Genomic DNA, 54,176 nt, shown 5'->3' with positions numbered 1-54,176 from the left:
GCCAAGCCCGGCGACCGCGGGGTGATCGTCGACGTTCGGGCCGAAAGTCATCCCGGCGGCCACGGCGTGGCGGTCGACGAACTTCAGCGCAGGCTCCTTGAGTTCGGCTTCGTGGAAGGCGCGCACGTCCAGGTTCTGCACGAGGGCGCGATCTGGCGCGACCCGATCGCGGTGCGCCTGGACGACATGCGGATCGGGCTTCGGCGTCGCGACGCCGAAGATGTCTGGGTGCTGCTGGACAACGCCACATCGTCCCGCACATGAGCGAAACTGCTCTCGCGAGCGCCGCGCTTCCCGGCGCAAGAGTGGCCCTGGTCGGCAATCCGAATTCCGGCAAGACCGCCCTCTTCAACGCCCTCACAGGAAGCCGCCAGAAAGTCGCCAACTACGCCGGCGTCACCGTCGAACGGAAGGAAGGTCAGGTCGCCACGGCCAGCGGCCGGGCGCTTTCGGTCCTCGACCTGCCCGGGACCTACAGCCTGCGCGCGCGCAGCCCGGACGAGGTGGTCACCCGCGACGCGGTGCTGGGCAAGCTCGCCGGGGAGACCGCGCCGGACGTGCTGGTCTGCGTCGCCGACGCCACCAACCTTCGCCTGGTGCTGCGCCTGATCCTGGAGCTGAAGGCCGTGGGCCGGCCGATGGTGCTGGCGCTCAACATGTACGACATCGCCCAACGGCAGGGTCTGCGGATCGACCTGGACGGGCTCAGCCGCGATATCGGCTGTCCGATCGTCACCACGGTCGCAACCCGCAAACGCGGCGTCGAGGATCTTGTCGCCCAGGTCGAAGCGCTGGTCTCGGCCGGCGCGCTCGGCGGAGGGAACACCTGGCGCGAGCCCAACGCCGGCGAGATCCGCGACGCCCACCGCGAAGCCCAGCGCATCCTGAAGGCCAACGTGCGTGCGCCGGAGCGGCCGGACACCTTCACGGGCAAGGTGGACAGCGTGCTGCTGCATCCGGTCGCGGGCCTGGCGATCCTGTTCACCCTGCTGTTCGTGATGTTCCAGGCGGTGTTCACCTGGTCGAAGGCCGCCGGCGACCTGCTCGGCGACGGCTTCTCAGCCGTGGGCGCGTTTCTGGCCGCCCACCTGCCGCCGGGCATCCTGACCAGCTTCCTGACCGACGGGCTGATCTCCGGCGTAGGCAGTGTGCTTGTGTTCCTGCCGCAGATCCTGGTGCTGTTCTTCTTCATCATCCTGCTCGAGGACTTCGGGTACATGGCCCGCGCGGCCTTCCTGATGGACCGGATCATGGGCGGTGCGGGCCTGCACGGTCGGGCCTTCATCCCGCTGCTGTCGAGCTTCGCGTGCGCAATTCCCGGGATCATGTCGACGCGGGTGATCGACAACAAACGCGACCGGCTGACCACGATCATGGTTGCGCCGCTGATGACCTGCTCGGCGAGGATCCCGGTCTACACCCTGATCATTTCGGCCTTCATCCCAAACACCACGGTGGGCGGGTTCCTGAGCCTGCAGGGGCTGGTCATGTTCGGGCTCTATGCGGCGGGCATCTTGAGCGCGCTTGGAGTCTCTTTCATTACGCGGCGCCTGTTCTGGCGCGGCGCCGTCGAGCCCTTCCTGATGGAGCTGCCGGCGTACAAGACCCCTGACGCGCTCAACGTCGCCCGCAGCCTTTATCTGCGCGGCAAGATCTTCATCACACGCGCCGGCACGATCATCCTGCCGATGATGATCCTGGTGTGGTTCTTCTCGTCCTTCCCCGGCGCGCCGGCGGGGGCCACCGATCCGGCGATCAATTACAGCCTTGCCGGGCGGATCGGGCACATGATCCAGCCGCTGCTCGCGCCCATCGGCTTCAACTGGCAGATGACGGTGGCGCTGATCCCCGGGTTCGCGGCGCGCGAGGTGGCGGTGGCGGCTCTCGGCACGGTCTACGCCATCGGCAATGCCGACGCCTCGCCGGGCGCGCTGGCCACGACGCTTTCGCACCATTGGTCGATCGCCACGGGCCTCGCGTTCCTGGCCTGGTACGTATTTGCCCCCCAGTGCGCCTCGACCATCGGCGTCGTGAAGCGCGAGACCAATTCCTGGCTCTGGCCCGCGGTGATGCTGGCCTACATGACCGCGCTGGCCTACTTGGCGGCGCTGGTTGTCTACCAGGTTGCAAGGGCCTTCGGGCTGGGCTGAAGGTCTTACCTGGGGATTGACACTCCAGGTTGCGAATTAACCTTCAATTCGCCGTGCTTTTTAATCGGGCGCTAAACGCGACGGGCGCAGGCTCAACCCGTCATGCAAAAGACGCACGAAAACACCTCCGACACGAGCTCCGGCAAGAAGCCGGCGCGTGCGAACCAGACGCTCGCCAAGCGTGTCCGTGAGGCCCTCCTTTCGCTCGGCGGCGAAGCGCACCGCGCGATGGTGATCGAGTCCGTGGCCCGAAACCTGGGCCACGATGTCAGGCAGATTCCCGAAGACCTCGAGGTCGCCGTCATCCTCTCCTTCGAGCAGAACTGGCGCGACGAGCGCAGGCGGGCCGCCTACGGCTTCCATCTGCCGTTCGGCGAAGGCTCGCACCGCTGGGGCGTCTTGCGAGAGCCCGCCTACCTTCACTAGACGGGCGTCTCTCCCGCGAGCTGTCCCGCCGCCGACTGCAGGCGCGCGAGCAGCCGCTTGAGCAACGCCACCTCGTCGGGCGAGAGGCCCGCGATCAGCGCCGCTTCATAGGCCAACGCCAACGGCGCGATCTCCTCATGCAGGCCGGCGCCCTCCGATGTCAGCGTCAGGACGTGGCTGCGTCCATCGGCCTGATGATCCGAGCGCGCCACCAGATGCCGCTTCAAGAGTCCTTGGGCCGCGCGGCTCACAGTCACCTTGTCCATCACTGTGCGGGCCACGAGCTGGCCCTGGGTCAGACCGCCGTCCTCGGCGAGAACGCAGATCAGCCGCCACTGCGGGATCGTCAGGCCAAAGCGGTCCTGGTAGGCGCGCGCAATCAGTCCCGAAACAGCGTTCGAGGCCACCGAAAGGCGATAGGGCAGGTAGGCGTCGAGCCTAAGGTCGTCGTCGCGGTTCTGCGCCCCCACCGGTCGTCTTGCGTTCATACGGCGACCACGGCCTGTTCGATGGCGCCGAAGATCGAGTGGCGCTTGGCGTCGCGCATCTCGATGCGGACGGTGTCCCCAGCCTTCAGGAATGGCGTCTTGGCCTCACCTGAGGCGATCGTCTCGATCGTCCGGATTTCCGCCAGGCAGGAATAGCCGACGCCACCCTCGGCGACCGGCTTGCCGGGCCCGCCGTCCGGGCCGCGGTTGGAGACAGTGCCCGAACCCACGATCGTGCCTGCCGACAGCGCGCGCGTCTTGGCGGCGTGAGCAATCAAGGTCGGAAAGTCGAAGGTCATGTCGACCGAGGCGTCGGCCTGGCCCAGCGGCTTGCCGTTCAGCTCGACGCTGAGCGCCCCCGAAAGCTTCCCGTCCTGCCAGCCGGGCAGGGCGTCGGGGGTGACGGCGACCGGCGAGAACGCCGAGGCCGGCTTCGACTGGAAGAAACCGAAGCTCTTGGCGAGTTCGCCGGGGATCAGGTTGCGGAGGCTGACATCATTGCAAAGCATGACGAGACGGATTGCGGCCAAGGCCTGCTCGCGACTGGCGCCCTGCGGCACGTCGCCGGTGATCACCGCAACCTCGCCCTCGAGGTCGAGCCCCCAAGCCTCGTCCGCGAGCGGAATGGGATCGCGCGGGCTCAGGAAACCGTCGGAGCCCCCCTGGTACATCAGCGGATCGGTCCAGAAGCTATCGGGCATCTCGGCGCCGCGGGCCTGACGGACCAGCGCCACGTGGTTCACATAGGCCGAGCCGTCCGCCCATTGGTAGGCGCGCGGCAAAGGACTGGCGGCCTGGTGCTCATGGAAGCGCTCACGCGGCACAGAGCCATGCTCCAGGCTCTCCGCCAGCCCACGAAGCGCCGGCCCCGATCCCTCCCAATGATCCAGCGCCGCCTGCAGCGTGGGCGCGATGTGGTGGGCTTCGGTGAACCAGGCGAGGTCGTTGGACACCACCACGAGCCGCCCGTCACGGCCGCCCTTCAGGGACGCAAGCTTCACGTTTGAGCTCCAGTTTTATAGCGGCGGTCGAGGACATCGAAGTGGGCGGCGCAGCGGCGGTCGAAGGGCTTCGGCAGCGCGCGGGCGCCGGGCGGTCCATGGCGTCGGCGCCATTGCCGGCAGATCATGCGGTCTCCTTCGGGATCGGCCGGGACAGGCGCACACCCTGCTCGAACGCGCGGGCTTCGTATACGCTGACCTCGACTCGAATATCGCCGCCCGGCTCATCCTCCCAGAGATAGCTGCGCTCGAAGGCGACCTCGCGGCCTTTCGGCGTGAAGCCCTCATAGGTGTCGCCCCAGGGCGTGTGGCCGGCGAGTTCCTTCCAGCCCAGGGTGCAGGCGCGCTCCAGCTCCTCGTGAGCCGCGGCCTCCAGGTCGGCGTCCGGGGTCACGACGCCTTCCAGCTGTCGACGTAGGCTGCATTCTCCACGCTGGCGGCGGCCTCGCCGACCTCCAGCGGGTCGCGGGCGTCGATCATCACGGCGTATTCGTCGGTGGCGGGCTTCGGTTGGCTGAGCATGTTCTTCAGCGCCTTCGGATGCGGACCGTGAGTGAACCCTGACGGGTGGAAGGTCATCATCCCGGCCTCGATGTGGTCACGGCTGAAGAAGTCGCCGGCGTGGTAGAAGAGCACCTCGTCGAAGTCGTCGTTGTTGTGGAAGAAGGGCACCTTGAGCGCGCCCGGATCCGTCTCGAACGGCCTGGGCGCGAAGGTGCAGACCACGAACCTGTCGCTCAGGAACGTCGTATGGACCGACGGCGGCAGATGGTAGCGGTGGCTGGAGACCGGCCGCAGATCCGCAACGTTCAGCCGCACCGGCGCGAGGTCGCCATGCCAGCCGACGGCGTCGAGCGGATTATAGGGATAGGTCACCGTCGAGACCTCGCCGCGCTTCTTTATCTCGACGCGGAAGACCCCCTCCTGCGCCTGGTGAGCCTTGAAGGCCTCATCGATCGCGGGCGTCTCCAGCATTGCCGGATCGAACAGCGCGTGGCCGCCGAGCAGGCCTTTGTCCGGCAGGCCGAAGTGGGTGTTGGTGGCCTGAATCATCAGGATGGCGGCAGGCTCGCTGGGCTTCAGCCGCCACATCGTCCCGCGCGGCAGGTAAAGGTAGTCGCCAGCCCGGAACACCAGCCGGCCGTAGTCGCAGAATAGCTCGCCCTGGCCCTGGTGGATGAACAACAACTGGTCGCCGTCGGCGTTGCGCGCGAGCGCCGGCATCGCCTGCTCAAGCTTCCAGAAGCGGATCTCGACCGCGGGATTGTAGAGCACCTTGCCGGCTCCCCAGGGGCTCGGCTCGGCCGCGTTCAGCGCATTGAGGTCGAAGGCTCGGGGACGCAAGGGGCCCTGGAAATCCACCCAGCCGGTCGGGGGTCGCTTGTGATGGATGAAGGCCGCCGGGCCGAAGAAGCCTTCCTTGGAGATCTCCCGTTCATAGGTCCCGGCCGGCATGTCGGCATGGGCCTGGCGCGAGTGGTCGCCTTGCGCGCCGCGGACGGGGATCCAGTTACGGGTGGCCATCAGGGTTCGTCCTTGTAGATCGCCACCGCCAGCGGCTCATCCTCGGCGATGCGGGCACGGTACATGCCAGAAGTGTTGAAGCTCCAGGCCATTTGGCCGTCGGGCGCCACGGCGATGACCCCGCCATGTCCACCGAGACGGCTGAGGTCCTGCTGCACGACCCGGTCGCAGGCAGCCTGCAGGGCGAGCCCTTCGAATTCCACCAGGGCGCAGATGCGGTGCGCGAGCGACAGCCGGATGAAGTACTCGCCCTCGCCCGTCCCGGAGACCGCCGCCGAGGCGTTTGCCGCGTAGGTGCCCGCCCCGATAACCGGAGAGTCGCCGACGCGGCCCCAGTGCTTGGCGGTGATTCCGCCGGTGGAGGTCGCCGCGGCGACGTCACCCTTGGCGTCGCGCGCAACCACGCCGACTGTGCCCCGCTTGCCCTCGTCGTGGGCCAGGGCGGCGACAGGATGGTCGGCGGCCACGCCAGACGGGCGGGGGGGCACCGGCAGGCCCTCGCGGCGCAACTGCTTCTCCAGCGCCCTCCAGCGGCTCTCCACGAAGAAGTAGCCCGGCTCGACCTGCTCCAGGCCCCGCGCCTGCGCAAAGTGATCCGCGCCAGCGCCGATCAGGAAGGCATGCGGCGACTGCTCCATCACCGCGCGGGCCAGGGAAATCGGATTACGCGCAGCCGAAATCCCCGCCACCGCGCCGGCGCCCAAGGTGGCGCCGTCCATGATCGCCGCGTCCAGCTCGATCTTGCCCTCGTCGGTGAAGACGGCGCCGCGCCCGGCATTGAAAAGCGGCTCGTCTTCGAGTTTTCGAACGGCGGCCTCGACCGCGTCCAGGGCCGAGCCGTGGGCCCGCAGCACGGCCGCGCCGGTCTCCGCGGCGCCCGCCAGCGCATGGCGATAGGCCCGGTCCTGCTCGGGCCTGAGATCGGCCCGGTCGATCACGCCGGAACCGCCGTGCAGGACCAGGGACCAGGCCGAGCCGGGCATCAGGCCTCCTTGGGCGGCAGAACGCCCCGACGCATCTGGTCGAGCTCGATGGACTCGAACAGCGCCTTGAAGTTTCCCTCGCCGAATCCCTCGTTGCCCTTGCGTTGGATCAGCTCGAAGAAGATCGGGCCGATCATGTTCTCGGTGAAAATCTGCAGGAGAAGGCCCTGGCCTTCGGTCGGCGCGCCGTCGAGCAGGATCTTGTCGGCCTTCAGGCGCTGCACGTTCTCGCCGTGTCCGGGCACCCGGGCGTCGAGTTGCTCGTAGTAGGTGTCGTTCGTGTCCTGAAATTTCACGCCGACATCGCGCATGGATTCCACCGAGCCGAAGATGTCGTCGGTCCCCAGCGCCACGTGCTGGATGCCTTCGCCATGGTAGTCGCGCAGGAATTCCTCGATCTGCGAATGCTCGTCCTGGCTCTCGTTCAGCGGGATGCGAATCTTCCCGTCCGGACTGGTCATGGCCTTCGAGAACAGCCCGGTCTGGGCGCCCTCGATGTCGAAGTAGCGGATCTCGCGGAAGTTGAAGATGCGCTCATAGAAGTCCGCCCACTTGGCCATGTTGCCGCGGTGGACGTTGTGGGTGAGGTGGTCGAGGTAGGTCAGGCCCTTGGCGTTCCTGGACTGAGCTTCCGCCGCTCCGGGGATCGGCACGAAGTCGACATCGTAGATCTCCTGCGCGCCATATCGGTCGACCAGATAGAGGTTCGAGCCGCCGATCCCCTCGATGGCCGGGATGTTGAGTTCCATGGGGCCAACCGGCCCCATGACCGCCTTCGCGCCGCGTTCGACGGCGAGCTTAAGCGCCTTGGCGGCGTCCTTGACGCGGAACGCCATGGCGTTGGCCGAGGGCCCGTGCGCCTGGCGAAAATCGGCCGGCTGGCCGGAGGCTTCCATGTTGAGGATGAAGTTGATGTCGCCCTGGCGGAAGCGCAGCACGTTCTTCGAGCGGTGCCTGGAGATCGCCGTGAAGCCCATCAGCTCGAAAAGCCCCTTCAGTCGCTCCGGCTCGGGGGACGTGAACTCCACGAACTCGAAACCGTCGGTGCCCAGCGGATTTTCGAAGAGGTCGCGGCCCTGCGCCTTCACATCGACGGTCATTGTGGAATCTCCTGTCTGGGCCGCGTTAGTATCATTTGAAACGAGTTTGCGGTAGCTGGAAGACAAGCTCATGTCGGCCTGCTAGCTGAACGCTGCAACCTCCCGCCAGGATCATCGATGCTACGTAAGACCTATGACTGGGTGATGGGCTTCGCCGCCTCGCCGCGCGCCACGCTGGCGCTGGGCGTCATCGCGTTCTGCGAGGGCCTGTTCTTCCCGATCCCCCCCGACGTGCTGCTGATGCCCGTGGTGCTGGGGGACCGCCAAAGGGCCCTTCGCTACGCTGCGCTCACCACCGTCTGCTCAATAGCCGGCGGATCGTGCGGCTATGCCGTCGGCGACTTCCTGCAGCCGGTCGGCGAATGGCTGCTGTCGCTCACCGGCGGCAGCTTCGAGTCCTTCCAGACCTGGTACGCCAAGTGGGGCGCGCTGCTGATCGCGATCCCGATCCCTTACAAGATCACAGCCATCGCCTCGGGGATGGCGCGACTGAACTTCGGCCTGTTCATCGGCGTCTCGATCCTGGTTCGAGGCCTGCGGTTCTCGATGGAGGCCTTGCTCCTGAAGATCTACGGCGAACCGATCCGCGCCTTTGTGGAGCGCCGCCTGGCGCTCCTGGCGAGCGCGGCCGCCGTGGCGATCGTAGGCCTGGTCATGGCGTTACGGTTCGCTCACTAGGCCGGGCGGCGAGAGCCGGGCTATAGAGGCGCCGATGCAGACGCTCCTGCGACCCTTCCTCGACCGCTGGCGCATGGTGGCGCTGCTGGTGTCAGCCGCCATGCTGGGCATTGCGCATGCGTTTCAAAGGTTCGGCGGCCTGGCGCCTTGCGAACTCTGCCTGAAGCAGCGGACGGTCTACTGGGTGGCCATGGGCTTTGCGGCTGCGGCCATGGTGGTGGTCCGCATGCCGGGCGGACCCCGCTGGCGCGAAGCGACGTGCTGGGTCCTGGCGCTGATCTTCCTCGTGGGCGCCGGCGTCGCCGGCTACCACGCGGGCGTCGAGTGGAAATTCTGGCCAGGCCCGGAAAGCTGCTCAGGAGCTGGCGGGGTGACAGCAGCGGCGTTGAAGGACCTGCTGAACGGCGCAGGCGTGCGGATGCCGGCGTGCGATCAGCCGGCTTGGAAATTCGCTGGCCTCTCCATGGCCGGCTGGAACACAGTGGCCTCGGCGATCCTGGTCGCGCTGAGCGCAGCAGCGGCGTTTCGCGAAAGGGGCAAGGCATGAGCGACAAGCCGATCCCGCCGCGTCCGGGCCGCGGCGCGCTTGCCGCGCGGATGGCGGAGATTCTCAGAGTCGATCAGGCCGGCGAAGTGGCCGCCGTCGCGATTTACCGGGGTCAGCGAGCGGTGCTGGGCGAAGCCCGGGGCCATGAACGGATCGCCGGTCAGCTCGCCGAGATGGAGGCGCACGAGGCGGTTCACTTGGCGCGGTTCGATCAATTGCTTACCGAGCACGGGGTACGGCCAACGGCGATGGCGCCCATCTGGCGCGCTGCCGCCTTCGCGCTCGGAGCCGGCACTGCGCTGATGGGCGACAAGGCCGCACACGCCTGCACCGAGGCCGTGGAGAACGTCATTGAAGAGCACTATGCGAGCCAAGTCGCCGAGATCGCCGAGCGCAACCCCGACCTGGCCGTCGAGCTGGCGCAGTTCCGCGAGGAGGAGCTCGCCCACCGCGACCTCGCCGCGCGCGAGGGCGCCCACGAGGCGCCCGGCTACGCCCTGCTGTCGGCGGTGATCCGAACCGGCTGCCGCGCGGCCATCAAGATCAGCGAGAAGATCTAGCTTCAAGGTCGCCGATCGGTTGCGAAGCGCACGAAGCACAGCCTCCGGGGACTCGCGCAACACCCTAAGTTCTGCTTTTGTTCGCACGGCGAAGCTGGACGGAGGCGAACATGGCGGACCCCTATCGGGCGATGGCGACGTGGCCTTCATGGCCCAGGCTGAACCAGGCGCTGGCGCCGCGGTCCACACTTTGGGCGATTTGCCGGTGCGGGCGCGAGGCGGTGATCGATTCCAAGCCGTGGGTCGGCCAGGGGCTCGGCCGCCAGTCGATCGCCCAGCTTGAGACGCGACTCAGATGCCTGTGCGGCGCGCGCAGGGCCAGACTGGAAATCCGCGGCCTCGCGGAAGCCCCGCCCCGCGGCGCGGGTGGAATTTACGTCTTCCGTTAGGCGGCAGGCGCAGGCTCTGTGAACATTGGCGTCGAGCGGAAGATCGCCTGCTCTTCCTCGGTCATGTCGGCCGGCACGTCGGCGAAGAGCGGCGTGGAGAGGTAGCGCTCGCCGGTGTCGGGCAGCATCGCCAGGATGTTGGCGCCCTTCGGGGCTTCAGCGGCGATCTTAAGGGCGCCGGCGAAGGTCGCTCCGGAGGTGATGCCGACGAAGACGCCTTCCTTCTGCGCCAGGTCCAGGCTGCACTTGATGGCTTCCGGCCCCGGGATGGCCATCAGCCGGTCGGCCAGGCCCAGGTCGACGGCGTCGCCCGTGAGCTTGGGAATGAAATCCGGCGTCCAGCCCTGCATCGGATGCGGCTTCCAGGCCGGGTGACCCGCGGCCGGCGTGTGATCGGCGTTGTAGGCCTGCGGCTGGCCGCTGGAGATCAAGGCGGCGTCGGAAGGCTCGCACACCAGGATCTTGGTCTTGGGGCTCTTCTCGCGCAGCACGCGACCAACGCCCTTCAGGGTGCCGCCGGTGCCATAGCCGGTGACCCACCAGTCGAGCTCTTCACCTGCGAAATCCCGCAGGATCTCAGGGGCGGTGGTGCGCGAGTGCATGTCGGCGTTGGCTTCGTTCTCGAACTGGCGGGTCATGAACCAGCCATGCGTCTTGGCCAGTTCGATGGTCTTGGCCACCATGCCGGTGGCGCGCAGCGCCGCGGGGGTCAGGATCACCTTGGCGCCCAGGAACCGCATCAGCCGCCGGCGCTCGATCGAGAAGCTCTCGGCCATGGTGACGACCAGCGGATAGCCCTTGGCCGCGCAGACCATGGCCAGGCCGATGCCGGTGTTGCCGCTGGTCGCCTCGACCACGGTCTGGCCGGGCTTGAGTTCGCCGGACTTCTCGGCGGCCTCGATGACGCCCAGCGCCAGGCGGTCCTTCACCGAACCGAGCGGATTGAAGGCCTCGACCTTCACGTAGAGGTTCACCCCCGCCGGAGCGAGATGGTTGATCCGCACGACCGGGGTGTTTCCGACCGTCCCAAGGATGCTGTCGTATCTGGCCATGCCGCACCTCCGCTTATCGGAGCGAGACTGAAAGCTCGGCCCCGACCCAAGTCAATCGAACAGCGGTCTTGGGCTGCGCGGGAAGGTAGGGCAAGTTGGCCGCCAGCCAAATGAGGGGGGTGATTGTGACGCTATCGGTGATCGGAGCCGGCTTCGGCCGTACAGGGACCATGTCGCTGAAGCTGGCGCTCGAACAGCTGGGCCTTGGTCCTTGCTACCACATGGCCGAGGTGTTCAAGAACCCGGCCGCGCCGGACTGGTGGTACGAGGCGGCGCAGGACCCCGCCAAAGCCGACTGGGGCAAGATCTTCGAGGGTTACAACTCGACGGTCGATTGGCCGAACGCCACCTATTGGGAAGAACTGGCCGAGGTCTACCCGGACGCCAAAGTGATTCTGACTGAGCGCGATCCCAACATCTGGTTCGACTCCACCCAGGCGACGATCTTCGGCGATCGCTTGCTCGTTGACTCCGACGCCGCCTTTCCACGGATGGTCCGCAAGGTGGTCTTCGACCTGTTCGATGGGCGCATCCACGATAGGGATCACGCGATCGCGGTTTTCGAGGCTCACAACGCCCGTGTCCGCGCGACCATTCCGGCAAAGCGGCTCTTGGTCTACGAGGTCGCACAAGGGTGGGAACCCCTCTGCGACTTCCTGCGCGTGGCTGTCCCCGACGGCCCGATGCCGAAGGTCAACTCGCGCGAGGAATTCGCCGCCAGGGCCGCCGCCGGCCCACCGCCGGGCGTCTAGCGCCCGCCCCCGCCGGTGATTTCCTTGATCAGACCCTGAACCGGGGCTTTGCCGCCGGCTCCCCAGACGACCTTCAGAAAGGCGAGGGTGCGGCCGGCGGCGTCCTCGAACTTCCACTCGCAGTCCTCGATGCGGCAGCCAGCGAAGGCTGGCGGCTCGCCGCCGGAATAGACAAGCCGGCAGTCGCGGAATTCGCAGGACGTGAAGGTCTCCCCGTCGAGGTAGACGGTCTCATGGTTGTAGATCGCGCCGTCGGCCATCTGATTTAGGCCTGGTCGTCGTCAGAGGGCTCGGCTGGCGGCGCGCCGCCAGCTTCGGTGCGGGCGCGTTCGCGTTGTTCGGCCTTGGCCCTGGCCTTCTCAGCGACCTTGGCGGCCTTCTGGCGTTCGCGCTCCATGCGCTCGAAGGGGTAGTTGGGCTTGCGCGCCATGGAATGTGTCTCCAGCGGGGGAAAGGCGGGGCGCGAGCCGAGCCGGCGAATTGGCGTCTTACACTGAAACGTCGCCGCGGCGCATCAGCCTCGTGCCGGCTCTAAGAAAGACGGCTCCCCCGCGGGGACGGGGGAGCCGTTGGAGGCCCGCGAGCCTGGGGGGTGTAACCCGCGGAGCCATTCTCGTGTGTGCGAGGCCGGCTGGGGGGGAGGAGAACCGCCTCGTCGCACACCCGGGAGATTGCCGGCCGTCCGGGGCGTGAGTAGGGCGGGTTCGTGTCGCTGACATATCCAAAACAGGTGCAAGTCGAGGCAAGTGGAAATGTAAGCTGCGGGTTTGACCACTCAGGAGGCGATCGTCGCCATCCAGTGGGCCGCCCTGGCCAGCATGTCGGCCAGGACGTCGGCGTCCTTGCGGCCGGTCCTGGCCGGCACGTGGAATGAATGGTCGGCGTCTTCGACCAGCTCCAGCGTGGCGAGGTCCCCCAGCCCGGCGACGACACCGCGCAGCAGGCTCAGCTCGGCGAGGGCGTCGTTGGTCCCCTGCAGGAAAAGCAAGGGGATCGCCACGGCCTTCAGGTGATCGGCGCGCTCGGTCGACGGCTTGCCCGCGGGGTGCAGCGGAAACGCGAAGAAGACCAGGCCTTCGACATCGTCGAGCGGTTCGAGCGCCTGAGCCTGCGAGGTCATGCGTCCGCCAAACGAGCGGCCCCCGGCGAACAGCCTCAGCCCATGAGCGCGCCGACGCGCCTTGGCGACCGCCGCGCGCACCGCAGCGTGCGCCACCGCCGGCGGATCGACGCGCCTGCCGCCCTTTTCCATGTAAGGGAACTGGTAGCGCAGGGTCGCGACGCCGAGGCTCTCGAGACCGTCGGCGGTGGCGCCCATCGCCTTGTGGGCCATGCCGGCGCCCGCCCCGTGAGCCAGGACCAGGCAGGCCTTGGCGTCCGTGGGCGCCTGCCAGAGGCCAGAGACGGCCTCTCCGTTGGGCAGCGGGATGGTGATCAAGTCGGCGGCCATGGCCGCGACCATAGACGATTGCGGCCCAGGTCTGCATGCTCGCTCCGACATGGCCTCAGGCATCGACACCTATCGCGCCAAACGACGCTTCAGCGAGACGCCGGAGCCCGCCGGAAGCATCGGCGCTTCGGACGCGCCGATGTTCGTCATCCAGAAACACAGGGCGCGCCGGCTGCACTACGACCTGCGGCTTGAAATGGGCGGCACGCTGAAGAGCTGGGCGGTGCCGGAGGGGCCGTGCCTGGACCCCAAGGTCCGGCGCTTCGCCAAGCTCGTGGAGGACCACCCCATCGAGTATGGATCCTTCGAGGGTCGCATCCCGGCGGGTAACTATGGCGCCGGTACGGTGATCATCTGGGATCACGGCACCTATGTGACCCTGGCCGACCCGGAAGCGGCGCTGGCGGCGGGCGAGATCAAGTTCCGGCTGGTCGGCGACAAGCTCTCCGGCGGCTGGACGCTGGTGCGCCTGAAGGACGATCCCACCAACTGGCTCCTGATCAAAGAACGCGATCCCTCGGCCCGGCCGCTCGCCGACTACGACGTGCTGATCGAGGAGCCCGACAGCGTCGTGACCGGCAAGCCGGTGGACGAGCCCGCTGCGGAGCCTCGCAGGATCGTTCGCCGCAAGGCCGCGGGGAAAATTGCCGGCGCCGTCGCCGCATCCCTGCCGACCAAGTGGAAACCGCAGCTGGCGACGCCGGTGGAATTCGCTCCGAAGGGCAAGGGCTGGATCCACGAGATCAAGTACGACGGCTATCGCACCTTGGCGTTCATCGAAAACGGCAAGGCCCGGCTAATCACCCGTAACGGGCATGACTGGACCAACCGCTACAGGGCGCTCGCGAAGGCTTTGGAGAAACTGCCGTGCAAAACGGCCCTCCTCGATGGCGAGGTGGTTGTGCAGGATCCGCGCGGGATCACCTCTTTGAACCTCTTGGAGCAATCGCTCTCGGAGGGCGCTTCGCACGCCATGACCTATTTCGCCTTCGATCTCTGCCACCTGGACGGCCATGACCTCAGCGCCGTGCGCCTGATCGATCGCAAGCAGGCGCTGGAGGGACTGGTCGGGCCGCTGGTCGACGAGCGCTCGGCGATCCAGCTCAGCGATCACATCGACGGCGAGGGCGACGCCCTCTTCGCCCAGGCCTGCCGGATGGGGCTCGAAGGCATCGTCTCGAAGAAGGCGGACGCGCGCTACGTGCAGGGGCGCACCCAGACCTGGCAGAAGGTCAAGCGTGTCGATGTGGGAACCTTCGTGATCGTCGGCTTCCTTTCGAACATGCCGCGCAACGTGTCCTCGCTGCTGCTTGCCGAGGAGCGGGATGGCGAGCTTGTCTACGCCTGCCGCGTGGGGTCCGGTATCAGCGAAGAAAAGGCGCGAGAGCTCTACGCCGCACTTTCGAAGGCGGTTCGCCAAACGCCGTTCGTACCCGTCCCGAAGACACCCGGCGCCAAGTGGGTCGAGCCCCTCCTGACGGCCGAGATCGGCTACCGAAGCCGCTCGGTGAACGATGCCCCGCGCGCGCCCGTGCTATTCTCCGTCGCGCCCCGCAAAACCGGCCCGGTTGCGAAGGCGACCAAGCCCAGGCTGGTCGGTGACCGCGACCTGGCGGCGATCCACCTGACCAATCCTCAGCGCGAGATGTTCGCCGGCAGCGGGGTCACCAAGCTGGACCTTGCCCTCTACTACGCCCGGGTCGGCGACTGGCTGCTGCCGGAACTGCTGCGCCGGCCGCTGACGGTGATCCGCTGCCCGACCGGCGACATCAGGGACCTGTTCTACCAGCGCCACGCCTTCACCGGCCTGCCCGCGGGCATCGAGACGATCGAGCTGTCGGACGAGGAAGGCCGTGGTGCGTTTATCAGCGTCACCGAGCCGAAAGGCTACTTAAGCCTGCCTCAATTCGGTGCGGTTGAGTTCCACTTGTGGGGTTGCCGCATCGACGATCCGGAGCACCCCGACAGGCTGGTCATGGACCTGGACCCTGACGAGGCCCTGCCCTGGGCGCGCGTCTGCGATGGTGCGGAGATCCTTCGCGACCGACTTCAGGCGATGGGCCTGCGGCCCTTCCTGCGCACCACGGGCGGCAAGGGCGTGCATCTGGTCACGGCGCTTGGGCCGGGTCACGACTGGCCGACCGTGAAGGGCTTCGCCGAGGCGTTGTCGCGGGCCATGGCGAGCGATGCGCCCACCCTCTTCACGGCCATCTCCTCGAAGGAGCGGCGCAAGGGGCGGATATACCTCGACTATTTGCGAAACGCCCGCGGCGCGAGCGCGGTCGCCTCCTATTCCCTGCGCGCGAAACCGGGGTTCCCGGTCGCGACCCCGATCGCGTGGGAGGAACTGCGCAAGCTGTCGGGCGGCGGCGCCTTCAATCGTCTTACAGTGGTGAAGCGGCTGGAGAGTCTGGCCGTGGACCCCTGGGATGAGCTATTATCGAGTAGTTCAAAGATTACGCCCAAGATGCGGCGCGACCTGGGGATGAAGACTTAAGGGGTGACGGAATGGCCGGGCGTGCGAGTTGGAAGGGTTACCTGAAGCTGTCGCTGGTCTCTTGCCCGGTGAAGCTCTATCCGGCCACGTCTTCGACGGCGGGGAAGATTTCGTTCAACCTTCTGCACAAGGACACGCTGAACCGCGTGCAGCAGAAGTACCATGATCCCGAGCTCGGGGAGATCGACCGCACCGATCTGGTGAAGGGCTACCAGTTCGAAAAGGACAAGTACGTCGTCGTCACCGCCGAGGAGCTCGATGAGATCGAGATCGACTCCTCGAAGACCGTGGACATCGACGGCTTCGTCGACGCCGCCGACATCGACCCGATCTACTACGACTCCATGTACTATCTGGCGCCCGACGGCCCGATCGCCGAGGAGACCTTCGGGGTCATCCTGGAGGCCATGCGCAAGGTGAACAAGATCGCCGTCGCCCGCATCGTTCTCTCCGGCCGCGAACGCCTGGTGACGATCCAGCCGATCGAGGACGGCTTCCGGCTCGCCACCCTGCGCTCCGCCAAGGAAATCCGCGAGCCGGCCAGCGCCCTCGACAAGCTCAATGTCAAATATTCCGACGACATGCTCGCCATGGCCGGCCAGATCATTTCGCAAAAGCAGATGAGCTTCGCGCCGGATGCGTTCGAGGACCGCTACGAGGAGGCCTTGCTGGCCTTGGTGCGCTCGAAGATCGCCGGCGGCCAGCCGGTCATCACCAAGGCCCCGGAACGCGGCAACGTGGTCAACCTGATGGACGCCTTGAAGCGCAGCATCGAGGAAGAACGCCGTCCGCCGGCGCCCAGCCTGGGCAAGGGTGTCACCAAGAAGGGCGAGGCCAGGGTCGTGGAGGCCAAGGTTGCGCCCGCCCGAAAGAAGGGCTCCGGCGCCGCCTGACACCATGGATGTGCGTGAGCGTGCGATAGCCCTCTACGGCAGGTTCTCGCATGGCGTGCGCGATCGATTGGCTCGCGAAATCCAGGCCGCCGGCGGCCTGGTGGCGCGCGACCTTACCCGCCGCAGCGATGTATTCGTCGTTGGCGCGCTGGCGACGGTGCTGATCGACAATGGGGCTCTAGCCGCCCGCCTGGCCGCGGCGCGGGCGCGGCGCCTTCCGGTCCTGAGCGAGCGCGCCTTCGCAGCGGCGATGTCGGGGAAAGCGGCCCCGAGGGCCGCGACGTTGCCGCTGGCCACCGCCCTGGCCGACACCCGCCTCACCCCGGCCCACGCCGAGGTGCTGGCGGCCTTCGACCTCATCGCTCTGGCCGACGGCAAGGTCCGTTTCGGGGACGCTGCGGTGATCCGGACCGCAGCCGAGCTGGCCGGCCGTGGGCGTTCCTTCGCCGAGGCCGTGCGGATCCTGGCTCGGGCCCGCGACCTCTCCCCGCGAGGCCGCCACAAGATCGTTCTGACAGCCTCCGGCCAGGCGGCCCTGCAGTGGGCGGATGGGCTTACGACGCTGGAAGGCCAAGGGGTGCTCGCCTTCGACGACACCCATGCTGGGCTCGAGGATCTCTTCGAAGCCGCCGAGCTTGCGGAGGCGAACGGCGATCTTGGCGAAGCGGCCCGCCTCTACGACCTGTGCGCGCGCGCCGACCGCAAGGACCCGATCGCCCCGTACAACAACGGCAACATTCGACTTGCCGAGGGGGACTTCGACCAGGCGGCGCTCGCCTACCAGCAGGCGCTGGCGCGCGACAGCCAGTTCGTCGAGGCCCGCTACAACCTGGCTCAGGCGCTGGAGGCCTCGGGCAAGGCCGAGGCCGCGGCGGCCGAGCTTGGCCGGGTCCTGGCGATCGACGCCTCGCATCCCGACGCGGTGTTCAACCTCGCACAGCTGCGGATGAAAGCTGGTGCGATCGCTGAGGCGAAGGCGCTCTATGAAAGCTACCTGGCCCTCGACCCGCCCGAGGACTGGGCCCGAACGGCGCGCAAGGCGATCCAGTACTGCGCGGCGCAACTGTCCGCCGGGCAGACCTAGGCTGGCGGCGGCCGCACGCCAGTCGGCGAGGTCAACTTCGGGTGAGGTCCGGGACCTAGCCTGACCGCTGGCGGACGCGCTAGGAAGCCGCGGGCGGCCGCATCCGGCGGCGACCTCCGAGGCGAAGCCATGTCGAAAAGCCGGTTCACGGCAATGCTGGCGGCGATGTTCGGCCTTGTCCTGGCGGCGCCGAGCCCGGCGCCGGCCGCGCCGCTGAGCGTCGGCTTCTACCTGCCATGGGACGATGCTTCGGAGGCGTCCCTGACCGCCCACGCAGGCGCGCTGCAAGTGCTCTCGCCCATGACCGCGGCGATCACTACGCCCCAGGGCAACATCCGCTGGCAGCCCGACCCGGCGCTGGCCGCCGTGCGCGGCAAGTCCGGCAGGACGAAGCCCGAGGTCTTCCCCATCGTCTCCAACGCACACGACGACGTCTGGGACGTTGCCGCCGCCGAGGCCGCCATGACCGACCCGGCCGCCTTTCAGGCGATGGCGGACGAACTCCTCACCAAGGCCGCCGCCGAGGGCTACGGCGGCTATGTTCTCGATTTCGAGAACCTCACGCCCAAGGGCTTGGCCGCCTATGCGCCGTTCCTGGCCCGCCTGCATGCGGTGCTGAAACCGGCGGGCCGAGAGCTCTGGGTCACCGCCACGATGGGGCAGGACCCGGCCCTCATCGGCGGCCTCGCGAAGTCGACCGACGCCGTAGTCCTGATGGCCTACGACCAGTGCTGGGCGACGTCTACGCCTGGCCCCATTGCCGGCCTCGACTGGCTGGGCCAGACGCTGGACTCGCGCCTCTCCGTCCTCGACCCCGCCCATGTGATCGTGGCCTTGGGGGCCTATGGCTACAACTGGCCCCAAAGCGGCGTGGCCAAGGTCGTCTCCGCAGGCGAGGCCCAGGCGCTGGCCACGCTCAACCACGCCGTCGTCGTCCGCGGCGCCGCCGATGGAAACCCTCACTTCTCCTATAGCGGCGGTGACGGACGGTTGCACCAGGTCTGGTGGCTGGACGCCGCCACCTACCGCGCCCAGCGCGCCGCGGCGCTATTGCGCCATGTCCGCGGCGTCGCGATCTGGCGTCTGGGCTTGGAGGACCCAGCCCTCTGGGCCAGGGGCGGGCCAGCGCCAACCCCCACGCCGGGCCCGACGCCGGGCGCCTGCACAATGGTCCCGCACTGACGGCCTCTCCACCACCCATGGCGGCGGTTCCCCACCTCTGGCATTGATGTGCAACCATTCCGGCAGTTCGCGGGGCGCGCACACGCCATGGAACCTCAGCCGGCGGAGCTGAAACTCGGAGCCCTGCTTCTCAGGCTGCTCATCGGCTCGCTTTTCATCAGAAAGCTCGTCGCGAACGCCGGCGACTCGATGCCGGGACTGCAGGAGTCGGCGACTCCGTATCTTCGAGACCACCGCGGCTCAAGGTGTCTGCAGAGAGCTTCGCTGTCGCGATGCTTCATATTCTAGTTTCCGCATTTTTTTGCGGACTTCTAATTATAAATAACTCCAGGAAAATCAACGAACTAGGCGCCCTACGCCTCCAGTTCGATGTCCCAGTAGAGGTAGTCGAGCCAGCTTTCGTGCAGGTGGTGCGGCGGGAATTTGCGGCCGTGCTGCTGCAGTTCGAAGGCCGAGGGCCGGTGTGGGGGGTGCAAGGGGTGCATGCTCGCCTCTCGCGGCGTGCGCCCGCCCTTGTGCAGGTTACACCGGGCGCAGGCGGTGACGATGTTTTCCCAGGTCGTGCGCCCACCTCGCGAGCGCGGGATCACATGGTCGAAGGTCAGGTCCTCGGACGCGCGGCAATACTGGCAGGTGAAGGCGTCGCGCAGGAAAAGGTTGAAGCGGGTGAAGGCCGGTGGGCGATCCTGGGTCACATACTGCTTGAGTGACACCACGCTTGGCACCTGCATCTCGAAGGACGGCGAGTGCACCACCTGGTCGTAGGTCGACACCACGTCGACGCGGTCGAGGAAGACCGCCTTGATGACGTCCTGCCAGGGCCAGAGAGAGAGGGGATAGTAGCTTAAGGGCCGGAAGTCGGCGTTCAGCACGAGGGCGGGCCAACCGGACGGCGGGCGGCTAAGCACCTGCATGGCCGGCCTCCCCAGGTTCGGAGACTGGGCGGCGGCGCGGTGCGCCTATGTCGAACGCTGGTGAACTGAAGACAGGACCCCTGTTCGCGAACGCGTGAGATGCGGCGACGGGCCTGCTCAGGAAGCTCAGGCTATCCCGCTAAGGGACGCACTATAGGAAAGATTCGGAGACATCTCCATGACATAGAGGCCGGGCCTCGCCGCACTGCCGAACGAGAGTGGGCGAGGCTTATCGGCATCGCATCTTTTCTTACGCGCCCACGACCGCGGTTGCGCCGGCGAGCGTCAGGCCCAGGGCCACGACTGCGTAGGAGACGAGGACGTCGAGAATGCGGTTCATATGGATCGACATGACTTGGTTCCTTTTTGAGTGGGGAGGCCGTTTCCGGTCGCCCTGTCCGATGTGGACGATGCTTAGATAGCACCAATCTGAACGATGCCTAGATGCTGTTTTGTGTGGTATGGCTATGCATTTTCGTATGCCCATCGGAGGGCTGCGCGAGGGCCGCAACGAAAAAGGGCCCCGTTGGGGGGCCCTTCTCCGGTGTCGGAGCCTTGGGGGAGGATCAGGCGCCGACGACGGCGAAGGCTGCTGCGATCGAGGAACCCATTGCCAAAATCAGCGCCGGAGCGATCCTGTCGAAGAACCTTTCGAAGCTTGCGAGAGACATGACACACACCTTTGAGTTTGAACCCCGGGGGAGCGGGATGCGTTTCTTATTTGAACAACGCTAAGATAACGTTCATCTGAACGGCGTCAAGATATCTTTACGGCGTCCAGATTGAGATTTAGGGTGGGAGCGATGAGAGAATCTCAAACCGCCGAGGCTCGGCCGTATCACCATGGCGATCTGCGCCGCGCGCTCATAGACGCCGCCAGTCGGCTCCTCGAAGCCGAGGGGCCGAGCGCCCTTTCGCTGCGCGCCGTGGCCCGCGAGGCCGGCGTAAGCCCGGCGGCGCCCTACCACCACTTCAAGGATAAGGGCGAGCTTCTGGACGCGGTCGCCCACGAGGGCTGGGACCTGCTGGACGCAGCGTTGGCCAAGGCGAAAAAAGAAGCCCCCTCGCCAGAGGCGGCGATGAACAATCTGGGCGTGGCCTACGTGTGCTTCGCCCGCGAGAACCCGGCGCTTTATCGGGTCATGTACGACACCGCCCGCGACCGCGAGGACCTGCCCGACCAGATGCAAGGCGACAAGGACAGCGCCTATTGCAAGGTTCGCGACACCCTGATCGAGGCCGGCGCCGACGCTGACGACACCTTGGACCTCGAGCTCGCCACCACCGCCGCCTGGTGCTCGGCCCACGGCCTGGCCGAGATGGCGGGCTTCAAACAGTTCGATCACCTGAAAGAAGCCTGCGGCGGCGAGATCGCATTCTTCCGGTCGATCTTCCGGCACATGGGTCTGGTTCCACACCACCACGCGGACTAGATCCGCCGAGTGATCGGCAGGCCCTCCCCCTTCCTCACCCGGTTTGCGCCTTCGCCCACCGGTTACCTGCACCGAGGCCATGGCTTTTCAGCGCTGACTGCATTCGAGGCCGCCCGGGCCTCAGGCGGCGACTTGATCCTGCGCATCGAGGATATCGACCGCACCCGCTGCCGCGCCGAATACGAGGCGGCGGCTTACGAGGACCTGGCCTGGCTTGGACTTGAGTGGGTGCGCCCGGTCCGCCGCCAGTCCGAGCACATGGCCGACTATGGCGCGGCGCTCCGAGAACTCTCCGAGCGGGGCCTGACGTACCGCTGCTTCCGCACGCGCCGCGAAGTCGCCAGCGCCATCGAGAGCGCGCCGCACGGGGCCATGGAGACCTTCCGCGGCGAGGCCCTGTCGCCTGAAGAGGAAGCCCGGCGGCTGAAGGCCGGCGATGCGTACGCCTGGCGGCTGTCGCTCGCGGCGGCCGAGCGCGCGTTAGGCGGGTTCGATGGCCTGAGCTTCGTGGAAGAGGGCGCGGGACCTGGCGGGGAGCACGGCCTGATCGCAGTGCGGCCTCAAGTGGGCGGCGACGTGGTTCTGGCGCGCAAGGATGTCGGCGTAGCTTATCATCTGGCGGTCACGGTCGACGACGCCCTGCAGGGCGTCACCCACGTGATCCGTGGCCATGACCTCTTCGAAGCAACCCACGTGCAGCGGCTCCTGCAGGCCCTGCTCGCCTTGCCTGCCCCGACCTATCGCCATCACCGGTTGCTGACCGGGCCCGACGGAAAGCGCTTCGCCAAGCGCGACAATTCGCAGACGCTGCGCGAGTTGCGCGCCTCGGGTATCACAGCCGCCGAACTGCGACGGGAGATGGGTCTTGACTGAGGCCGCCGTGGCCACGCCTGCGACCGACGCGCCGCGCTGGCAGGCGCTGGCGGTGCTGGTGTTCGGGGCCTGCGTCATAGGTCTGTCGCCGATCCTGGTGCGGTTGACGCAAACCGGCCCGGCGGCCGCGGGCTTCTGGCGGCTGGCCTTCGCCATGCCGCTCTTGGGGATCATGACGCGGCGCACCACCGGAACGCTCGGTCGCCCCTCGAAGATCGGCCTTGTCGCCGGGGTGATGTTCGCGCTGGACCTGGGCTTCTGGCACTACGGGATAAAGTTCACCTCGGTGACCAACGCCACCGTGCTTTCCAACCTGACGCCCGTGGTGGTGACGGCGTTCGCCTGGATCTTCCTGAGACAACGGCCGCGGGCGCTGTTCCTGCTGGCGGTGGCGGTCGCCGTGGGTGGGGCCTGGATGATGGCGGCCGGGAAGTCTTCCGGGGGCGAACTCCTCAATCCGCCGCTCGGAAACGCGCTCTCCGCGCTCACCGCGCTTTGGTACGCGCTGTACTTCCTGGCCATTAGCGAGGGACGCAAGACAGAGGGCGCGAGCCGGCTGATGTTCTGGTCGAGCATCGTCGGCATGCCCCTGATGCTGATCGCGGCTCTGCTGCTGGGAGAGCAGATCACGCCGTTGGCGCTCGGCGGCTGGCTCGCCTGCCTGGGCCTGGGCCTGATGCACGTGGCGGGGCAGGGTTCGATCGCCTGGGCGATGGGCCGGCTGCCGACCGCGACGGCGTCCGTCGTGGTGCTGGTCCAACCGGTGGTGGCCGGCTGGCTGGGCTGGGTCCTGTTCGGCGAAGCGTTGGGGCCGCTGCAGGCGGCCGGCGCGGCGACGGCGCTCGCCGGCGTCGTCCTGGCGCAATGGGCCTCGCGGCCGAGGCCTCAGCCCGCGGGCGCGGCGCCCGCGTAGGCCTCCTGCGTCTCGAACCCCCAGGCGCGGCGAGCGACCTCAATGGAGACGAGTTTGGCCTCGAAGGCCGACCAGTCGTCCGCCTCGGCGATCCGCGCCCAAAGCGCCTCGATTTCTCCCACGAGCAACTCTTCCGGCTCCGGCCGGGCGAAATAGGGGTCAGCCAGGCGCGCCGGCCGCTCCGGTTCGAAGGCCGCAAGCCGTTGCCGGAACTCGACGAAGCCAGGCTGGGCGTAAAGGTCGCTGCGCGGACCAGCCAGGGCGCGCTCTGCTCCCCCGCAGAACCAGTCGAAAAAGAAGGGCTCCCAGCGCAGCCGCTCACCGCCCTCCGCAATGGCCCGGAACATGGCCTGGACGAGCGGCGCATCCGCTTCGGCGCTCAGCCGCCGCACGCCAAGCCTCGCCAGCATGGCGGCGGTAAGTTCCTCCCGATAGGCGGTCCCGAAGGCGTTCAAGGCCTCGACGAGAGGCTCGACGGCCGTGGCCAGGCTGAGCGCGCCGGCCAGCTGCTGCAGATTCCAGAACACCGCCTCAGGCTGGCGGCCGAAGCTATAGAGGCCCGCGTGATCGAAATAGGCGGCCGTGAAGTTCGGGTCGTTGTAGGGCAGGAAGCGGTAGGGCCCATAATCGAAGCTCTCGCCGGTGATGTTCATGTTGTCGGTGTTGAGCACCCCGTGCACGAAGCCGGCCGCCATCCAACGGGCAGCGAGACGCGCTGAGCGGCCGACCACCGCGTGCAGCAAGGCTGCGGGCCGGTCGTTCGCCCCCGCAAGCTCCGGATAATAGTTGGCGATGACATGGTCGACGAGCGCGCCGATACGATCGGGCTGCTCGAAAAAGGCATGGCGCTGGAAGCTGCCGAACCGAATGTGGCTCCAGCTCAGCCGGACCAGCACCGAAGAGCGTGTGGGGCTGGGCTCATCGCCCCGCTCGAGGTCTTCGCCGGTCTCGATCAGCGAAAATGACCGCGAGGTCGGCACGCCCAGCGCTTCAAGCATGGCGGTCGCCAGCACCTCACGGATACCGCCCTTGAGGGTCAAGCGCCCGTCTGCCGTCCGCGACCAGGGCGTGCGACCCGAGCCCTTCGTGCCCAGGTCGAGCAAGCGGCTCGTCCCGGCCTCGCGCATCTGGGCGAAGGTGAAGCCCCGGCCGTCGCCAAGGTCGGGGTTGTAAACCCTGAATTGGTGGCCGTGATAGCGTTGGGCGAGCGGCGGATCGAGGTTGCGCGCCAAAGGCTCAAAGCGGCCGAAATGCGCGATCCATTCCTCGTCGGTGAGCGTGTCGAGGCCGACGGTGGCGGCTGCCCGCTCGTTGCGAAAGCGAAGGATGGTCTTCGGAAACGCCTCGGCCTGAACCGGATCCCAGAACTCCGACCCCAGTTCCTGGAAGTGCGGATCGGGGCGATAGGCGGGTGAGACCGGCATGGATGCGAGATGGACGCTTTGGTCCCTCTGGGCAAGCCACCCGCGGCCCAGGCCATGAAGCTTAAGCCTATCCGATCCGGATGCCCATCCCGCCGTCGACCGGCAGGATGGCGCCGGAGATGAACTTGGCTTCGTCCGAGGCCAGGAACAGGGCGGCGTAGGCGGTGTCCCAGCCGCCGCCCATCTTGCCCCCCAGCGGCACGCGCGCGTCGCGCTCGGCCCGGACCTCGGAGGTCGGCCGACCGGTGGCCGAAGCGATGCCGCTGACCGCCATGGGGGTATCCATGTAGCCCATCATGATGGCGTTGCAGCGCACGCCGTAGCGGGCGTTGGACTGCGCGACACTGGTGGTCAGGCGGTTCACGCCAGCCTTGGAGACCTCGTAGGCGAGCTGAATGCCCCCGGCCCGGGCCGCCAGCGAGGAGATATTGACGATCGCCCCGCCACCCTGTTCGCGCATCACGGGCAGCGCCGCCTTGATGGTCAGCCACATGCCCTTGAGATTGACCGACAGGATGCGATCGAACGCGGCCTCCTCCAGCCGGTGAGCGGGTGCGTCGCCACCGCCGATGCCGACGTTGTTGATCAGGATGTCGAGCCGACCCAGCCGCGCCGTCGACTCCTCGATGATCCTTGCACAATCGATCGCCTTGACGATGTCGGCGGCGAGCGAGGTCGCTTCCCCGCCCTCCTCCTTGATCATCGCCGCCGTCTCCTCGGCGCGCTCGCCCACCCGATCGACGCAGACCACGCGTGCGCCCTCGCGGGCGAACAGCATGGCCATGGCGCGACCATTGCCGATGGTCTCGCCCGGTGTCTGACCGGCGCCGACCACCACCGCAGCCTTGCCCTCGAGCCTGCCCGCCACAATCAGAACCCCTTGAGGTCGGGGTCGAGCGTCTGGCCGGCGTCGAGCTGCACCCCGAAGGTGTTCAGCATCATCGAGACCTGGGTGTACTGACCGGCGGTGAACACGACGTCCATGCGCTGCTTGTCGCTGAAGTGCTTGCCAAGATCGACCCAGGCGCCGTCAGAGATGAACTGGTCGGCGTGCAACTCGTCGGCGGCGCGGATCAGCGCTGCGTCCGCCGCGCTCCATCCTGCCGCGTCGGCTCCGGTCTTCAGCCGCGCGATCTCGTCCTCGCTCAGGCCCTCACGCAGGCCGATCCGCACGTGCTGGGTCCACTCGTAGCCGGATTTACAGAGGAAGCCTGTGCGCAGGATGACAATCTCGCGCTCTCGCGCGGGCAGGTCATTGCGGCGCGACAGCACGTAGCCTCCCCACTGGTTGAAGCGCGACAGCGCTTTCGGCGCGTGGGCGAGCGTGCGGAAGATGTTGAGCACCGGCCCCGGCCGCATCGGCTCCAGCGCCTCGGCCTGTTCTGGGGTCAGTTCCGCATCGCTCAGCGGGGCGAACCGAGGCTTGGTCAGTCGCATCTCATTCCTCCGTAGCCGCCTGTCGGCGCTCGCATCCGGTTACCTTAGCGGCGCAGGCGGGGTCATGCTAACCGATGCCATGGCCAAGCGGATCACCCTTGATTTCCTGAAGACCGAGAGCGCCTCGGGCGTGGTCCTGGCCGCCGCCGCGATCGCCGCCATCGCCCTCGCCAATTCGCCTTGGGCGCACGTCTATTTCGGCTTCATCGAGCAGCCGTTCACGATCCAGTTCGGCGCCTTCAGCGAGACCCTGCCGGAAGCCGACTGGGTCAAGGATGGGCTGATGGCGATCTTCTTCTTCGTCGTCGGCCTGGAAATAAAATACGAAATCCTGCGCGGCGAACTGGCCAATCCGCGAAGGCTGGCCTTGCCGGTGGTCGCAGCCCTGGGCGGCATGATCGGCCCGGCGCTGATCTACCTGGCGATCAATTGGGGCGCGGGCGGATCACCGCAGGGCTGGCCTGTGCCGGTCGCAACCGACATCGCCTTCGCGATCGCCGCCTTGGCTGTCGCCGGGCCGAAGCTGGCGCCGAATCTGCGGGTCTTCCTGCTGACGCTCGCCATTGTCGACGACCTGGGCGCTGTCGGCCTGATCGGCCTCTTATTCACCACCCACTTGCGGGTGATGGAGCTCCTGGGAGCCCTTGTGGCGCTGGCGCTGATGGCCCTGCTCGGTCGCTGGCGGCGCGCCCCCTATCTCCTCTACGCGGTCGGCTTCGTCGTGGTCTGGGGGTTCATCCTGAAGTCGGGGATCTCGACGTCGCTGGCCGGCGTCGCGGCGGCGGCGACCATCCCGCTGGAGGCGCGCAAGCCTGGGCGGCCCGGGGTGCTGGAAGACTTCATGGAGGGCCTGCACCCTTACGTGGCCTTCCTGATCCTTCCGTTATTCGCCTTCTCGGCGGCAGGTTTCACCTTCCGCGGGTTGGGCCTGTCGGACCTGTTCGGACCGATCGCGCTGGGCATCACCGCCGGATTGTTCGTCGGTAAGCAGCTGGGCGTGTTCCTAGCGGGACTCCTGGTGATCGGGCTGAAGTTCGCCCGGCGACCGACGGGCGCCACGTGGGTAGAACTCTACGGGCTGTCGCTCATCTGCGGCATCGGCTTCACGATGAGCCTTTTCATCGGCCAACTCGCCTTTCCCTTGAGCGACGCCGCGGCCCAGGCCCAGGTGAGGATCGGGGTCGTGGCCGGCTCGCTGCTCTCGGTGGTGGCCGGAATGTCGCTGCTCGCCTGGGCGCAGGCGAAGCGTGGGCAGGAGGAACCCTAGGCGAGCGCCGCCTTCAGCGCCGCAGCGGCCTCCTCCCCTGCCGCGGCTACGGCCGGCGAGACGTCGGCCATGATGTAGAAGTCATGCACCAGGCTCGGATATTCGACGTGCTTCGTCGGGACGCCGGCCGCACTCAGCCGTTCGGCGTATTCGCGGCCCTCGTCCTTCAGGGGATCGAAGCCGGCGGTGACGACGAAGGCGGGCGGGGCGTTCTCCACGTCGCGCTTGGCCAGCAAAGCCCGATGGGCGTGCGGGTGCCCGGTGGCGGCCAGCATCTTGTCGAACCACTCGAGCGCGGCGCGGGTCAGGACCGGGCCGTCGAGATCCTTGCGCGACTGAGTCTCCTCATCCGGCCAGATCCCGGGATAGAGCAACAGCTGGAAGGCGAGCTTGCGCTGCGGATCATCTCGCAGGTCGAGGGCGACCGAGGCCGCCAGGTTGCCGCCGGCGCTGTCGCCACCGACGGCGATACGCCGCGGGTCGGCGCCCAGGTCAGCAGCATGGTCGAAGGCCCACTTGGTCGCGGCCAGCGCGTCGTCATGCCCGGCAGGGAACGGGTGTTCGGGCGCGAGCCGGTAGTCCACCGCCAGGACCCGGCAGCCGGAGCCGGCGGCCAGCCGGCGGCAATGGCCGTCGTGGGTTTCCAGGTCGCCGATCACGAAGCCGCCGCCGTGAAAATAGACCAGGAGCCCCGACGGGTCGCCGACGCCTGCCGGCCGATAGAGTCGTGCCGGAACCTCGCCGGCACCGCCGGCCACCTTGAGGTCGCGCGCCTCGACGTCCTTCGGCGCGTTCTGGTCCTGCGCCTGGCGCTGCATTCGATAGCCGGCGCGCACCATGTCCGGCGGGATGGCGTCGAGCGGCGGCGCCGGCTGGACCCTCGCCGCCGCCTCCTGCTGTTCGATCATGGCGGCGAAATCAGCGTCGATGCCGGACATTGGATAAATACTCCCTGTCCCTCCTCTTAACGGGAGGGTGGACGAGGCGAAGCCTCGGGCGGCCTGTCGACCAGCTCTTGAAGTCCGAGCGCGGAGAAGGCTCCTCACCTCGGCCGCTGCGCGGCCCATCCCTCCCCGAGTGGGGAGGGATGGTCGCATCTGCTATTCCGCGGCTTCCTTCGGCGCGTAGCCGAGGACAGCCTTGGTTTCGAGGAACTCGTGGAAGGCATAGTCGCCCCACTCACGCCCGTTGCCGCTCATCTTGTAGCCGCCGAACGGGGCGGTCATGTCGCCGCCGCCGCCATTGATCGAGACCTGGCCGGCGCGCAGCCGCGAGGCCACCTTGCGGGCCTTTTCGATGTCGGCCGCCTGGACGTAGGCGGCCAGGCCGTATTCGGTGTCGTTTCCGATATCGATGGCCTGATCGAGCGTCTCGTAGCCGAGGATCGACAGCACCGGGCCGAAGATCTCTTCGCGAGCGATGGTCATGTCGTTGGTGACGTTGGCGAAGACCGTGGGCTTCACAAAGTAGCCCTTGTCGAGGCCATCGGGACGGCCCGTGCCGCCGATCACCAGGGTCGCACCCTCGTCGATACCCTTCTGGATCAGCTTCTGGATCTTCTCGAACTGCACCTTGGAGACCACGGGGCCCAGTTGGCTGTTGCCGTTCGGGTCGCCGACGGTGACGCCGGCGGCGGTTTCCTTGGCCACCGCGATCGCTTCGTCCATCCGCTTGGTGGGGACGAGCATGCGGGTCGGGGCGTTACAGGACTGGCCGGAGTTGACCATCATGCTGGCGACGCCGCGGCCGACGCCCTTCGCAAAGGCATCGTCGTCGAGGACGATATTCGGGCTTTTGCCGCCGAGTTCCTGCGCCACGCGCTTCACCGTCGGGGCGGCGTTCTTGGCCACCTCGATACCGGCGCGGGTCGAGCCGGTGAACGAGACCATGTCCACGTCCGGGTGGCTGGAGAGCGGCACGCCCACGCCCAGGCCGTCGCCATGGACCATGTTGAACACGCCTGCCGGCACGCCGGCGGCGTGCATGATCTCAGCGAAGATCTGGCCGGAGAACGGGGCGACTTCCGACGGCTTCAGCACCATGGTGCAGCCCGTCGCGATAGCCGGCGCCACTTTGCAGACGATCTGGTTGAGCGGCCAGTTCCAAGGCGTGATGAAGCTGCAGACCCCGATCGGCTCCTTGACGATCATCGTGGCGCCGCGGTCTTCCTCGAACTTGAAGTTCTTCAGCACCTCGACGGCGGTGGCCAGGTGGCCCATGCCGACCGGCACCTGAGCGCGCTGGGCGAGCGAGGCTGGGGCGCCCATTTCCTCGGTGACGGCGGTCGCCAGGTCGCCGAAGCGCTTCTGGTACTCCGCCAGGATACGACCCAGCACTTCGATCCGCTCTTCACGGCTGGTCTGCGACCAGGTGGCGAACGCCTTGCGGGCGGCCTTCACGGCCTTGTCGACGTCGGCCGCATTGCCAAGCGCGATCTTGCCGACGACCTCTTCGGTGGCCGGATTCTCGACGTCGAGCGTCTTCAGGTCGGTGGGCTCGACCCACTTTCCGTCGATGTAGAACTTGAGGTATTCGCGCATGGCGTTCTCCCGGATCGTCGTTTTAGGGGGCGGCCGGGCTACCCGCCCGTCCAGCTTCGGGGCGCTATCTTAGTGATCGGCGTTAAGGGGGGAAGACAGATTCCCTAATCTCGACCGATGACCCAGCGTCAGCCCGTCGAGGTCCGAAACCCTCACCCCGTAGTTCGGCAAATCATGAGAGCGACGGCAAGGGCCTCGACAAGTGCGCTTGCGGCTGAGCCGGGGCGTCGATAAAGCCGGACAACAGACCTCCCCGGAGCCGCGCATGACCGCCATCTACATCATCGCCATCTTCATTGCCGTGATCGCGGTCCTCAACCGCGTCGAGTTCGGCCGGTTCGACTGAACTTGAATCGGGCTCGCTCGGATGGGTGAGCGGGGGGCGGCCCTGATCACCGGCGGCGCACGGCGGATCGGCCGGGCGCTGGTCTGCGCCGCCGCCGATGCCGGCTACGACGTGGCGATCCATGTCCGGGCCGTCGATGACGAAGCCGAGGCTGCAGCGGCCGAGGTTCGCGCGAAGGGCCGCAAGGCCGCAATACTGCCCTGCGATCTTCGCCGGGAGGCGACCACGGTGGCCCTGGTCGGCGAGGCGGAGAGCGAGCTCGGACCGGTCACCCTGCTGGTCAATTCAGCGAGCGTCTTCGAGGAGGACGCCTTCGCTGACATGAACCGCGCCTCGTGGGACGCGCACATGGAGACCAACCTGCGCAGTCCGCTGGTGCTGGCCCAGGTGTTCGCCAGGCGCCTTCCTCCCGATCGCGAGGGCCTGATCGTCAACCTGCTGGACCAGCGGGTGTTGAAGACCTCGCCTGAATTCTTCTCCTATTCGCTCAGCAAGGCCGCGCTCTGGGAGGCCACCAGGATGCTGGCTCAGGCGCTCGCGCCGCGTATCCGGGTCAACGGCATCGGGCCCGGCCCGACGCTCCCGTCCGTCCATCAGGACCAGGCGGCCTTCGACGCCGAGGCGCGCGCCACGTTGATGGGCCGCGCGGTCACCCCCGCCGAGATCGCCCAGGCCCTGCGCTACCTGGTCGACGCCACCGCCGTGACCGGCCAGATGATCGTCGTGGACGCGGGCCAGCACCTGGCGTGGAGATCGCGATGAACCCGCGCACGGCGATGACCAAGGTCTTCGTGACCGGCCTGAAGGTGCAGGCCGAGATCGGTGTCTATCGCCACGAGATCGGCCGCGTGCAGCCGCTTGTGGTCGACGTGGAACTCGACGTGCCGAGCGCCGGTTCGGAGCGGCTGTCGGAAACCCTGAACTACGAGACCATACTGGACGCCGCACGCGGCATCGCCGCCCAGGGCCACATCGAGCTCGTGGAGACCTTCGCCGAGCGACTGGCGAGAGCCTGCCTGGCCGATGCGCGGGTGACGCGGGCTCGCGTGCGCGTTGAGAAGCCCCTGGCGCTCGCGCCGGACGCCGTCGCCGCGGGCGTGGAGATCACCCTGGTCCGCGACTGAGCAGGCTTGCTCTGGCGTTCCGACGGGAATGGCGCATCATCAGCGGGGGGAGGATCGAGGATGACCGACCACCTGGACTACGGCGCAACGGAGGATCGGACCCTCCCGGCCGTCACGTATGCGCTCTACCTGCTGGCCTTCGCCACCGGGTTCACCGCCATCATCGGGGTTATCGTCGCTTACGCGAACCAGGGCGCGGCGGGCCCGCAAATGCGTAGCCACTATACCTTCCTGATCCGCACCTTCTGGATTGGCCTGGTGTGGTGCCTGATCGCCGGGATGACCCTGGGCGTCGGCATCCCCTTGAGCTTCATCCTGATCGGCATACCGCTCCTAATCCTGGCCAAGGTCATGTTTGGCTTGGGCGCCGTCTGGTACGGCCTGCGCTGCATCGTCGGCGTGATCTATCTGGCGCAGGAAGAGCCCTATCCGCGGCCTCACTCCCTGATCATCTGAGGCCTGTGGGGACATGGGCGCCGGCGCGAAGCTGATCCCCAAGCTCCTGGTCCAGCTCGCTGTCCTGTTGCCTGTCATCGCCCTTTTCCTGTTTGGCGGGGCCGGGACGTGGCGCTGGCCTTCCGCCTGGGCCTACATGACCCTCTTCGCCGCCCTCAGCATCGCGGTCAGCCTGTGGCTGGCCGTCATCGACCCGGCGCTGCTCGCCGAGCGGATGAAGTCACCTGTCCAGCCTGACCAGGAGGTCTGGGACCGATATTTCCTTGGCGGCGTCATGGTGGTCTATTTCGGCTGGCTGGCGCTCATGGCCGTGGATGCGCGACGAATGGCTTGGTCGCACGTCCCTTTATGGGCGCAGGTTGCGGGAGCCCTCTTGATCGTGGCGAGCTACGCCGGGATCGCATGGGTGTTCCGGACCAACAGCTTCGCCGCCCCGGTGATCAAGATCCAGGCCGAGCGCCACCAGAGCGTAGTCAGCAACGGTCCCTACGCGTTCGTCCGCCACCCGATGTACGCCTTCGGAATCTGGCAGTTCGTGGGCGGGCCGCTGATGCTTGGGTCTTGGTGGGGCCTGGCGCTTACTCCACTGATTATAGGCGCCTTGTCATTCCGCACGCTTGGCGAAGAGCGGATGCTACGGACTGAACTGGCGGGCTACGAGGACTATGCCCGCCGTGTCCGCTGGCGATACGCGCCGGGTATCTGGTGAACGGTCCGGCTGGCCGGCGGCTCGCGGCTGGATCGCGCGGCCCTGGTCGCCCATTGCCGCGCGCAGATGTCGCCGCAGAAGACACCGGCCCACTGGATCGAGGTCACCGAATGGCCGCCGACCGGTTCGGGCAAGATCCAGAAATTCGTGCTGCGCGACCGCTATGTCGCGCGTCTGCGAACTGGCGCCTGAGCCGCCCGCCGCTCAGGCCGCTACCAACTCGCGGCGCACCATGCGGGCATAATCGTCCATCAGGCTGAGGGAGATGTTCCCCGGCCGGAAGGTGTACTCGCCGATCTCCGCCACCGGCGTGACCTCAGCGGCGCTGCCGGTCACGAAGCACTCCGAGAAGCCGGCCAGTTCCTCCGGCTGGATGTGGCGCTCGATCACCTCAAAGCCCTTCTTCCGCGCCAGGCGGATAACCGACTGGCGGGTGATACCGTTCAGGAAGCAATCGGGCGTCGGCGTGTGGATCACCCCGTCCTGCACGAAGAACACGTTCGAGCCGGTCGATTCGGCGATGTAGCCGCGGTAATCGAGCATCATCGCATCGGTATAGCCGGCCTTCTCCGCGGCGTGCTTGGAGATGGTGCAGATCATGTAGAGGCCTGTGGCCTTGGCGTGCACCGGCTCGGTCTCCGGCGACTGACGCTTGTACTTCGCCCAGCACATACGGATGCCCTTGGCTCTCTCTTCGGGCTTGAAGTAGCTCGGCCAGTCCCAGACAGCGACCGCCACGTGGATCTTCGTATTCTGAGCCGAAACCCCGATCATCTCCGAGCCGCGCCAGGCGATCGGTCGGATATAGGCGTCGGTCAGGCCGTTCTTGGCGCAGGTGTCCTTGCAGGCCTGGTCGATCTGAGCCACCGTGAACGGGATCTGGAAGTCGAGGATCTCGGCGGACTTGAAGAGACGCTCAGTGTGCGCCGTCAGCTCGTAGATCTCCCCCCCGTACATCCGCTCCCCCTCGAAGACGGCCGAGGCGTAGTGGAGGCCGTGCGTCAGTACGTGCACCTTCGCTTCGCGCCAGGGCGCAAACTGGCCGTCCAGCCAGATCCATCCATCGCGGTCGTCGAAGGGAACGAGAGACATGAGAGGGTGACCTCCTTTCGTAAGCTTCCTCTAGAACCTGCCGAAGACGGCTGCGTCAAACAAAATGGGCGCCGGCGATGAGCGGGCAAGGCCGCGCTCGGCATCTGCTTATCGTCGACGACGACGATCGAATTCGCGAGCTCCTGAAGGAATATCTGGCTCGTGCAGGCTTTCGCGTGACGGCCGCCGCAGGCGGCGCTTCGGCGCGCAAGCTGATCTCGACGTTGGATTTCGACCTGGCGGTCTTCGACGTCATGATGCCTGGTGAGGACGGGTTTTCGCTGACACGCTGGCTTCGTGAACAACGGGCGCCGGCCGGGCGCACGCCGGTCCTGATGCTGACCGCCATGGGCGAGGCCAGCGACCGCATCGAGGGCCTGAAGCTGGGCGCCGACGACTACCTGGCCAAGCCGTTCGAACCGGAGGAGCTCCTGCTTCGCGTCGAGGCGATCCTGCGGCGCGCCCAGAATCGGCCGGCGAAGGGGGGGCCGCTGTCGCTTGGCCGCTGCCAGTTCGATCCGGACCGCGGCGAGCTGACCTGCGAGGGCGAGCCGGTGAAGCTGACCGAGGCGGAGGTGGCCCTGCTGCGCCAACTCGCCCGCACGCCGGACGAGCCGGTTGAGAGGCTCGAACTCGCGCGTGGGACGGTCGATCCCTCGGGCCGCGCCGTGGACGTGCAGGTGACAAGGCTTCGGCGTAAGATCGAAGCCGACCCCAAGGCGCCGCGCTACCTCCAGACTGTTCGCGGCGTCGGCTATCGATTGGCGCCGGACTAGATGGCCCGCTCCCTCCGCGTGATCGGCCGTTGGATCAAACGGCAGATGCCGAAGACTCTCTTCGGTCGTTCCCTGCTGATCATTGTCCTGCCGGTGGCGATCATGCAGATCGCCGTCACCTACGTGTTCTTCGATGCTCACTGGGAAACGGTGACCAGCCGGCTCTCGGAGGGCCTGGCGGGCGACATCGCATGGGCCGTGGAGAGCTACCTGGACGACCCGTCTCCCGCCGCTTTCGCCAAGCTGTCGAAGCGCGCCGAAGATTCCATGAGCCTCTCGATCGCGCTCCAGCCTGGCCGCAAGCTGCCCGCGGCGCGACGAGACGAGCCGGTGCTTTTCCAGCCGTTCCTGGCCCCCATTGACCGTTCCCTCGAACGCGCGCTTTCGGAGCGGCTGGACCAGCCGTTCTGGTTCGACACCACCCGCTATCCGGCTTACGTCGACATCCGCGTGGCGGTGCCGGGCGGGATCATGCGCGTGCTTGCGCCCAGGGACAGGGCGTTCGCCACCCAGGGCCATATCTTCGTGCTCTGGATGACGGTGGCGACGATCCTGCTGACCTCCATCGCGATCCTTTTCATCCGCAACCAGGTGCGCGCTATCGAGCGGCTCGCAAACGCTGCGGAAGCCTTCGGGCGCGGCGGCGACGTACCGGCCTTCAAGCCCCATGGGGCCAAGGAAGTGCGCCGCGCGGCCACCGCATTTCTCGACATGCGCGCCCGCATCCAGCGCCATATCGACCAGCGAACAACGCTGCTGGCCTCGGTGAGCCACGACCTGCGCACGCCCCTCACCCGATTGAAACTGGCGCTGGCGCTGGCTGAGCCCTCCAAGCGCAACGAGGCCATGAAGAGCGACCTGGCCGAAATGGAGCACATGATCGACGAGTACCTGGCCTTTGCGCGCGGCGAGGGCGGCGAGGCCTTGGAGACCGTGCACCTGCGCAACCTGCTTGAACAGGTCAGCGAAGGCGCGGTGCGGGCCGGGGCCGAAGTGAAGGTGGCCGCCGACCCGGATCTTACGGCCGAGGTCCGACCGAACGCGTTGAAGCGGGCGCTCTCCAATCTGATCATGAACGCCGCCGTGCATGGCGAGCACGTCGAACTGGGAGCGAGAGTGCGCGCCCAAGGCGGCATCGAGATCGTCGTGGACGACGACGGGCCGGGAATTCCCGAGGAGCGATACGAAGAAGCCTTCAAAGCATTCGGAAGGCTCGACGAGGCCCGCAATCAGAACACCAAGGGCGTGGGGCTCGGCCTCGCCATCGCTCGAGATGTGGCCCGCGGCCACGGCGGCGACATCACCCTTTCTCGGTCGCCGATGGGTGGCCTGCGGGCCGTCGTGCGGCTGCCGGGATAACCCTCATCCGGTGCGGGCCGGATGCATGACAGCAATTTCATGTTCCGCCACGCATCCGCTCGCTCGGTCGGCGGACACTATTGAGCGTGGCGGATCAGGGAATAACGCCAATGCAGCAGACAGAGAGACCCCACGGCGCATTCGGCGTCGTGATGGGATGGCTCATGGAAGGCCTGAACGCGCCGCAGAACCGGGCGACGGTCGATGCGCTCGACCCGCCGCCGGGCGGCGCGGTGCTTGAGGTCGGGTTTGGTCCCGGCCATGCGCTGGAGATGCTGGCAAGGAGCCGGCCCCTTGGATTGGTCGCAGGCGTCGACCACTCCGAACTGATGGTGAATGCGGCGCGGCGACGGCTGGACCGCAGCCGCGGCGCGGCTGCGCTCGATCTGCGGGTCGGCGAGGCCGGTGAGCTGCCGTTTCCGGATGAGCGGTTCGACGCGGTCTACGCGGTCAACTCCTATCACCAGTGGCCGGACAAGGAGGACGCCCTCGCCGAGATGACCGGCGTGCTCAAGCCGGGCGGCGACCTCCTGCTGTCGATCCGCGACGTCCGTGTCGAAGGCCGCTTTGAGCCGGCGGGCAACGGCGCCCAGACCGCCAAATCCGCAGCCGAGTTGCTGCGCGAGTTCGGCCTTCAGGTGCGCACGCGCGAGGTCACCCACTCTGCGAAGCGCGCAACCTTCCTGGTGCGCGGACGCAAATCCGGGCGGCTCTAGGCTCCCAGCTCCTTCGATCGGCGGATGGCGGCGCCGACGGCCTCGCGAAGTAAGGACGGCAGGCCACGCTCCCCGAGGAGTACGTTCAGGGCCGCCTCGGTGGTGCCGCCCGGTGAGGTGACCTGGCGGCGGAGATCCGACGGCTCGGCCTTGCCTTGCGCCAACAGGGCCGCAGCGCCGATGACGGTCGAGCGCGCCAGGCGGCTTGCCTCGTCCGGCCGCAATCCCGCCCCGGCGGCGGCGGCTTCCAGGGCCTCGATGAAGGCATAAAGATAGGCGGGACCTGAGCCGGAGACCGCGGTGGCCGCATGCATCTGGGCCTCGTCAGCCAGGTCCACCACCGCGCCCAGCGGCTCGAAGAGCATGCGCGCGCGGGCCCGCGCAGAGGGGTCGCTCGCGTAGAGACTGGCAGTTCCCTGCCCAATCGCTGCGGCGGTGGTCGGCATCACGCGGGCGACGGCCCGGCCGCCAAACGCCGCAGCGATGGCGCCTGAGGTGACCCCCGCGGCGATGGAAACGACCACCGCGTCGGCGGCGAGCAAGGGCGCATAGCGAGCGGCCGCCTCCTGCCAGGTCTGCGGCTTGACGCAGAGCATCACGGTGCCGGCGGCGGCCAGGTCGGCATCCGAAGGATTGAGCGCAGCACCCGCGGCCTGCATCGCCAGGGCCGCTTCGGAGGGCTGCGGGTCGACGATAATCAATTCGGCGGGCGCAAATGCATCAGCCCGCGCCCACCCGTCGAGGATCGCGCCGCCCATGCGCCCGGCGCCCAGCATCAGGATCGGTGTGGCCATTGCGCGAACCTAGCGAGCGCCGCGCCCAACGCAATCGCCGGAGCGCAGCCTTATGCCTCGCCGACGGTCTCGAACATGCACGCGGCGATGGCCTCGGAGGGCGACTTGGAGCCCTGCACAAGGAAATCGAAGGCCGGGTAGAACCGGTCGGCGCCTTCGACGGCCACGTCGATCATCGCTGCAGCCTGAGCAAGGCTCGGCTGTTCGCCGGTCATCAACGCCATGCCATGGCGGAAGATCACTTCACCGTCTTCCCAAAGCTCGAAGTGGCCGAGCCAGACGCGAGGGTTTACCTGCGCGATGAGGTCCTGCGCCGCGGCCCGCTGCGCGGCGGGTACGGTGAGATCCATGGAGAGGCAAAGCTGAAGGCAATCGCCCTCCGGGCGCCAGGCAAACCACAGTTCATAGTCCTTCCAGTCGCCGGCCAGGGAAAAGGCCAGGTCGCCATCCTCGGTGCGGTCAAAGGGAAGGTTCTCCGCCGCGAGCACGTGCTCAACGACATCGAGCGGATCGGCGCCAAGCTGGACGCTGTCGTCAGACGGGCTGGTGTCCATGAGACCCATGATCCTTTCGCAGCGGGCGGGGAGCAGACGGCCGCCCCCGAATCGCCTGCGATACTGAAATTAGTCTGCTTTGCAGGGAGCGCGTCATCCGGTTCTTGCGGAAGGCGACCCACATTCGCGTGTGCTGTTGCGTTTTCAGGCCGCGCCGCCTGACTTTGGGGCGCGTGCCTTGGGCTTGGCCTTAGGCGCGGCGCCGGACCGCAGCGCTTCGACTTCAGCGCGCAACTGCGCCACCTCGGCCTTCAGCGCCTCGTAGTCGTCGCGGCGGATGAGGTCGAGTTCGGCGACCATGCGGTCGGCCTGGGCCCTGAACGCGGCCCTTGCCTCTTCGCCGGCAGCCTGCGCGAGACCCATGGCCGCGGTCGAGAGCTTGGCCATCTCGTCGAGGAAGGGATTCTGTGTCTGCATCTCGTACTCTGGACGGCGGGCAACAGGTCCGCCGTAAGGCTTATATGACCCCGAAAGGGGTGAAAGCGAAGGGGTTCTCCTCTAAAGCGTGTGTTCCAGGAACGCCGGAGCCGCCCAGTCGTGACATTCCCGAACATCGATCCGGTGCTGATCCAGATCGGGCCCTTCGCCATCCGTTGGTACGCCCTGGCCTATGTGGCGACCATTCTGTTGGGCTGGCGCTATACCGTAGGCAACATCCGCAATCCCCGCCTCTGGACGCACCGTCCGCCGCCTGCGACGGCCGACCAGATCGACGACCTTATCCTTTGGCTGACGCTGGGCGTCATCGTCGGCGGACGGCTGGGCCACGTGCTTTTCTATACGCCGACGCTGATCTGGACCGACCCCCTCGAAATCCTCAAGACCTGGCATGGGGGCATGAGCTTCCATGGCGGCGCACTGGGCGTTTTGGTCGCAGGCTTGGCCTTCGCGCGCGCCAAGAAAATCGACGCCCTGCGGCTCGGCGACGTGATCGTGGCGGCAGAGCCGATCGGCGGCTTCCTCGTGCGGATCGCCAACTTCATCAACGGCGAGCTCTGGGGGCGGCCGACCAAAGCGCCCTGGGGAATGGTATTTCCGGATGGCGGCCCCCTGCCGCGCCATCCGAGCCAGCTCTATGAAGCGGCGCTGGAGGGGGTTGTGCTTTTCCTGGTGCTGCGCTGGGCGACCCACCGCATGAAGTGGCTGAACCGGCGCGGCGTGGTTATGGGCCTCTTCCTCACCGCTTACGGCCTCATTCGGATCGCCCTCGAAAACGTCCGCGAGCCCGACAGCTACATGCCCCACTTCCCGCTCGGCCTGACCATGGGAATGATGCTGTCCACGCCGATGGTGCTGATCGGCGTGTTTCTGATCTGGCGGGGTCTGCGCGAGCCGTTGCCGCCGGCGATCGCCGTCGTGGAAGCTGACCACGGCCCGACGGCTGCAGGCCTCGATGAGCCTGCGTGATCGGCTGGCGGCGCAAATCGCCGCCACCGGCCCGATCAGCGTCGCCCAGTACATGGCCGTTTGCCTGCACGATCCGGACTTCGGCTACTACGCCACCCGCCCGGCTCTCGGCGAAGGCGGTGACTTCATCACCGCGCCCCTGATCAGCCAGATGTTCGGCGAGATGATCGGCGTCTGGGCCGCTTCGGCCTGGGAGCTGATGGGCCGGCCGCAGGCTCTGCGCCTGGTGGAAATGGGCCCGGGCGACGGGACGCTGATGAGCGACATCCTGCGTACGGGGCGCCATGCGCCCGGCTTCCTTGAGGCTTCCGACGTTTGGCTGGTTGAAACCTCGGAGCCGTTACGCGACCTGCAGCGCGAGCGGTTGCCCGAGGACGTCCGGTGGGCGAAGAGCCTCGATGAGGTTCCCGGCGGCGCGCCGTTGCTGCTGGTCGCCAACGAACTCCTCGATTGCCTGCCGGCCCGACAATTCGTGCGCACGCCGATCGGCTGGGCGGAACAGGTGGTGGGATTGGACGCCCACGGCGCTCTGGCGTTCGGGCTTTCGCCGACGCCAGCGGCGGGTTTGCTGCCCGACGCCGCTCCCGGCCAGGTCTACGAGCAGTCCGCGGCCCAGGCCGCTTTGGGGGCAGACCTCGGGCGGCGGGTCGCGGCCGATGGCGGGGCTGCGCTGCTGATCGATTACGGCCGCGCTGAGCCCGGTTTCGGCGACACCTTGCAGGCCCTTCGCCGCCACGAGAAGGTCGACCCGCTGGCCGCCCCCGGCGAGGCGGACCTGACCGTTCACGCCGATTTTCCGGCGGTCAGCGCAGCGGCGATGGCGCAAGGCGCCGAAGCGGCGATCCTCACCCAGACGGCGTTTCTGGCCCGGATGGGGATCGGCGAGCGCGCCGAGGCCCTGGTCCGCGCCGCGCCGGAGCGCTCCGCCCGGATCGGCCGCCAGCTCACTCGCCTGATCGGCGCCGATGAGATGGGCGAGCTTTTCAAGGTCTGTGCGATCCATTCCCCTGACTGGACACCCCCTGCCTTCGAGGAGACCGCATGAGTTGGCCGCCCGTCCTGACCTCGCGCTTGCTGGAGGCGCAGGGCGTACGCCACGCCTTCTTCACCCGCGCCGGCGGGGTGTCCGACGGCATCTACCGGAGCCTGAACGTCGGACTGGGCTCCAAGGACGACCCGAGGAACGTACGCGAAAACCGCCGGCGCTGCGCAGCCCACTTCGGCGCGGAAAACCTGGTCAGCGTCTATCAGGTCCACTCCGCCACGGCGCTGGCGGCCGACGGCCCCTGGCCGGGGGACCCGCCGCAGGCCGACGGGGTGGTCAGCGCGACCCCGGGCGTGGTCTGCGCCGCGCTCGCCGCCGACTGCGCGCCGATCCTGCTGGCCGATCCGCAGGCGCGCGTCGTCGCCGCCGCCCACGCGGGCTGGAAAGGCGCGCTTGGAGGCATCGTCGAGGCGACCGTCGCTCAGATGGTGGCGCTCGGAGCCAGCCGCGCTCGCCTGCGCGCGGCCGTCGGACCCTGCATCGGCCCGGGCTCTTACGAGGTCGGCCTCGAGTTCCTTGAGCGTTTCGTCGAGGCCAACCGGGCTTACGAGGGGTTTTTCGCGCCTGGCGTCTCGCGGGACAAGCGGATGTTCGATCTGCCGGCCTTCGTGCTCGGCCGCTTGGCCGTGGCCGGCGTCGGCGTCAGCGAATGGCTCGGCCGCGACACCTGCGCGGAGTCGGAGGACTTCTATTCCAACCGCCGCGCGCTGCTGCGCAACGAGCCGGACTTTGGCCGCCTGGTATCGGCGATCACGCTGACCTAGTCGCCCTCAGGGTAGACTCACGCCTTTCCCCTGCTACACAAGCCCGCGAAATAGCTGCACTTGTGGGGCCCCGATGAAGCTGCTGGCCGGCAACTCGAATCATACGCTGGCGGAGGCGGTAGCCGCACACCTCGACCTGCCGCTGACCAAGGCGCAGGTGAAGCGCTTCGCCGACAACGAGGTCTGGGTGACCATCGATGAGAACGTCCGCGGCGAGGACGTCTTCGTGATCCAGTCGACCAGCTACCCGGCCAACGACAACCTCATGGAACTGCTGATCTGCATCGATGCGCTCAAGCGCGCATCGGCCAAGCGGATCACTGCGGTGATGCCCTACTTCGGCTATGCCCGACAGGACCGGAAGACCGGCGGGCGTACGCCCATCTCCGCCAAGCTGGTGGCCAATCTGATCACCCGGGCCGGCGCCGACCGTGTCCTCACGATGGATCTGCACTCAGGCCAGATCCAGGGGTTCTTCGATATCCCCACCGACAATCTGTTGTCCGCCCCGATCCTGGCGGCCGACATCAAGGACAATCACAAGAAGACCTCCGAGCTGATGATCGTCTCCCCGGACGTGGGCGGGGTGGTGCGCGCCCTCGCCGTCGCGACCCGCCTTAACGCCGAGCTTTCCATCGTCGACAAGCGCCGCTCGGGTCCGGGCAAGAGTGAGGTGGCCAACATCATCGGCGACGTGTCCGGGCGCCGGTGCATCCTCTTCGACGACATGATCGACGGCGGCGGCACGCTCACCAACGCCGCCCAGGCGCTGGTGGACAACGGGGCGGCGGAAGTCTCGGCATACGTCACCCACGGCGTCCTGTCCGGCGCGGCGGTCGAGCGGGTGAACGCCTCCATCCTGAAAGAGCTGGTGATGACCGATTCGATCTCCCCGCCGGACCGGGCGATGGACGGCGGCAAGATCCGCTACGTCAGCTGCGACAAGCTGATCGGCGAGGCGATCCGCCGCATCGCCAACGAAGAGTCGGTGTCGAAACTTTTCGACTAAGGCCCTACGGCTTTTTCCGTCCAGTCAAGCTTGCTTAGCCCCGGCTTGCCGTGCGAGTCCAAGCGTGTCGGGGGACGAATGCTAGAACGACGCTACGCGTCCGTGGGGAAGGCCCTCCTATGACCTCCGCTGTTTCCGTCCCTCGTCCGCCCACGCGGATCGTCGCCACCGTGGCGACCCTGGCGCTCACGGTCCTGCTGGCCGCCTGCGCTGCGCCCGCTCCTCCTGCGCCGCCGCCGCCGCCAGCGCCGGTCGCTGTAGTCCCGCCGATCAGCCTTTCGCCCCGCGTCATCGAGCATGCGGCCGCCTATCGGGCCTACATCACCCGCGCCGGCCAGATTTCGCCGAACTTCTCCGGCGCCAGCGAAGTCGCCGCACGCCTGAAGACCGGTGAGGCTTACGAGCCGGGACACATGTTGCGCGGCGCCATCGCCTATGGCGCCGTCGTGGCCCTACAGGATCCGGCCTTCGTCGCCGGCGTGCGAAAATTCGCCAACGACCCCGAACAGCGCCGCACCGTCGCCTACGAGATCATGAAGGACCCCGCCTACGTGGTCGGCCTCAGCGGCTCTGCGAGCGCCGCGGGCCTCGTAATAAACGTGCTTGGCCAAGACGGCCGCAAGCTGATCGAGACGGGCCGATCGGTAAAGCAGGCGGCCTATGAAGTGCAGCGCCAAGCCTGGTCCAAGGGTGACGTGGCGGGCCGCCCTGAGCGCCTGGCCCTCGCCAAGCAGTTGTCGACCACCCCCGCCCAGGGCGAGGTGGATGAAACCGCGCGCCTGCAGACCGCGGTGACCGGGGGCCAGCTGGGTCTCACGGGCGACGCCGCCAGCCCGCCCTACACGCCGCTGGTGATCCACAGTCTGGCCGTGGCCGCTCTGGCTGGTCTTGGCTATGGGGACGATGCGAGCCTGGCGCAGCTGATGCCGATCCTGGCCGAGCCGAATTCGTCGAACTGCCTCAGCATGTCGAAGCTCAACCTCTACCAGTGCCTGGCCGTCGCCAAGCCGCAATACGAGGACGTCTTCTGCCTCGGCCAGCACGCCCTGCTCGACACCGGCCACTGCCTGATGAAGGGCGTGGGCGTCGCGGAGCCTGTCGACCCGCGCGAGCAGGCGGCCGCCGACGCCGCGGCGGCCTCGGCCAAGGCGCCGGCCAAAAAGGCCACGACCAAGCACACGAAGAAGCACTGAGTTTTAAAGCCTCCGCCCGTTGCGCGGGCGGAGGCTTTTGTGTATCTACGCGCACCTTTCGGCCCCGAGTGGCCGCAATCCCCTGTGTCGCCGCGCACGCTCCGCGCGGCGGTTTCGTTTTGAGGCAAGGCCATGGCCGAGATCGTATTGAACGTTGAAGTGCGCGAGCGGACCGGCACGGGCGGCGCGCGCGTCACCCGCCGCGAAGGCATGGTTCCCGGCGTCCTCTACGGCGGCGACAAGGATCCCGTATCCATCGCCGTGAAGGCCAACGAATTCCGCAAGGCGCTCTACACCGGCAAGCTGCTTGGCCACCTGGTGACCCTGAAGTACGGCAAAGAGACGCAGCCTGTGATCGCCAAGGCCGTGGATATGCATCCGGTCACCGACCAGCCCGTGCACTTCGACCTCTACCGTGTCGATGTCCACCAGCAGATCAAGATCAACGTGCCGGTGCACTTCAACCACCAGGACGAGGCGCCCGGCATCAAGCGTGGCGGTACGCTCAACGTCGTGCTGCATGACGTCCCGGTTTCCTGCACGGCCGACCATATTCCTGAGGACCTGGTCGTCGACCTGACCGGCCTCGACATCGGCGCAACCATTCGCGTCGCCGACCTTAAGCTGCCGGCCAACGTCGAGTTCGCCATCGACGGCGAGACGGTGGTCGCCACCATCGCCGGGGCGATGACCGAGGTTGTCGAAGAGCCTGCCGAAGGTGAAGCCGCCGCTGAAGCCGGCGTTGAGCCCGCGGAAGAAACCTCGTCCGAAGGCGGCGAGGAGTAGTCCCGCCGCTCCGGTCCTGATCGGAGCGTCCGAATGCTGCTCATCGCGGGCCTGGGCAATCCTGGCGCGACCTACGCGAAGAACCGCCACAACATCGGCTTCATGGCGGTGGACGAGATCGCGCGCCGGTGGAACTTTGCCGCGCCCCGCTCGCGTTTCCAGAGTTTTGTCGCTGAAGGCGCCATCGATACGCCGAGTGGCGCGGTGCGCACGTTGATCCTCAAGCCGCAGACCTTCTACAACGAGGCTGGACGCGCTGTGGGCGAGGCCTTGAAGTTCTTCAAGATGGATCCCGCCGACCTGGTGGTGTTCTACGACGAGATCGACCTAGCCCCGGGGCGCTTCCGGATGAAGGCCGGCGGCGGGGCGGCCGGCAACAATGGGGTGCGCTCGATCACCTCGCAGGTCGGCCCCTACTTCCGCCGCGCCCGGCTGGGCACCGGCCATCCCGGCGACAAGGACCTGGTCCACGGCCACGTTCTGTCGGACTTCCACAAGGCCGACTTGAAGTGGGTCGAGCCGCTGATCCAGGCTTTAGCCGACGCCGCGCCGTTGCTGGCGGCCGGCGAGGACGAGAAGTACCAGACCGAGGTCATGCGGCTCGCCCCGGCCGAGAAGGCCGATCCCCGCAAGCTCGCCCGCGGGGCGGACTGACGCAGGGCCCGCCTATATCCTTGAACGCGCGCCCGAAAATTCTCAACTGAGCGGCCGATGCCGAGCATGCCTACACTCTTCGTACTCTCCCTGCTGACGGCCATCGCGCTGTGCGTTCACGCTGTTCGCACCGGGCGCGAGACCTACTGGCTGTGGATCATCCTGATGTTCCAGCCACTGGGCGGGCTGGTCTATTTCCTCACCCAGGTCGTGCCCGGCCTGACGGGCGGTACGACCGCTCGCCGCATCGGCCGCGTGGCGCGCGAGACGCTCGATCCGCATCGGGAATACCGGGAGGCGAAGGTCGCCCACGACGAGACGCCTACGGTACGCAACCAATCGCGTCTGGGCGCCGCTGCGGCGCGCCTGGGCAGGCCCGCCGAGGCCGAGGCGCTCTATCGCGCTGCGGCCCAGGGCGTGCACGCCGACGATCCGGTGCTGCTGTTGGGTCTCGCCAACGCCCTGCTCGACCTGCGCCGACCAGCCGAGGCGCTTGCGGTGCTCGAGCGGCTGGGGAACGACGAGGCGTACGGCCGCACGCCGGCGGCCGCGCTTGCGCTTGGCCGCGCCTACGAGGAGCTCGGCCGCATTCCCGAGGCTGACACCGCCCTGCAATGGGCCTCCCAGCACCTGCCCGGCTTCGAAGGCCTGGCGCGCTACGCCGCCTTCATGGCCCGCAACGGCCGCCGCGAGGAAGCCCGTGAGGCCGTCGCGGACATGGATCAGCGCCTCCACAAGCTGAAGCCGCAGTTCCGCAAGGAGGGCCGCGCCTGGCGCGACCTCGCCGCCCAGGCGCTCGGCGGGTAGCCTAAGGCCCCACCCCGGCTGCTCTGGCTCAGCCCACAAACGCTTGCCGACTGCGAAAGCCGAACACTAGGGTTCCGGCGGGGATCAGGGCGGGCCATTCTGCAGCATGTCGGACGTTTTCATCTCCTACGCCCGTTCCACGGAGGCGCAGGCGCGCCAGGTGGCCGAGGCCCTGCGGGCGTCGGGCTACGGCGTCTGGCGCGACGATGAACTGCCGGCCCATCGGGCCTATGCCGACGTCATCGCCGAACGGCTGCGCGCCGCCAAGGCCGTGGTGGTCGTCTGGTCGGCCGAGGCGGCCCGGTCTGAATGGGTTCGCTCGGAAGCCGAGAACGCGCGCGGCGAGCACAAGCTGGTCCAGCTCACCGTCGACGGCGCCAAGCTGCCGATGCCCTTCGATCAAATCCAGTGCGCGGACCTGACGGGCTGGTCAGGCGACGCGCAAGCGCCCGGGTGGCGCAAGGTGCTGGACAGCATCGCCGACCTGACGAAACAGACGGCGCAAAAGCCGGAAGTGCCGACCGCGGCGCCGGCCCGCCCGCTGTCGGTCTGCGTCCTGCCATTCGCCAACATGAGCGGCGACCCCGAACAGGAGTACTTCAGCGACGGCGTCAGCGAAGACATCATCACCGACCTTTCCAAGGTCTCGGCGCTCTCGGTCGTGTCCCGTAACAGCGCCTTTCAATTCAAGGGCAGGCATGTCGACCTGCGCCAGGTCGCCCGGCAACTCGGAGTGAGCCACGTGCTGGAAGGCAGCGTGCGCAAGGCGGGAAACCGGGTGCGGATCACCGCCCAGCTGATCGAGGCGACCCACGACAGCCACATCTGGGCCGAGCGCTACGACCGCGACCTCACCGACATCTTCGCCCTGCAGGACGAGATCTCCCAGGCGATCGTCGCCGCGCTACGCCTCAAGCTGCTCCCCGCCGAGAAATCGGCCATCGCGCGCCGGGGCACCTCGAACCCCGACGCCTATAACCTCTACCTGAAGGCGCGGAACCTCTGGGTCAGCGGCAACAGCGATCGTCGCGGGCTTGAAGAGATCGTGCGCCTGTGCCTGCGCGTCACCCAGATCGATGGAGCCTACGCCTACGCCTGGGTCCTGATGGCGTTGGCCCAGATGACACTGCACCTCCGACATGGGGCCGCGCAGGAGACTGGCCAGGCTGCCGCCGACCACGCCCTTCGGCTCGACGCAAATCTGGCCGAAGCCCATGCCGTGAAGGCCATCTACTTCACCGCCAACGAGCGGTTCGCCGAAGCCAACCCCGAGATCGAGCTCGCGCTGCGCCTCGACCCGGAATCCTACGACGTCAATCTGAGCGCCGGCTACGTGAACTTCCGGCAGAAGCGGCTGGATGACGCGGCCCGCTACTTCGAAGCCGCCGCCGCGCTCATGGACACCTCCTTCAGCGCGCCGGCGATGCTGACCACCTGCCTCGTCGCGCTAGGCGACGATCGCGGCGCGGAACACGCGGCGCGGATGACGCTGGAGCGCGCCGAGCGAGCGGTGGCGCAGGACCAGAGCAACGGACAGGCGATGGGCTTCGTGGCCGGCGCGCTGGCGACGCTTGGCGACGAGGCGGGGACCCGGGAATGGATCGCCCGCGCCCTGCTGATCGATCCGGAAAACCGGAGCATGCGCTACAACCTGGCCTGTGCGCTTGCACTGAATATGGGAGACTCCGAGGGCGCGATCGATCTGTTGACGCCCTATTTCCCGACGGTGACCCGAAGCGAGCTCAAGCACATGGCGGTCGACCCGGACATGGAGCGGCTTCGCGACCACCCGCGCTTCAAGGCCATGGTGGCCGAGGCGCAGGCCCGGCTGGCGTCGGCCGGGCCCTCATGATCGCGGGCTCGCGCTAGCTCCCCGGCCAGTTCGCCGCCGCCAGGGCGCGGATCTCCGGCGCGTCGGCCTTCAGGATGAAGCCGCCTTTCACCGCACTCGCGAGCGAGGCTTCGAAGCGCTTCAGGTAGTCGGCCTTGCCGCCCGGATAGAGTTTGGCCAGCGTTGTTGCGTCGAAGGGCTCGGTCGCGCCCACCAGGAAGCCGAACGGCCCGCCGGCATTGCCGAAGCCGGAGAGCCTGGCGGTCGGCGCGTCGACCCAGGGCGTGCGGATGCAGCCCTTGGAGTTGCCAAGGGCGTCGGCGACCAGCTTTGGCGCCTCGCCGGCCTTGGCCGCCTGTTCGAGCTCGAGGCGCGGCGCCTTGGGCGGAGCCTTACCCGTGCGCACCCAGCTCTCCAGCGCCGACATCGCCGCCATGGCCACATAGTGGTGCTGCGGCGCGGAATTGATCGGCTTGGCCATCTTGGCGCTGAACAGGGCGTCCGTCGGCTTGCAGAGCGGGGCGATCTTTTCCATCGGCGCGCTGCCGGAATCGAAGCCGCCTACGAAGAACATGTAGTTGTCCACGTGCGCCGTGCCCGGCATCTCCCAGATGCGCAGCTTGTCGTTGTCGGGCTGCTGCGCAGTCCAGAAGCCGCTCAGGTTGCTGCCGATCAGGTCGGTCTCCGAGATCAGCGTCATGACCGGCACGCGCAGGTCGGCGCGCATCTTCACGCCCTGCGCGCCGCGGGCGTCAGGCCCGGCCCGCATAGAGGCGGTCTCCGGCGGCGGGGCCCCACCGAACCGCGAGTGGATGTAGAAGCCGTCATACACCCGGGCCAGTGGGTCGATGGCGTCCACATAGCTCGTCATGAACACTGCCGACTGGGACTCCCCGGTGGCCAGCACCCGCTGGGCCTTCAGCGGGCCCAGGACCTTGCCGCTCTTCACCGCCGCGCCGGCCTGGGAGAAGATGTCGAAGGCATAGTTGTCGCCGGGGCGGACCAGGGTCCCGTAGCGCGCCGGATTTGCCTTCTTCAGCGGCATCCCCGCGCCGCCCAGGCTCTGGCCGCCCTCGACGCCCACCTTCTGGGCCGACACACCCACATAGGCGTACCCGCTGCGCAGCATCTCGCGGTGGCTGTAGGTCCAGTCGGGTCCCGCATCGAGGCCGCCGGTGACGTTCAGCCACTCGACCACAACTGTCCCATTGAATTTCTTCGGGTCCTTCGGGCGCACGACCACGATCCGCGTGGCGTAGGGCGCAGTCCCGGCGGGCTGGGCCGTCCAGGCGCCGTCCGGCGTCGGCTCGCCCGTCAGCTTGAACGAGGTCGCAGGCCCGGAGATGAAATATTCCTCGACCACATAGCCCTGCGCGCCAAGGTCGAAGGCGCCGAGCCCAAGGAACGGCGAACCCGCCGCCGGCGCAGGCGCGATGGCGGGCTGGGCTACTGCCGCGTTGGCTTGCCCGGCAGGCCCCAGGCCCATCCCCATCATCGCCACGGCCACGGCCACTGCGGCTGACCGGACTTTACTGCCCAATCCCATGATGTCCCCCTGGTCGCTTCGCCCTGGTCCGCCTCAGCCTCGGCTGCGTTTCACGAAGCCTAGACCGAAGCCGCGCCGCTGATCAGCCCTTCATCCGCTTTAGGGCGCGGCCTAGGCCCGCCCCGCCGTCCGTGCTAGGTCGCCCGACCGTCCGCTCTCACGATCCCCGAAAGACCCAATGGCTCTGAAAGTCGCCATCGTCGGCCTGCCCAACGTCGGCAAATCGACCCTGTTCAACGCGCTCACCCAGACCGCGGCCGCCCAGGCTGCGAACTATCCGTTCTGCACCATCGAACCCAACGTCGGCGACGTGGCGGTCCCCGAGCCGCGCCTCGATGCGCTGGCCGCAATCATCCCGTCGAAGGAGATCATTCCGGCGCGGATCAACTTCGTCGACGTGGCCGGGCTGGTCCGCGGCGCATCGAAGGGTGAGGGCCTCGGAAACCAGTTCCTCGCCAACATCCGCGACACCGATGCGGTGGCTTTCGTCACACGCTGCTTCATCGACGACGACGTGACCCACGTCGAGGGTAAGGTCGATCCGCTGGCCGATCTCGAGACCATCGAGACCGAGCTGATGCTGGCCGACCTGGAAAGCCTGGAAAAGCGGGTCGCCAACCTCGAGAAGCGGGCGAAGACCGGCGACAAGGACAGCGCCCAGACGTTGCGGCTGGTCCAACTCGCGCTCACCGAGCTCAACGCCGGCCACCCGGCGCGCAGGGCCAGCATTGCGGCCGAGGACGACAAGGCCTGGCGCATGTTACAGCTCCTGACCTCCAAGCCCGCCCTTTACGTCTCGAACGTGGACGAAGCCTCCGCCGCCAACGGCAATGAGCTTTCGGAGAAGGTCGCCGAGCGGGCCAAGCGCGACGGCGCTGACCACGTGGTGATCTCCGCCAAGATCGAGAGCGAGATCGCCCTCCTGGACGCAGGCGAGCGCGGGGAGTTCCTGGAGACCCTGGACCTCACCGAGCCTGGCCTGAACAAACTGATCCGGGAGGCCTATCATCTCCTGGGTCTTCAGACCTATTTCACCGTCGGCCCAAAGGAGGCCCGCGCCTGGACGATCCACAAGGGCGACACCGCCCCTCAGGCTGCCGGCGTGATCCATACGGACTTCGAGAAGGGCTTCATCCGCGCAGAGACCATCGCCTACGATGACTACGTCCGCCTGAAGGGCGAGGCCGGGGCGCGAGACGCCGGCAAGCTCCGCCAGGAGGGCAAGGAGTATGTCGTCAAAGACGGCGACGTGATGAACTTCCGCTTCAACGTCTAAGGGGGAACGAACCATGGCCGAGACAATCAAGCTTGCGGGCGCTGACGGCTTCGAGTTCGCCGCCTACCACGAGCCCGCCTTCACACCGCGCAAGGGCGGGGTGATCGTGATCCAGGAGATTTTCGGCATCGACCAGCACGTGCGCGCCGATGTCGAGCGATGGGCGAAGATGGGCTACGAGGCGATCGCGCCCTCGCTCTACGATCGCCGCGAGCCGGGGTTCACCGCCGGCCACGATCCCGAGGGCCTGAAGGCCGGCGTCGCGCACGCCATGGGCACCCCCCTCGACCAAGCGCTCGGCGATATCGCAGCCTGCCGCGACTTTCTGAAGGCTCACGGGCAAAAGGTTTGCGTCGTGGGATACTGCTACGGCGGTTCCCTGGCCTGGCTGGCGGCCGGCAAGGTCGAGGGTATCTCCGCCGCGTCGAGCTACTACGGCAGCCTCGTGAAAGCGAATGCCGCCCTGGAACCCGCCTGTCCGGTGATCGTCCACCTGGGCCGCACCGATCCAGGAATCCCCGCCGACGAGGTCGCCGCCGAGGTGGGCAAGCATCATCCGGACGTGCCGGTCTACATCTACGAGGGCGCCGGCCACGGCTTCAACAATGAGAGCCCGGAGCGGTACAACGCAGAGGCCTCCGACCTCGCGCGCCACCGCACCCTCGAACTCTTCGACAAGGCCTAGGGCGGTGGGTGAGACCGTCGGCCTGGCGAGCGGCAGTGACGGTTTCCAGTTCGACGCCTATCACGCCGGGGTCAGCGACGCGCGGCGCGGCGGCCTGGTCATCCTCCATGCCATCTGGGGGGTCACGCCGCATTTGCGAGAGCTTGCCGACGAATACGCCGAGCTTGGCTACGAGACCCTCGTGCCGAGCATGTTCGACCGGTTCCAGAAGGGCTTTGCCGAACGAAACAGCGACCCGGCGTTGATGGCCCAGCAGATGGGGTTCGGCGAAAGGGCGCGCTGGGGCGCAGACGTACTGGACGCCGTGCAGGCGGCGATCGACGCCCTGGAGCCGCCGGTGTTTGCGATGGGCTTCTGCTTCGGTGGCACCACGGCTTGGCTTGCCGCTGCGCGCTGCTCGGGCCTGGCTGCGGTAGCGTCGTTCTATGGCGGCCAGATTGTCCACTACCTGCGCGAGACGCCCCGGGCTCCGACGATCCTGCACCTTGGCAAGCACGATGAACTGATCCCGCCCGCCGACGCCGCGGCGATCCGCGAGGCTCATCCCGATTTGCAGGTCTTCATGTACGACGCCGGCCATGCCTTCGTGGCGCCGAACGGCTACCATGAGGACTCCGCGCGGCTTTCCAAACTAAGGACGCTCGCCCATTTCTCGCGCAACAGCGGGGTCCGCGGCGAGGTCTAGATATCGGCGCCGGGCTTCTCCTCGATCCGCTTGCGTATGTCCGGCACCGCCTCAAGCGCGCGAACCAGGATCGCCTGGGCGGCCAGTATGCCTATGCCTGCGGCGTAGGCGGAGAAGACGTTGGCCCCGACCTGACCGGCGCGCGAAGCGCGGCCAACCTCCTCCCAGATGAACAGGCCTGCCCCAAGCAGCAGCGCCATTCCGATCACCACCGAGCCCGGCGACTGGCCGAACCCCGCCTGGAAGCTCATCCAGACATATTTGGCCAGGCCACGCTTCAGGGGCGCTACGAGCAGCGGGATGGCGAGAGAGAATCCCAGGTAAGCGGCCGGCCAGAGCACCGTCCAGCGCAGGACCATCGCCGGTCCTCCGGGAAGTCGGCCGAGCGCGTCGATCACGGCGGCGGCGTAGATCAGGCAGGCGGCCGCGACCGTCAGATCCTGCATACGCTTGAAGTTCCGCCAGGCGGGCGTGAAGGTCATCGAGACGATTGTAGGATGGCTTTGGGCGGTCGTAAGGCGCCGTCGCCGTACCTGACAAGCTTGGCTATGTTGGCAGGGTGATCCGCCCGTGAGTCGCTCCGCCTTCCCCCTTTCCGTGCTTCTGACGCTGGCCGCGACTCCGGCCTGGGCCGGCGCGGCCGCCTGCTGGTTCGAACACGGCGTCGTGGTTGTGGGCGCCGAGGTGATGGGCGTGCCCGGCGACTACATCTTAGACACCGCAACCCCGCACACCTTCCTCGCGGAAACCCAGGCTCAGACGGCAGGTTACGTCGAGACGGCTCTGACGGGCGACGTGCGGGTGGCGGGCATGAAGTTGCGCGGCCAGAAGGTCGCGGTCGCGGACCTCGATATGCGCACCGGCGCTCTGCCCACGCCCATCGCCGGCGTAATCGGGGCCGATGTCCTCAAGGCCTTCGTGCTGGACTTAAGCTTCGCGCCCTGTCGCGTGACCCTGTCGCGCGCCGGACATGCGCCGCGATTCCCGTCACGGACTGCGCTGCCGATCCATTGGGTCGCCGAGCGGCCGGTGGTGAGGGCCGCCGTCTCGGACGGGCTGCAGGCCCTGGCGGGCGCGTTCGCGCCTGCCACCGGGGGCGACACCGCCGTACGTCTCAGCGACGCCCTGGCCGGCGCCCCGGGCGCGGCCAAACCGAACGAACTCTATCCCTATGGAGTGCTGCGGCCGCGCCTGCGAGCGCTGTCGATCTCCGGCGCGCTCATCGAGAACCTGCCTGCGGGCCTGATAAAGGCCGAGGATCCCGGGCTGGCCGGTGAGATCGGCGCGCCTTTACTCTCGCGCTATCGGCTGCGCTTCGATTTTCCGGCGCGCAAACTGCTGCTGGCTCCCGCGCATTAGGCTGCCGAGGTCCGCAAAAACGCGGGCAGCGAGCAACTTAGGGCGTCCTGATGCGGAAAGGGCCCCGGCGATCAGCCGGGGCCCTCACCCGTCTCTTGAAAGGCGTCGACCCTAGTGGGCCACGTTCTTCCAGATCTTGCGGTAGCTTGCGTAGAGCAGGCCGGAGAAGATCAGCAGATAGATCATAGCGCCCAGGCCGAAGGCTTTGCGCTCTTCCATCCTGGGGTCCGAGGCCCACGCGAGGAAGGCGGCCACGTCCTGGGCTTCCTCCCTGACAGTCGAGGGCTTGCCGTCGTCGAAGGTCACCTTACCGTCAGCTAGCGGCGGTGGCATGGCGATGAAGCCGCCCACCGGGATGTGATCCTTCGGGCCTGCCCAGTTACCGCTCATGTCGCCCGGCATGTAGGGGTCGTAGTACTTGCCCGCCGGCACCGTCATCCCTTTCGGCGCCTGCTTGAAGCCGGTCAGGATCGAATAGATGTAGGCTGGACCGCCTTCGCGCGCCTTGGTGATCACCGACAGGTCGGGCGGCAGAGCGCCGCCGTTGGAGGCCCGCGCGGCGAACTCGTTGGCGAACGGAGCCGGGAACCGGTCGGCCGGCGTGGCGGGACGCGAGATCACATCGCCCGTGTCGGTGTCGATGTCCTTGACCTGGATATCGTGCGCCAGGGACTTCACATAAGGGTTGTCATTCGGGTTCTGGTACTTCGGGTCGAAGAACGGCCCACCCTTCTGACCGAGATTCCGGAAGTACATCAGGTTCATCGAGTGGCAGGCCGAGCAGACCTCCCGATAGACCTTGTAGCCCCGCTGGACCTGTTCCTTGTCGAACTTGCCGAACGGCCCCTCGAACGACCAGTGGATGTCGCGGGGCTCCTCCTGCGTTGTCGCCGCCAGCGTCGGGCCGGCGACGAAAGCCAGCCCGAGCGCCGCGAGCGCAAAACCTCTACGCAGCATCAGGCTCAACCCCTCTTTTCAGGCGACGCCACGGCGCCTGAAGGCGCGGCGGCGGGATGCGACAGGACGGGCGTGGAGATCGACTCCGGCACCGGCAGCGGGGTCTCGAAAAGGCCCAGCAGCGGTGTGATCACCCAGAAATAGACGAAGTAGTAGAGGGACGTGATCCGCGAGAGCCAAACGAAGCTGTTGAGGTTCGCGTCGAGCAGCTGCGGCCCCGAAAGCGCCGGGATCACCGGGTCATCCGGCGAATGGGCGCCGCAGAAACCCAGCACGATGCAGGTCACGAAGAAGATCACGTAGTAGAGCCGCGCCGTGGGGCGGTAGCGCATGGAGCGCACCTTTGAGGTGTCGAGCCACGGCAGGACGAACAGCGTCGCGATGGCGCCGAACATCAGGAGCACGCCCATGAGCTTGTTCGGAACGGCCCTAAGGATTGCGTAGAACGGCAACAGGTACCATTCGGGCACGATGTGCTGCGGTGTCACCAGCGGGTTGGCCGGCACGTAGTTGACCGCATCGCCCAGCGCATCGGGCATATAGAAGACGAACACCGCGTACATGATCAGGAAGACCGAAATCGCGAACCCGTCCTTCACCGTGTAGTACGGGTGGAAGGGGACGGTGTCCTCCTTCGACGTCACGTTCACGCCGGTCGGGTTGTTGTTCCCCGGCACGTGCAGCGCCCA

Annotated in this window: 61 protein-coding genes (1 of these 61 running past the window's edge); 37 read left to right on the top strand and 24 right to left on the bottom strand. The window is 67.4% G+C overall.

Annotation, left to right across the window (positions count from 1 at the left end):
- The 3 genes from VGI62_RS06960 to VGI62_RS06950 form a co-directional block, all read left to right on the top strand.
- A protein-coding gene (locus tag VGI62_RS06960; protein ID WP_414695647.1) for a FeoA family protein crosses the window boundary here: on the top strand, positions 1-264 show its 3' portion. It extends 81 nt beyond the left edge of the window; the window shows 264 of its 345 coding nt (coding positions 82-345); its start codon lies beyond the left edge, outside the window; it ends in the stop codon at positions 262-264.
- Positions 261-2,150 carry a ferrous iron transporter B gene (gene feoB / locus VGI62_RS06955; protein WP_331503679.1) on the top strand — a complete coding sequence of 630 codons (1,890 nt, stop codon included), beginning with the start codon at positions 261-263 and terminating at the stop codon, positions 2,148-2,150. The genes VGI62_RS06960 and feoB overlap by 4 nt, the downstream gene beginning before the upstream one ends.
- Positions 2,151-2,252: 102 nt before the next feature.
- Entirely contained in the window at positions 2,253-2,576 is a 324-nt protein-coding gene (locus VGI62_RS06950; protein ID WP_331503678.1) for a hypothetical protein, read from the top strand.
- On the opposite strand, the gene VGI62_RS06945 is transcribed toward VGI62_RS06950, so the two are convergent.
- The 6 genes from VGI62_RS06945 to hppD all read right to left on the bottom strand — a co-directional run bounded on the left by VGI62_RS06945 (position 2,573) and on the right by hppD (position 7,672).
- Entirely contained in the window at positions 2,573-3,064 is a 492-nt protein-coding gene (locus tag VGI62_RS06945) for a MarR family transcriptional regulator (protein ID WP_331503677.1), read from the bottom strand. The genes VGI62_RS06950 and VGI62_RS06945 overlap by 4 nt on opposite strands.
- On the bottom strand, positions 3,061-4,065 hold the full coding sequence (locus VGI62_RS06940) for a fumarylacetoacetate hydrolase family protein (protein ID WP_331503676.1): 1,005 nt from the start codon (positions 4,063-4,065) through the stop codon (positions 3,061-3,063). Before VGI62_RS06940 ends, VGI62_RS06945 begins: the two co-directional genes overlap by 4 nt.
- Positions 4,066-4,189: 124 nt before the next feature.
- The gene (locus VGI62_RS06935; RefSeq protein WP_331503675.1) at positions 4,190-4,459 is read right to left on the bottom strand and encodes a hypothetical protein; all 270 of its coding nucleotides are present in this window, start codon (positions 4,457-4,459) and stop codon (positions 4,190-4,192) included.
- Positions 4,456-5,589: a homogentisate 1,2-dioxygenase gene (locus VGI62_RS06930; RefSeq protein WP_331503674.1), complete on the bottom strand. Its 1,134-nt coding sequence runs from the start codon at positions 5,587-5,589 to the stop codon at positions 4,456-4,458. The genes VGI62_RS06935 and VGI62_RS06930 overlap by 4 nt, the downstream gene beginning before the upstream one ends.
- Positions 5,589-6,572: an isoaspartyl peptidase/L-asparaginase gene (locus VGI62_RS06925; RefSeq protein WP_331503673.1), complete on the bottom strand. Its 984-nt coding sequence runs from the start codon at positions 6,570-6,572 to the stop codon at positions 5,589-5,591. Before VGI62_RS06925 ends, VGI62_RS06930 begins: the two co-directional genes overlap by 1 nt.
- Complete coding sequence (gene hppD, locus VGI62_RS06920; RefSeq protein ID WP_331503672.1) at positions 6,572-7,672, bottom strand: 4-hydroxyphenylpyruvate dioxygenase; 1,101 nt, start codon at positions 7,670-7,672, stop codon at positions 6,572-6,574. The genes VGI62_RS06925 and hppD overlap by 1 nt, the downstream gene beginning before the upstream one ends.
- Positions 7,673-7,789: 117 nt before the next feature.
- Between hppD and VGI62_RS06915 the strand changes: the two genes are divergently transcribed.
- The 3 genes from VGI62_RS06915 to VGI62_RS06905 are packed head-to-tail and all read left to right on the top strand — an operon-like array spanning position 7,790 to position 9,457.
- On the top strand, positions 7,790-8,350 hold the full coding sequence (locus VGI62_RS06915) for a DedA family protein (protein ID WP_331503671.1): 561 nt from the start codon (positions 7,790-7,792) through the stop codon (positions 8,348-8,350).
- A 34-nt stretch (positions 8,351-8,384) separates the two neighbouring features.
- On the top strand, positions 8,385-8,897 hold the full coding sequence (locus tag VGI62_RS06910) for a disulfide bond formation protein B (protein WP_331503670.1): 513 nt from the start codon (positions 8,385-8,387) through the stop codon (positions 8,895-8,897).
- The gene (locus VGI62_RS06905) at positions 8,894-9,457 is read left to right on the top strand and encodes a demethoxyubiquinone hydroxylase family protein (protein ID WP_331503669.1); all 564 of its coding nucleotides are present in this window, start codon (positions 8,894-8,896) and stop codon (positions 9,455-9,457) included. Before VGI62_RS06910 ends, VGI62_RS06905 begins: the two co-directional genes overlap by 4 nt.
- 385 nt (positions 9,458-9,842) lie before the next feature.
- Here VGI62_RS06905 and cysK read toward each other — a convergent pair whose 3' ends face one another.
- On the bottom strand, positions 9,843-10,898 hold the full coding sequence (gene cysK, locus VGI62_RS06900) for a cysteine synthase A (RefSeq protein WP_331503668.1): 1,056 nt from the start codon (positions 10,896-10,898) through the stop codon (positions 9,843-9,845).
- A gap of 110 nt (positions 10,899-11,008) precedes the next feature.
- Between cysK and VGI62_RS06895 the strand changes: the two genes are divergently transcribed.
- Complete coding sequence (locus VGI62_RS06895) at positions 11,009-11,650, top strand: sulfotransferase family protein (protein ID WP_331503667.1); 642 nt, start codon at positions 11,009-11,011, stop codon at positions 11,648-11,650.
- Here VGI62_RS06895 and VGI62_RS06890 read toward each other — a convergent pair.
- The 3 genes from VGI62_RS06890 to VGI62_RS06880 form a co-directional block, all read right to left on the bottom strand.
- Positions 11,647-11,910: a hypothetical protein gene (locus VGI62_RS06890; protein WP_331503666.1), complete on the bottom strand. Its 264-nt coding sequence runs from the start codon at positions 11,908-11,910 to the stop codon at positions 11,647-11,649. The genes VGI62_RS06895 and VGI62_RS06890 overlap by 4 nt on opposite strands.
- A 5-nt stretch (positions 11,911-11,915) precedes the next feature.
- A complete protein-coding gene (locus VGI62_RS06885; RefSeq protein WP_331503665.1) occupies positions 11,916-12,080 on the bottom strand; it encodes a hypothetical protein in 165 nt (54 codons plus the stop codon).
- Positions 12,081-12,425: 345 nt separating this feature from the next.
- Positions 12,426-13,100, bottom strand: coding sequence for an alpha/beta family hydrolase (locus VGI62_RS06880; RefSeq protein WP_331503664.1), 675 nt, complete (start codon positions 13,098-13,100; stop codon positions 12,426-12,428).
- On the opposite strand from VGI62_RS06880, the gene ligD reads away from it, so the two are divergent.
- From ligD to VGI62_RS06860, 4 genes are all read left to right on the top strand, one after another.
- Positions 13,078-15,597, top strand: coding sequence for a DNA ligase D (gene ligD / locus VGI62_RS06875; protein WP_331503663.1), 2,520 nt, complete (start codon positions 13,078-13,080; stop codon positions 15,595-15,597). The two genes, VGI62_RS06880 and ligD, sit on opposite strands and share 23 nt — an antisense overlap.
- Before the next feature lie 11 nt (positions 15,598-15,608).
- Positions 15,609-16,490, top strand: coding sequence for a Ku protein (locus VGI62_RS06870; protein ID WP_331503662.1), 882 nt, complete (start codon positions 15,609-15,611; stop codon positions 16,488-16,490).
- On the top strand, positions 16,453-17,574 hold the full coding sequence (locus VGI62_RS06865) for a tetratricopeptide repeat protein (RefSeq protein WP_331503661.1): 1,122 nt from the start codon (positions 16,453-16,455) through the stop codon (positions 17,572-17,574). The genes VGI62_RS06870 and VGI62_RS06865 overlap by 38 nt, the downstream gene beginning before the upstream one ends.
- Before the next feature lie 129 nt (positions 17,575-17,703).
- The gene (locus VGI62_RS06860; protein ID WP_331503660.1) at positions 17,704-18,756 is read left to right on the top strand and encodes a hypothetical protein; all 1,053 of its coding nucleotides are present in this window, start codon (positions 17,704-17,706) and stop codon (positions 18,754-18,756) included.
- Between the two features lie 353 nt (positions 18,757-19,109).
- On the opposite strand, the gene VGI62_RS06855 is transcribed toward VGI62_RS06860, so the two are convergent.
- Complete coding sequence (locus tag VGI62_RS06855; RefSeq protein ID WP_331503659.1) at positions 19,110-19,670, bottom strand: HNH endonuclease; 561 nt, start codon at positions 19,668-19,670, stop codon at positions 19,110-19,112.
- A gap of 803 nt (positions 19,671-20,473) precedes the next feature.
- Here VGI62_RS06855 and VGI62_RS06850 point away from each other — a divergent pair.
- The 3 genes from VGI62_RS06850 to VGI62_RS06840 are packed head-to-tail and all read left to right on the top strand — an operon-like array spanning position 20,474 to position 22,889.
- Complete coding sequence (locus tag VGI62_RS06850; RefSeq protein ID WP_331503658.1) at positions 20,474-21,103, top strand: TetR/AcrR family transcriptional regulator; 630 nt, start codon at positions 20,474-20,476, stop codon at positions 21,101-21,103.
- 9 nt (positions 21,104-21,112) lie between these two features.
- Positions 21,113-21,976 carry a tRNA glutamyl-Q(34) synthetase GluQRS gene (gene gluQRS, locus VGI62_RS06845; protein WP_331503657.1) on the top strand — a complete coding sequence of 288 codons (864 nt, stop codon included), beginning with the start codon at positions 21,113-21,115 and terminating at the stop codon, positions 21,974-21,976.
- Complete coding sequence (locus VGI62_RS06840; protein WP_331503656.1) at positions 21,969-22,889, top strand: DMT family transporter; 921 nt, start codon at positions 21,969-21,971, stop codon at positions 22,887-22,889. Before gluQRS ends, VGI62_RS06840 begins: the two co-directional genes overlap by 8 nt.
- On the opposite strand, the gene VGI62_RS06835 is transcribed toward VGI62_RS06840, so the two are convergent.
- From VGI62_RS06835 to VGI62_RS06825, 3 genes are all read right to left on the bottom strand, one after another.
- Positions 22,862-24,313 carry a protein adenylyltransferase SelO gene (locus tag VGI62_RS06835; protein ID WP_331503655.1) on the bottom strand — a complete coding sequence of 484 codons (1,452 nt, stop codon included), beginning with the start codon at positions 24,311-24,313 and terminating at the stop codon, positions 22,862-22,864. The two genes, VGI62_RS06840 and VGI62_RS06835, sit on opposite strands and share 28 nt — an antisense overlap.
- A gap of 67 nt (positions 24,314-24,380) precedes the next feature.
- Positions 24,381-25,181, bottom strand: coding sequence for an SDR family NAD(P)-dependent oxidoreductase (locus VGI62_RS06830; protein ID WP_331503654.1), 801 nt, complete (start codon positions 25,179-25,181; stop codon positions 24,381-24,383).
- A gap of 2 nt (positions 25,182-25,183) precedes the next feature.
- Positions 25,184-25,750, bottom strand: coding sequence for a carboxymuconolactone decarboxylase family protein (locus tag VGI62_RS06825; RefSeq protein WP_331503653.1), 567 nt, complete (start codon positions 25,748-25,750; stop codon positions 25,184-25,186).
- Positions 25,751-25,814: 64 nt separating this feature from the next.
- On the opposite strand from VGI62_RS06825, the gene nhaA reads away from it, so the two are divergent.
- Complete coding sequence (gene nhaA / locus VGI62_RS06820) at positions 25,815-27,017, top strand: Na+/H+ antiporter NhaA (RefSeq protein WP_331503652.1); 1,203 nt, start codon at positions 25,815-25,817, stop codon at positions 27,015-27,017.
- On the opposite strand, the gene VGI62_RS06815 is transcribed toward nhaA, so the two are convergent.
- Positions 27,014-27,955, bottom strand: coding sequence for an alpha/beta hydrolase (locus VGI62_RS06815; protein WP_331503651.1), 942 nt, complete (start codon positions 27,953-27,955; stop codon positions 27,014-27,016). The genes nhaA and VGI62_RS06815 overlap by 4 nt on opposite strands.
- A 162-nt stretch (positions 27,956-28,117) precedes the next feature.
- Positions 28,118-29,557 carry an aldehyde dehydrogenase family protein gene (locus VGI62_RS06810; RefSeq protein WP_331503650.1) on the bottom strand — a complete coding sequence of 480 codons (1,440 nt, stop codon included), beginning with the start codon at positions 29,555-29,557 and terminating at the stop codon, positions 28,118-28,120.
- Positions 29,558-29,759: 202 nt separating this feature from the next.
- Between VGI62_RS06810 and VGI62_RS06805 the strand changes: the two genes are divergently transcribed.
- The 6 genes from VGI62_RS06805 to VGI62_RS06780 all read left to right on the top strand — a co-directional run bounded on the left by VGI62_RS06805 (position 29,760) and on the right by VGI62_RS06780 (position 32,384).
- Positions 29,760-29,903: a hypothetical protein gene (locus VGI62_RS06805; RefSeq protein ID WP_331503649.1), complete on the top strand. Its 144-nt coding sequence runs from the start codon at positions 29,760-29,762 to the stop codon at positions 29,901-29,903.
- Positions 29,904-29,924: 21 nt separating this feature from the next.
- Positions 29,925-30,665, top strand: a complete 741-nt coding sequence (locus tag VGI62_RS06800) for an SDR family oxidoreductase (protein ID WP_331503648.1) — start codon at positions 29,925-29,927, stop codon at positions 30,663-30,665.
- Positions 30,662-31,027 (top strand): dihydroneopterin aldolase, encoded by a 366-nt coding sequence (folB, locus tag VGI62_RS06795; protein ID WP_331503647.1) that lies wholly within the window; start codon positions 30,662-30,664, stop codon positions 31,025-31,027. Before VGI62_RS06800 ends, folB begins: the two co-directional genes overlap by 4 nt.
- A gap of 60 nt (positions 31,028-31,087) precedes the next feature.
- Entirely contained in the window at positions 31,088-31,483 is a 396-nt protein-coding gene (locus VGI62_RS06790) for a hypothetical protein (RefSeq protein WP_331503646.1), read from the top strand.
- Positions 31,484-31,496: 13 nt separating this feature from the next.
- Positions 31,497-32,192, top strand: coding sequence for an isoprenylcysteine carboxylmethyltransferase family protein (locus VGI62_RS06785; protein WP_331503645.1), 696 nt, complete (start codon positions 31,497-31,499; stop codon positions 32,190-32,192).
- A gap of 66 nt (positions 32,193-32,258) precedes the next feature.
- On the top strand, positions 32,259-32,384 hold the full coding sequence (locus tag VGI62_RS06780; protein WP_331503644.1) for a hypothetical protein: 126 nt from the start codon (positions 32,259-32,261) through the stop codon (positions 32,382-32,384).
- Between the two features lie 12 nt (positions 32,385-32,396).
- Here the strand turns inward: VGI62_RS06780 and VGI62_RS06775 are convergent, their stop codons facing one another.
- Complete coding sequence (locus VGI62_RS06775) at positions 32,397-33,284, bottom strand: branched-chain amino acid aminotransferase (protein WP_331503643.1); 888 nt, start codon at positions 33,282-33,284, stop codon at positions 32,397-32,399.
- 77 nt (positions 33,285-33,361) lie between these two features.
- Between VGI62_RS06775 and VGI62_RS06770 the strand changes: the two genes are divergently transcribed.
- The 3 genes from VGI62_RS06770 (at position 33,362) to VGI62_RS06760 (ending at position 36,135) form a co-directional block, all read left to right on the top strand.
- The gene (locus VGI62_RS06770; protein WP_331503642.1) at positions 33,362-34,060 is read left to right on the top strand and encodes a response regulator transcription factor; all 699 of its coding nucleotides are present in this window, start codon (positions 33,362-33,364) and stop codon (positions 34,058-34,060) included.
- A complete protein-coding gene (locus VGI62_RS06765) occupies positions 34,061-35,419 on the top strand; it encodes an ATP-binding protein (protein WP_331503641.1) in 1,359 nt (452 codons plus the stop codon).
- Positions 35,420-35,529: 110 nt separating this feature from the next.
- A complete protein-coding gene (locus VGI62_RS06760; protein WP_331503640.1) occupies positions 35,530-36,135 on the top strand; it encodes a class I SAM-dependent methyltransferase in 606 nt (201 codons plus the stop codon).
- Here VGI62_RS06760 and proC read toward each other — a convergent pair.
- The 3 genes from proC to VGI62_RS06745 form a co-directional block, all read right to left on the bottom strand.
- Entirely contained in the window at positions 36,132-36,929 is a 798-nt protein-coding gene (proC, locus tag VGI62_RS06755) for a pyrroline-5-carboxylate reductase (RefSeq protein ID WP_331503639.1), read from the bottom strand. The two genes, VGI62_RS06760 and proC, sit on opposite strands and share 4 nt — an antisense overlap.
- Before the next feature lie 50 nt (positions 36,930-36,979).
- Complete coding sequence (locus VGI62_RS06750) at positions 36,980-37,483, bottom strand: YbjN domain-containing protein (RefSeq protein WP_331503638.1); 504 nt, start codon at positions 37,481-37,483, stop codon at positions 36,980-36,982.
- 144 nt (positions 37,484-37,627) lie between these two features.
- Positions 37,628-37,900, bottom strand: a complete 273-nt coding sequence (locus VGI62_RS06745; protein ID WP_331503637.1) for an accessory factor UbiK family protein — start codon at positions 37,898-37,900, stop codon at positions 37,628-37,630.
- 120 nt (positions 37,901-38,020) lie between these two features.
- Here VGI62_RS06745 and lgt point away from each other — a divergent pair, with 120 nt between their 5' ends.
- The 9 genes from lgt to VGI62_RS06700 all read left to right on the top strand — a co-directional run bounded on the left by lgt (position 38,021) and on the right by VGI62_RS06700 (position 47,000).
- Positions 38,021-38,890 (top strand): prolipoprotein diacylglyceryl transferase, encoded by an 870-nt coding sequence (gene lgt / locus VGI62_RS06740; protein WP_331503636.1) that lies wholly within the window; start codon positions 38,021-38,023, stop codon positions 38,888-38,890.
- Positions 38,877-39,935: a class I SAM-dependent methyltransferase gene (locus tag VGI62_RS06735; RefSeq protein ID WP_331503635.1), complete on the top strand. Its 1,059-nt coding sequence runs from the start codon at positions 38,877-38,879 to the stop codon at positions 39,933-39,935. Before lgt ends, VGI62_RS06735 begins: the two co-directional genes overlap by 14 nt.
- Entirely contained in the window at positions 39,932-40,699 is a 768-nt protein-coding gene (pgeF, locus tag VGI62_RS06730; protein WP_331503634.1) for a peptidoglycan editing factor PgeF, read from the top strand. The genes VGI62_RS06735 and pgeF overlap by 4 nt, the downstream gene beginning before the upstream one ends.
- A gap of 73 nt (positions 40,700-40,772) precedes the next feature.
- Positions 40,773-41,708, top strand: coding sequence for a ribose-phosphate pyrophosphokinase (locus tag VGI62_RS06725; RefSeq protein WP_331503633.1), 936 nt, complete (start codon positions 40,773-40,775; stop codon positions 41,706-41,708).
- 119 nt (positions 41,709-41,827) lie between these two features.
- A complete protein-coding gene (locus tag VGI62_RS06720) occupies positions 41,828-42,901 on the top strand; it encodes a hypothetical protein (RefSeq protein ID WP_331503632.1) in 1,074 nt (357 codons plus the stop codon).
- A 132-nt stretch (positions 42,902-43,033) separates the two neighbouring features.
- Entirely contained in the window at positions 43,034-43,687 is a 654-nt protein-coding gene (locus tag VGI62_RS06715; RefSeq protein WP_331503631.1) for a 50S ribosomal protein L25/general stress protein Ctc, read from the top strand.
- 33 nt (positions 43,688-43,720) lie between these two features.
- Positions 43,721-44,341 (top strand): aminoacyl-tRNA hydrolase, encoded by a 621-nt coding sequence (gene pth, locus VGI62_RS06710; RefSeq protein ID WP_331503630.1) that lies wholly within the window; start codon positions 43,721-43,723, stop codon positions 44,339-44,341.
- A 57-nt stretch (positions 44,342-44,398) separates the two neighbouring features.
- Positions 44,399-45,148, top strand: coding sequence for a tetratricopeptide repeat protein (locus tag VGI62_RS06705; protein WP_331503629.1), 750 nt, complete (start codon positions 44,399-44,401; stop codon positions 45,146-45,148).
- Positions 45,149-45,254: 106 nt separating this feature from the next.
- Positions 45,255-47,000: a TIR domain-containing protein gene (locus VGI62_RS06700; protein WP_331503628.1), complete on the top strand. Its 1,746-nt coding sequence runs from the start codon at positions 45,255-45,257 to the stop codon at positions 46,998-47,000.
- 13 nt (positions 47,001-47,013) lie between these two features.
- Here the strand turns inward: VGI62_RS06700 and VGI62_RS06695 are convergent, their stop codons facing one another.
- Positions 47,014-48,525 carry an alpha/beta hydrolase domain-containing protein gene (locus VGI62_RS06695; protein WP_331503627.1) on the bottom strand — a complete coding sequence of 504 codons (1,512 nt, stop codon included), beginning with the start codon at positions 48,523-48,525 and terminating at the stop codon, positions 47,014-47,016.
- Between the two features lie 178 nt (positions 48,526-48,703).
- Between VGI62_RS06695 and ychF the strand changes: the two genes are divergently transcribed.
- From ychF to VGI62_RS06680, 3 genes are read left to right on the top strand one after another with little or no spacing between them, the layout of a single operon-like run.
- Positions 48,704-49,801 carry a redox-regulated ATPase YchF gene (ychF, locus tag VGI62_RS06690; RefSeq protein ID WP_331503626.1) on the top strand — a complete coding sequence of 366 codons (1,098 nt, stop codon included), beginning with the start codon at positions 48,704-48,706 and terminating at the stop codon, positions 49,799-49,801.
- Between the two features lie 13 nt (positions 49,802-49,814).
- The gene (locus tag VGI62_RS06685; RefSeq protein WP_331503625.1) at positions 49,815-50,486 is read left to right on the top strand and encodes a dienelactone hydrolase family protein; all 672 of its coding nucleotides are present in this window, start codon (positions 49,815-49,817) and stop codon (positions 50,484-50,486) included.
- Between the two features lie 4 nt (positions 50,487-50,490).
- Positions 50,491-51,171 (top strand): dienelactone hydrolase family protein, encoded by a 681-nt coding sequence (locus VGI62_RS06680; RefSeq protein ID WP_331503624.1) that lies wholly within the window; start codon positions 50,491-50,493, stop codon positions 51,169-51,171.
- On the opposite strand, the gene VGI62_RS06675 is transcribed toward VGI62_RS06680, so the two are convergent.
- Positions 51,168-51,653, bottom strand: coding sequence for a hypothetical protein (locus VGI62_RS06675; protein ID WP_331503623.1), 486 nt, complete (start codon positions 51,651-51,653; stop codon positions 51,168-51,170). The genes VGI62_RS06680 and VGI62_RS06675 overlap by 4 nt on opposite strands.
- An 88-nt stretch (positions 51,654-51,741) precedes the next feature.
- Here VGI62_RS06675 and VGI62_RS06670 point away from each other — a divergent pair, with 88 nt between their 5' ends.
- Complete coding sequence (locus VGI62_RS06670) at positions 51,742-52,530, top strand: hypothetical protein (protein ID WP_331503622.1); 789 nt, start codon at positions 51,742-51,744, stop codon at positions 52,528-52,530.
- A 111-nt stretch (positions 52,531-52,641) separates the two neighbouring features.
- Here the strand turns inward: VGI62_RS06670 and VGI62_RS06665 are convergent, their stop codons facing one another.
- The gene (locus VGI62_RS06665; protein WP_331503621.1) at positions 52,642-53,487 is read right to left on the bottom strand and encodes a cytochrome c1; all 846 of its coding nucleotides are present in this window, start codon (positions 53,485-53,487) and stop codon (positions 52,642-52,644) included.
- A gap of 5 nt (positions 53,488-53,492) precedes the next feature.
- Positions 53,493-54,176, bottom strand: a 684-nt coding sequence (locus VGI62_RS06660) for a cytochrome b (protein WP_414695645.1), incomplete at its 5' end; no start/stop codon positions are given.

It is taken from the genome of Phenylobacterium sp. (assembly GCF_036495085.1).
Lineage (GTDB): Bacteria > Pseudomonadota > Alphaproteobacteria > Caulobacterales > Caulobacteraceae > Phenylobacterium.
Note: the sequence above shows the minus strand (reverse complement) of the source record. Positions and strands in the feature narration are given on the sequence as shown.

Bases quoted from the DNA above. Each gene is read 5' to 3' on its own strand.
- VGI62_RS06735 (WP_331503635.1), top strand. From the start codon at position 38,877: ATGAGCCTGCGTGATCGGCTGGCGGCGCAAATCGCCGCCACCGGCCCG.
- VGI62_RS06760 (WP_331503640.1), top strand. From the start codon at position 35,530: ATGCAGCAGACAGAGAGACCCCACGGCGCATTCGGCGTCGTGATGGGA.
- VGI62_RS06860 (WP_331503660.1), top strand. From the start codon at position 17,704: ATGTCGAAAAGCCGGTTCACGGCAATGCTGGCGGCGATGTTCGGCCTT.
- VGI62_RS06770 (WP_331503642.1), top strand. From the start codon at position 33,362: ATGAGCGGGCAAGGCCGCGCTCGGCATCTGCTTATCGTCGACGACGAC.
- VGI62_RS06855 (WP_331503659.1), bottom strand. From the start codon at position 19,670: ATGCAGGTGCTTAGCCGCCCGCCGTCCGGTTGGCCCGCCCTCGTGCTG.
- VGI62_RS06725 (WP_331503633.1), top strand. From the start codon at position 40,773: ATGAAGCTGCTGGCCGGCAACTCGAATCATACGCTGGCGGAGGCGGTA.
- VGI62_RS06700 (WP_331503628.1), top strand. From the start codon at position 45,255: ATGTCGGACGTTTTCATCTCCTACGCCCGTTCCACGGAGGCGCAGGCG.
- VGI62_RS06890 (WP_331503666.1), bottom strand. From the start codon at position 11,910: ATGGCCGACGGCGCGATCTACAACCATGAGACCGTCTACCTCGACGGG.
- nhaA (WP_331503652.1), top strand. From the start codon at position 25,815: ATGCTAACCGATGCCATGGCCAAGCGGATCACCCTTGATTTCCTGAAG.
- VGI62_RS06800 (WP_331503648.1), top strand. From the start codon at position 29,925: ATGGGTGAGCGGGGGGCGGCCCTGATCACCGGCGGCGCACGGCGGATC.
- VGI62_RS06870 (WP_331503662.1), top strand. From the start codon at position 15,609: ATGGCCGGGCGTGCGAGTTGGAAGGGTTACCTGAAGCTGTCGCTGGTC.
- folB (WP_331503647.1), top strand. From the start codon at position 30,662: ATGAACCCGCGCACGGCGATGACCAAGGTCTTCGTGACCGGCCTGAAG.
- VGI62_RS06785 (WP_331503645.1), top strand. From the start codon at position 31,497: ATGGGCGCCGGCGCGAAGCTGATCCCCAAGCTCCTGGTCCAGCTCGCT.
- ligD (WP_331503663.1), top strand. From the start codon at position 13,078: ATGGTGATCAAGTCGGCGGCCATGGCCGCGACCATAGACGATTGCGGC.
- VGI62_RS06675 (WP_331503623.1), bottom strand. From the start codon at position 51,653: ATGACCTTCACGCCCGCCTGGCGGAACTTCAAGCGTATGCAGGATCTG.
- hppD (WP_331503672.1), bottom strand. From the start codon at position 7,672: ATGACCGTCGATGTGAAGGCGCAGGGCCGCGACCTCTTCGAAAATCCG.
- ychF (WP_331503626.1), top strand. From the start codon at position 48,704: ATGGCTCTGAAAGTCGCCATCGTCGGCCTGCCCAACGTCGGCAAATCG.
- VGI62_RS06665 (WP_331503621.1), bottom strand. From the start codon at position 53,487: ATGCTGCGTAGAGGTTTTGCGCTCGCGGCGCTCGGGCTGGCTTTCGTC.
- VGI62_RS06825 (WP_331503653.1), bottom strand. From the start codon at position 25,750: ATGCGACTGACCAAGCCTCGGTTCGCCCCGCTGAGCGATGCGGAACTG.
- VGI62_RS06835 (WP_331503655.1), bottom strand. From the start codon at position 24,313: ATGCCGGTCTCACCCGCCTATCGCCCCGATCCGCACTTCCAGGAACTG.
- proC (WP_331503639.1), bottom strand. From the start codon at position 36,929: ATGGCCACACCGATCCTGATGCTGGGCGCCGGGCGCATGGGCGGCGCG.
- VGI62_RS06705 (WP_331503629.1), top strand. From the start codon at position 44,399: ATGCCGAGCATGCCTACACTCTTCGTACTCTCCCTGCTGACGGCCATC.
- VGI62_RS06930 (WP_331503674.1), bottom strand. From the start codon at position 5,589: ATGGCCACCCGTAACTGGATCCCCGTCCGCGGCGCGCAAGGCGACCAC.
- VGI62_RS06745 (WP_331503637.1), bottom strand. From the start codon at position 37,900: ATGCAGACACAGAATCCCTTCCTCGACGAGATGGCCAAGCTCTCGACC.
- VGI62_RS06810 (WP_331503650.1), bottom strand. From the start codon at position 29,557: ATGCGCGAATACCTCAAGTTCTACATCGACGGAAAGTGGGTCGAGCCC.
- VGI62_RS06775 (WP_331503643.1), bottom strand. From the start codon at position 33,284: ATGTCTCTCGTTCCCTTCGACGACCGCGATGGATGGATCTGGCTGGAC.
- pth (WP_331503630.1), top strand. From the start codon at position 43,721: ATGCTGCTCATCGCGGGCCTGGGCAATCCTGGCGCGACCTACGCGAAG.
- VGI62_RS06915 (WP_331503671.1), top strand. From the start codon at position 7,790: ATGCTACGTAAGACCTATGACTGGGTGATGGGCTTCGCCGCCTCGCCG.
- VGI62_RS06790 (WP_331503646.1), top strand. From the start codon at position 31,088: ATGACCGACCACCTGGACTACGGCGCAACGGAGGATCGGACCCTCCCG.
- VGI62_RS06950 (WP_331503678.1), top strand. From the start codon at position 2,253: ATGCAAAAGACGCACGAAAACACCTCCGACACGAGCTCCGGCAAGAAG.
- VGI62_RS06885 (WP_331503665.1), bottom strand. From the start codon at position 12,080: ATGGCGCGCAAGCCCAACTACCCCTTCGAGCGCATGGAGCGCGAACGC.
- pgeF (WP_331503634.1), top strand. From the start codon at position 39,932: ATGAGTTGGCCGCCCGTCCTGACCTCGCGCTTGCTGGAGGCGCAGGGC.
- feoB (WP_331503679.1), top strand. From the start codon at position 261: ATGAGCGAAACTGCTCTCGCGAGCGCCGCGCTTCCCGGCGCAAGAGTG.
- VGI62_RS06715 (WP_331503631.1), top strand. From the start codon at position 43,034: ATGGCCGAGATCGTATTGAACGTTGAAGTGCGCGAGCGGACCGGCACG.
- VGI62_RS06695 (WP_331503627.1), bottom strand. From the start codon at position 48,525: ATGGGATTGGGCAGTAAAGTCCGGTCAGCCGCAGTGGCCGTGGCCGTG.
- VGI62_RS06780 (WP_331503644.1), top strand. From the start codon at position 32,259: ATGTCGCCGCAGAAGACACCGGCCCACTGGATCGAGGTCACCGAATGG.
- VGI62_RS06945 (WP_331503677.1), bottom strand. From the start codon at position 3,064: ATGAACGCAAGACGACCGGTGGGGGCGCAGAACCGCGACGACGACCTT.
- VGI62_RS06910 (WP_331503670.1), top strand. From the start codon at position 8,385: ATGCAGACGCTCCTGCGACCCTTCCTCGACCGCTGGCGCATGGTGGCG.
- VGI62_RS06720 (WP_331503632.1), top strand. From the start codon at position 41,828: ATGACCTCCGCTGTTTCCGTCCCTCGTCCGCCCACGCGGATCGTCGCC.
- VGI62_RS06850 (WP_331503658.1), top strand. From the start codon at position 20,474: ATGAGAGAATCTCAAACCGCCGAGGCTCGGCCGTATCACCATGGCGAT.
- VGI62_RS06895 (WP_331503667.1), top strand. From the start codon at position 11,009: ATGAGGGGGGTGATTGTGACGCTATCGGTGATCGGAGCCGGCTTCGGC.
- VGI62_RS06765 (WP_331503641.1), top strand. From the start codon at position 34,061: ATGGCCCGCTCCCTCCGCGTGATCGGCCGTTGGATCAAACGGCAGATG.
- VGI62_RS06905 (WP_331503669.1), top strand. From the start codon at position 8,894: ATGAGCGACAAGCCGATCCCGCCGCGTCCGGGCCGCGGCGCGCTTGCC.
- VGI62_RS06815 (WP_331503651.1), bottom strand. From the start codon at position 27,955: ATGTCCGGCATCGACGCTGATTTCGCCGCCATGATCGAACAGCAGGAG.
- VGI62_RS06925 (WP_331503673.1), bottom strand. From the start codon at position 6,572: ATGCCCGGCTCGGCCTGGTCCCTGGTCCTGCACGGCGGTTCCGGCGTG.
- VGI62_RS06880 (WP_331503664.1), bottom strand. From the start codon at position 13,100: ATGGCCGCCGACTTGATCACCATCCCGCTGCCCAACGGAGAGGCCGTC.
- cysK (WP_331503668.1), bottom strand. From the start codon at position 10,898: ATGGCCAGATACGACAGCATCCTTGGGACGGTCGGAAACACCCCGGTC.
- VGI62_RS06685 (WP_331503625.1), top strand. From the start codon at position 49,815: ATGGCCGAGACAATCAAGCTTGCGGGCGCTGACGGCTTCGAGTTCGCC.
- VGI62_RS06750 (WP_331503638.1), bottom strand. From the start codon at position 37,483: ATGGACACCAGCCCGTCTGACGACAGCGTCCAGCTTGGCGCCGATCCG.